Raw genomic sequence first — 57671 nt, forward strand, 5'->3', positions numbered from 1 at the left:
TGGATTACCAAACGTGATGGTTTAATTGTAGACATGGATAACCTCGTCAATTGATATTTCAATCGGCTTAATGCCGGCCAATGCATCCATGCGTTTTGAAATCCAGTTGAATCCTTTTCATTTTAGAAAAAGACTGGGTGCTCCATCGATGATGAAACTCATCCATATTACTTAGAGCTTCTTCGTGTTCGGTGAAAAGTATTGATCTGCAGGAGAGATGAAGTCAAGGTAATAGAGCAAAAATAAGATTAGTAGGGTTAATTAAAAGTTATTAATGTTCATAGGTATAAATGACCTATCAAGCAAGGTGGCCGAATTTTATTTTTAGGCTGTATTTATGAGTTTTACTACTGAGAGCTCGAGCGAGTAGCTTGTTGCCTTATTTAAATATAAAATTAAGATTGCTTAAGGACACTTAGAGCACATAATGCTAACAGAGAAACATTATTATAATTTACTAAACGAAAAACCTAAATTTAGATCTATAAATTCCGCAAAATTTGATATCGTAAAAAGAGTAGAGGTTTTTTTATACCAACTTACAAATTCATGGCCTAACACTTACGTAGAAAATAATTATTTTACAATTTATATTAGAAAAGCCAGATGCCGCGAAGAGAATTTACTTACCTTAGATATTGCAAGATTGAAATATCTAAAAAATCTTTTCAGGGAAGAGGGCATGGTACCGAATTAATTATGATGTTACACAGCATACACCCTTTCCAGAGAACAGTTATTGAATGTGTTCATAATTTAAATTTAGCACGATGGTGTAAAAAAAATGGGTGGACATCTTATATTGATAGTCCATCTATTGATAGTCCATCGTTTTATATGGATAAATAATGGTCAGGATTTTAAAGTTTGAGATCAAATAAAGATGATACGGTGTTGAGCCATGAATTTAGAGATAAAGAAATTCCATAAACTAAGAGATAATACAGAAGAATTTTTAAATGAATATTTGATTTTTTCAAAAAAACATGGTTTTGAGACAGCATTGAAACAGTTAAAAGCATCAGATATTGTTATTTCAAGAAATAAAGAAAACCGTTACGTAAAACTTTTTCAACAAAGTATTACTGCTCTTAATAAGACTTTTCCTTCCAAAAACAAACATATTCAACGATTAAAATTTGAAGCACATTTACTACAGTCTCTCTATAAAAAAATTTTTTCCCAGATCCCTCAATTCAGTGATAAAAATTTACTAGCCAGGGAAAAAGCAGGGTTTTTAATTTTTTTGGAAAACTATTTAACAGTTAATCGTCACATTGATATTGCATGTGATGAGAGTCAGTTGCGTAAATATTTATTAACGCCTGAAATCCAGGCCTCAAAGAATAAAAAAGAATATTTCAACCAATGGAATCAGTATTTCAATTATATTGAGGAAAAAACTCGAGAAATTAGAGATATATTATTATATTTTCATGTTCAGTCTGACGCTTACCTTGAAGAAATAGAGTTATCGTCTGAAGAGGTTAAAAAGAAAGAAATTTATATACCTATCATTCGAGATTTTTGGCACTTGAGCCATATAAATGAACTTTGGTGCTATGCAGATATTTCAATAATAAAAAAAACAACTGGGTTAATCACTAGTTCAATTGATAAAAAGAAATATCAAGCCTGGATGATTGCAAACTACCGTAGCCGTCAATCTTATTTGCATAGAGGTAATAAAGTGGAAAAAGCTCGGTATGATAGGAATATGTATATGTGCAGTGAATATTTTTATGCGCTTCCATCAGAAATATTTATTAAAGGGATTAGCTTTGAGAAATGGTTTAAAGCGTATGAAGTAATAAAACAATTCTCCATAGACTTTATAGGGAAACGTTCTGAAAGAAAACATACAATTTGGCTAAGTGAATGGTTTTCAATAAAATCCAAAGAAGAGTGGGTCGAGTTGCTAAAAAATAAAACGGATTTGTCTGTAGATGACTCTGAGAAAATTTTTGCATGTTTGATATTAAATAATGATGGAAAGATAAAAAACAAAGGCGATATCTTTGATCATCCATTTTATAAAATAGGGCGAAATAGATATTTATTATTTAGCTCAATTGCTTCGCAATTAGATCCGATCCAATGCTTATGTTCTTTGTCGAGGCAATATGAAGAAAAAATTTTCATGGATAATTCTATTACTTCCCTTAAATACATTAATCCTTTAGAAAGAGAAGTTGGTTTAGGTCTAGAGAAACAGAATATTTCATTTATATCGAATCTATTTATTGAAAAAGAAGATGGTATAGTTAATACCTCTAATCGAAAGGGAGAGTTCGACTTTATTTTTCAATTAGAAAACACCTTATTTTTTATAGAGTGTAAACGGTTTCTACAGCCATTTTACTTTGAAGATTATCAAGAGCTTTATGGAAAATTAAATATTGAGTCCAAACTATTTAAATCAAAAGTTAATTATGCGGTAAAACAACAACTTATGTTTGATCCTAATGATAGCATTATGAAGACGTTATTCTCAGCGAATTGGTGGGCGCAGAAGAAAATTGAAAAAATAATGGTAACATCCAGTTGTTTAGGCGAATACATGTACATGAACGGTGTCCATATTCTTGATCTGGAAGTTTTTAATGCTTGGTTATTTAATAAAGAAATTGTTATTCGCGAATTAAACACAGACAGAGTTATACAAATTATTTACCCTAAGCAAAATAACTCTCTTCTGCAGAGATTTTATTCTTTGCAAACTGAAATTCCAACAATAAAAGTAAAACGTGACCAGTGTACTTTTAAGAAAAAGAACACTTACATAGCGGGCGTAAAAATAGAATCCTTCAGCTATGAACAAGATATCGCAGATCAATTTTTCGTATAGAATTTATTCCAATTACAAAAGCTGTAGGTTGCCTGCGTGAATATTAGAATTTACAGAACTCGTGTTAGGGTGCTGGTTGTTAATCGGTGAGTGCCCCCGTAATTGGGAAAGACCCCAATTTTTTTACTTGAATTGGTGAAGTAAACTGCGACACAGATGCGACACAAAAAATGGTTACAAAGAAAAAATCATGTAACTCATTGATTTTAAAATGCCGTTGCGCGGAATCGAACCGCGGACCTATTGATTACGAATCAATTGCTCTACCGACTGAGCTACAACGGCAACCTTGGGAGTATATCCTTGTGGAGTATTTCGGTGCAAGATTAGGCTTTGGGTTGATTATATTCTTAATTCTTTTTAAGACATTTGGATAAGTTGAGTTTCTTTAGTGCGTGTTTGGCTTGGGGATTCTAGCTCGATTCCCTCTGTTACTGCGACTAGCAAAGCTTGCGAAGTTATGTGCGTTTTTAGGAAACTGGAAAACTCTCTTTCAATGAGATTAAAGTGATCCTGGATAGTAAGAAATTGCAGTCTTCCATCAATTGCTTCTTTGGTTTGAGCATAAGATGTAGCTTTAGAGCTAGCTATTTCTGTCAGGATACATTCCCTTAATTCACCGCTGATTTCCTCAATGGTCGATAATTTTTGTCTATCTTGAAAGATTACTGAAGTGTATTCTTCTTTAAGACTTGTAAAAGATATTTTCAGCTGTGTTATCTTCTCTGCAATTTTCGTTAACTCCGAATCATAACCAAAGAAACTAATCAGTGTATTCTGGGGTTTTGCTAAATGCTCTTTAAGCTTACTTTCTAATGCATCGACTTCTCTTTCGTAATCTTCTACCGATTGAAGTATTTTATTTCTATTTTCTTCTTCCTTAATTAACTCATAGGCTAGAATTTCTGCATCCTGAGACTTAGCTAAGTCTAGACCAGCTTGATCAAGATCCAATGAAGCACAATTTAAAATTAATGCTTTTACTTGTTTATCCCCGTTAGCAATTTTATCGTTGCGCGCTTCAAAAACCTTTTTGGCTTTATCTATTTGCTCTGATAACTTGGCGATATAGCTGTCTAATAACTTCTTAAAATTATCCTTAGCGGCACTATCTATTGTGGCAGGTGAACAATTGGATACTGCATTTGTGTAACCAGGCGCAATGTAACGGAAAAAACTGCTGGGTATGGAGGTTGTCACACTAGTAGCATATTGCAAAGAAGAGACTGTTTTTCGATACGTAGTTGGATTTAAAAGCTCTTTCACTATTGCGATAAATTCGAGCTTATTTTGATCGTCATCGGCATTAGCTATCATCTCATCAAAGTTCGCTTTATTTTTCGCAATGAAATCTAATAGATACAGCCTTCCTGTCGGTTTTTGATTGTTTTCAATTAACGCTCGCAATAGTCTTTCTGCATTTTCCTTTTTTTTAACTAATAATTGAATGGTACCTCTTAACTCACCTAAGTAGCCAAGTTCTTTGACCCTATTTCTTGTTCTTTGCTGTACTAACTCTACTCTAGCCACGAGAGGAATCTCTCTGTTTTTCAAAATAGTTAGATTAATTGCATGAAGATGTTGTGCAATTGTTGTCGGACCAAGAACGTCGGAAGGCTCTTCTCCTTGAGCATTTTTTTCAGTTGACAGGATAATTTTTTCTTCAGTTTTATCAAGTAACTCCTTCACTTGTCGGTGAAAATCATTAATATCAACAATTCGACTGGCAGTTATTTTCAAAAATGTAGGAAGATTACCTAGAGTGATATCGATTATTTTAAGTGCAGTGTAAATCGATTTATAAGCCTTAATGACCTGTTCTTGATTTGGGTTTTTATCCGCAAAATTTTCAATCCAAGAATTAAATGCTTGGATTAATTTTTTAATTTTATCCAACGTGTTACTAGTGGGGTTTTCATACAAACCTTCGATAGATTGAATAACTTCACCGAGTAATTCCTTTTCTTCTACTGCCGAGCTTGGAAGACTTGCTAAGTATTCATAAACTGCAAATCTGGCAAAAACCAAAGAACCATAATTGCGCTCTCTGTACCTAGCGAATTCCTCAAATTTAGGTGAAAGATGATCTTGTAAATCGTCTTTGATTTGCTCAAAACTTGCTTGTTCTAGGTATAAACTAATTAGAAGCGCAGTCTTTAAACAATTGTCTTCTTTGCTTGCTTTTTCTTTTCGCCAAGCTTTAAACCAGCCTCTATAAGTTGCTTCTTTTGACATATTGGATTCTTAGTTAGAAGAAAAATTAGGCTATTCTATGCTTTTGCAGTTTGTAATAAAACAACCCCTAACGTCCAATCTGTTGTCTGATTAGCCGTAAGATAGTTGACTGATTGCTGCGGTTGTATGCCGTAACCATCCACCATCAAAGCGTAATAATAGGCAGGAAAAAGACAATAGCCATAGAGATATTCGTTGCCTGTGTATTGTGAACTCAAAGAGGACCATTGTTGATGACAGATTAACGTATTAGCTTGTTCCAATAATGACTCATTAGTAAATTCGTTATTCGAGAACTGAAAAGGGTGGCTTTGTACTAGATCAGACATTCCACCAATGACATACCAATTGTTTATGGGATTCGCTCCCATTACAGGTTGGATAATGCTATTAACCCGATGCACATTATTCATTAATGTCGCCACTTCTGTTTTACAAGTTGTAGCATCCCCTTCTGCTGTTAGGCCAGTTGGTAATTCATATTCGTTCGCAAAACAGGAACCTACATCGAGGAATTGATGAGTGACTTCGGTTTGTCCAAGCCCTAGAAAACTATGTATAAAAAGTTGCAGATGACGACCATAAAGATCGAATTGTTGGAGGTCAGAATTTTTTATTCCCTCAGTTCTTGCTACAGGGAAAACAATTTGCACCGATGCCCCACCCATATCCATCACGCCAACAGGGGTTTTGTCATTGGATGTTAACGTACCGAGCTTATAATTGACTGCTAACCAGCCATACAGCCCTTCTTCACTTCCGGTAATAGTTTTAGAACTTTGCAATTGCCACTCGGGGTGATTGGCAAACCAATTTTGCATTAGGTCATAAAATTGCTTTTGTTTAGGTGTTGGCAACAGTCGCATACCTGCGGTGGCATAAAAATACAGAGGTAAATTGTCTTCATTTGCTCCAGAAAACAAACTTGTCAGGTAGTTATCCAAGGTTGCTTGATTAGGTTCGATGCTTGCGAAACCCGGCTTGATCTTTTTAGACCAGAGCTCTTTTACATTCACTGGGGTCTTGGTTTGGTCGACATCGTAAGCATAAATATGCAACCGAGAACCGGTACTACCGGCATCAACTATAGCGATACATTGATGTTGTTGACATTCAGAACTTGCGGCATTAACAACAAAACTCGCAAAGAGCGCCAATAATCCCAACAAACGTAGCGTCATAATTCACAACTTCACAGGCCATAAGATGGCCGGATGATACACTGTGATTATTTTATTGTCAATGAGAATCAGAATAACACAACAACAAATTATTTTGTATTTTTATAGCAACTTGTTGAAATTTCATCATTTTGTCTACCCAATTTAACAGAAGCCATACCGCATTCCGCGGTATTGTACACAGCAATTTTTTGCTTTTTAAAAGTATTTAAAGTTTGTTGATGAGGAAAATGATAGCGATTATCAAAACCTGATGAGATGACAGCATAATGGGGGGCGACTTGCTCAATAAATGCCAAGGAAGAAGATGTTTTACTGCCATGATGAGGCACTAGTAAAACCTCTGAACGAAGCTGATTCCCATAAGTGGCAACCAAATAATTCTCAGCTAATTTTTCAATATCGCCGGCTAATAATATTCTTCCGGCTTCATTTTCTATTTGCAAAACACAAGAACTATTGTTTTTGTTCCTAAATCTTTTGCCAATTGCCAAAAATCGAAAAGTCACTTTATCCCATTGCCATGCTGGATAGTGATGACAAGCCTTTCCACGGTGATAATAAGAAACTTTATCCACTAAAAGATCGGCAATGGGGTATTTTTCTTCAAGCGAAGCTAAACCACCCCGATGATCTAAATCCGGATGGCTAATAATCACTTTATCAATTTTATTGATACCTAAAGTATTAAGGTAAGGAATAATGGCAAGCTTCCCCATATCTCCGCCTTGGTAAAACTTCATTCCCGTGTCATAAATTAAACTATGATTTGCAGTATTCACTACCACAGCTAAGCCTTGTCCTACATCTAAAAAATCAATCTTTGCCTCACCCAATTTAATTTTCTGATGACCAGGAAAAAGACTAGAAAAAAATAAAACAATTATTGCAGGAAAAATAGCTTTAATAGGTAAAAAAAGAATAAGCAACATCACCAACATAAGAGCAAGCGGTGATAATAATTCAGTGTAAGAGCAATCCAAATTAAGCACTGAAAAAGAATCAACCCATTGTAAAAAATGGAGCAGCCATTCCGTCGCTATTTTAATGGGAGTCACTAGATAATGAATATTAAAACAATGCAGCAAAAACAGACTGATTAAAGAAAGCGGTACGATAATAAAACCCACCCAGGGAATAGCCAACAAATTTGCAAGCAAGCCATTCACAGCACCATAAGAAAACCAATATAAACTGAGCGGCATTAGCCCAATCAAACAAGCCAATTGAATGCAGATGGCCTTTTTAAGCTTGCTCCCCGCCACTCGTTGATTGATCAGAATTAAAATAGCAACTGCAATAAATGATAAATAAAATCCGGGCAGTAATACCGCATGCGGCTCATAGATTAGCACGGCAAGTAAACCATAGCGCCAAGCTTGCCAAACGGTGAATCGACAGTTTAAAAAATTTCGTAATAATAGAAAAATACAAGCTAACAAAGAACGCTGAGAAGGCGGAGCAAAACCTGCGAGCAATGCATACACAGCCCCCATGAACAGTGCCGCAGCCGTGGCTATTTTAGCCGCAGGACAAGACAAACATAAGCGACTGGACCGAGACCATAACCACTTCATTAACCAATAACTGAACCCCACAATTAAACCAATATGTGAACCAGAAATAACCATCAGATGGGTGGTTCCCGTACGTCGAAACAAATCCCACTGCAGCTTATCAATATGCGTGGTCAGACCCAACGTTAACGCTTGTAAAATACCCAGTACAGCAGTATCCGGGATGGCGTGCGCAAAAGTTAAAGCCAATTTCTCACGAAAAATCAGCAAAGATTGAGGCTTGCTTATATTTGGATGCAATTTAGTAAAGTGTTTAATATACCCAGTCCAATGAATATGACGCGCGTTTAATCCGCCAACGAAATCGAAATGGCCAGGGTTAGCTAGGTTTTCAGGTTTTTTTAACTTGGCTTCGAAAGACCAGGTTTGGCCTACTTTGAAATGAGGACAATGTTGATAGCAGGAAATTAAAATCACAGCACTGACTTTTTTGCCATTTAATTCGTGAGCCGCAAATTCAAATTGGGTTTTGTTAGAATTGCTGATAGGAAGTGAGACGACTCTGCCTTTTAATTCAGCTTTTGACAGAACACGAGCATCAGGCATACCGCGATCATCAACCCACCAAAGATGCAACATTCCCCAGATTATAGCCAGGGAGAATGCTACAAACGCTGAATACCCGGGGCGAAAAAAAAAGCTAATAACAAGCATTATTAAGGGATAAAGCGATTCTGTATAAACAAAAGCTATCCCTGCAAATACACAGAGAATTTCCATATTTTGTGTTGGACTTTAGCAAAGTGAGCGTAGAGTACAGCAATTTTAATTGGCACACAATTCATTTGATTCTTCAAAAAACGCTAGAAATATCAACCAGATTACAATAGGATAAACACATCTAAGGTGAAATGGATGTTTCTCAATGATTATTGCTGCGTTAAATGAGAATAGTTCGAATGAAACTCGTGTTGCAATCACACCCAATGCAATAAAACACTATCTAAAACTAGGTCTTGAAGTCGTTTGCGAAAAAAACGCCGGACATGCTTCAGGTTTTAGTGATGCAGATTATGAAGCTGCTGGTGCTAAAATTGTTGCCAATCGCAAATCGCTATTACAAAAAGCCAAAATTTTGGTTTGTGTTAATGAGCCCTCCCCTTCCGATTTACAGGATCTAGCCCCGGAAGCACTCATTATCGCACCTATCGATAATAACCAAGAGGGTGAGTTACTTACCTGGGGTTGCAAAGAAAAAATGAGCGTTTTTTCAATGAACCTTATTCCAAGAATAAGTCGAGCTCAAAGTATGGATAGCCTTTCATCTCAGGCTAACCTTGCTGGATATCGTGCAGTTCTTGAAGCTGTAGTTCATTTCAACCGCGCCATTCCCATGATGATGACAGCCGCCGGTATGATTCAACCCGCAAAGGCGCTTATCCTTGGCGCTGGAGTGGCTGGCTTACAGGCCATTGCCACAGCGAAACGTCTAGGAGCAGTTGTCTATGCTTTTGACGTGCGACGCGCAGCAAAAGAACAAGTCGAAAGCCTAGGTGCTGAGTTTATCGAAGTCGCTGAAGATCAAGATAATGAAACCAGTGGCGGGTATGCGAGTGAGACCAGTGAAGAATACAAACGCCTGCAAGCCCAATTGATTGATCAATACGCCACGCAATCTGATCTTGTTATTTCCACCGCCTTAATTCCTGGTCGACAAGCTCCCATCCTATTGACTAAAGAAACCGTAAAAAAAATGAAGCCAGGCTCCGTAATCGTTGACTTGGCAACTTCTCGCGGCGGTAACTGCGAGGTAAGCCAGGGCGATAAGATCATCAAAGAAGGGGAGGTAACCATAATAGGTTATAGCAATATAGCAGGACTCATTCCCGCAACGGCAAGTGAACTCTATGCAAATAACCTCGTGCATCTCATTACGCTGTTAGTCGACTCCTCTTCCGAGCTTGTATTTAATAAAGAAGATGAAATTATTAAACAAGCCCTGCTTTGCCATGAGGGTAATTATTTACCATTTCAAAAAGCTAAGGAAACGCTATGACTAGTATGAATACCCTAGGCAATCCTTATGTTGCTATTTTAACAATTTTCGTACTTGCTTGTTTCGTAGGTTATTACGTGGTTTGGAAAGTAACTCCTGCTTTGCATACCCCATTGATGTCGGTAACCAATGCAATCTCAAGTATTATCATTTTGGGTGCTTTGATTGCTACGGGCACTCAATTGATAGGTCCCATCACCTATTTGGGAGGACTAGCAATTTTTATTACTGCTATTAACATTTTTGGCGGTTTTGTGGTGACACAAAGAATGTTACGAATGTATAAAAGTTCACGAAAATAAATTAGGCAAGACCTTATATCTTACGTGTTATAGGACGGATATCACATGACCTCATCAGTTCCATTTTTATACCTCATTGCTGCAATATGTTTTATTTTAGCACTCAAGGGACTTGCCAGCCCTTCCTCCTCTCGAAGGGGTAATTTATTGGGTATCTGTGGTATGGCACTTGCCATTATCTCGACTTTAATGATGCCCACTGTCAATCATCATTGGCTATTAATTATTCTTATTCTTGCAGGAGGTGCGCTTGGTACCTTTATAGCACTTAAAATTAATATGACGGCAATTCCACAGCTAGTTGCAGGATTCCATTCTCTTGTTGGTCTTGCTGCTGTATTAGTTGCCTTTTGTGCCTTTTTATCACCCAATTCTTTTCATATTGGGACTCCAGGAAATATCGAAACGGCAAGTCTTATCGAAATGAGTCTTGGATTGATTATTGGGGCGATTACTTTTTCTGGTTCGATCATCGCCTTTTTGAAATTACAAGGTTGGATGACTGGTCAACCTATTCGTTTTAGTGGACAAAAAATAGTTAACTTATTGATAGGATTATCTATTTTAGGTCTGCTCGTTTTCTTTGTTTTAAAACAATCTCTTTCTGTTTTTAGTCTTCTTGCTCTCCTGTCATTTTTAATCGGATTTTTACTCATTGTACCCATCGGCGGTGCTGACATGCCGGTTGTTATCTCCATGTTAAACTCCTACTCAGGATGGGCGGCAGCGGGTATTGGATTCACTTTAAGCAACCATTTATTGGTTATCACCGGTGCTTTAGTGGGCGCGAGCGGGGCCATCTTGAGCTACATCATGTGTGTGGGAATGAATCGCTCGATCTTTAACGTGATTTTCGGGGGCATACAAGCCTCTGACGGAGCAAGTACTCGCTCCCATCATGAAAATCAACAGGTTAGACAAGCGAATGGTGAAGACGCCGCTTTTTTACTGTCTAATGCAAAAGATGTCATTATTGTCCCTGGTTATGGTATGGCGGTGGCGCATGCCCAACATGCGGTGAAAGAATTAGTCGATGCCTTAGAAAAGCGCTCGATTCGCGTACGCTTTGCTATTCACCCTGTTGCTGGTCGGATGCCTGGTCATATGAACGTGCTATTGGCGGAAGCGAATATCCCTTATGACCGTGTCTTTGAGCTCAGTGAAATTAATCGTGATTTTGCTACAGCTGATGTCGCCTTTGTCATCGGTGCAAATGACATTACTAATCCGGCAGCGAAGACAGATCCAAGTTCTCCTATTTATGGAATGCCAGTTCTTGAAGTTGAAAAAGCCAAAACTATATTGTTTGTAAAAAGAAGCCTTTCACCTGGATATGCTGGTGTAGAAAATGATTTATTCTTTCACGACAATACCTATATGCTCTTTGGCGATGCGAAGGTGATGACGGAATCTATTGCCAAAGCCCTAGCAGAAATTTAATTGCACTTTGATGAAGTAAAACAACTTCATCAAAGCACCTTCTTCAGTGCAAAATGCTTTGAAATAGGAGATCCTATCCTAATTATCTATTTAAAAAAACACTCATTGCCTTAGCTAGAAAATAACGGTATCTTAGCTCCTAATTTTTAACTAGGAGATTTTCATGTTGCGAAAAATTGGCTATAGCTTGTTGTGCGCAGGTTCACTATTCAGTGCAAGCGCGCTGGCAATGACTTACAATATTATGCCCGGACCCGGAGCTAGTTTTGAATATAAGCTTCTTGCCAATAGTCCCATCATGATTGGTAATCCTTATTATCACAAAATGACTGCTACTTGTACTATTTTTAGCGAAGATGAGAGTAATGAAATTATTGTTGAAATGATTCTCAAATCAAGCAAAGTAAACAATGAGGAAATCAAATCCGGCGAAACTCGACCATTTAACATTCCATCAGGATCTAAACTTGTTCTCGAAGCTGATGGTAGAGCTGTAGTAAAATTACTCAACAAAGGTCCAAGCGACATCACTGCGAAGTGCACGATTTAAAAGAAGAGTAGAGTGAGAAATCTTTTAATTGCAGAAGATTTCTCACTGTTAATGTCAATGCTCTCGCGTTGCTGAAAACTGAATTTTAGGATAACGTTCTTGGGCCATCGTTAAATTTACTCTGGTGGGCGCCAAATACATCAAGGTATCACTTCCATCAAGAGCTAGATAATCGTAGGCTTTTGTACGAAACTCTGTCATTGCCTTATCATCCTCCGCATAAACCCAACGTGCGCAACTAACGCTAACCGACTCATAAATACAATCCACTTTGTACTCATGCTGTAATCGATGAGCAACAACATCAAACTGCAAAACACCAACCGCGCCGAGTATTAATTGATTACTATTCAGTGGTCTAAACACTTGGGTTGCCCCTTCTTCAGACAATTCAATTAATCCTTTAAGTAAGGCCTTGCTTTTGAGTGGATCTTTTAAACGGACCAAGCGAAAAAGTTCCGGAGCGAAATTAGGAATACCAGTGAATTTTAAAGTTTCTCCTTGAGTAAAGGTATCACCAATACGAATAGTGCCATGGTTGTGGAGACCAATAATATCGCCAGCCATTGCCATTTCCGCATGCGAACGATCGCCAGCCATAAAAGTAAGCGCATTAGCGATTTGAACTTCTTTGCCTATACGTAAATGATTTAATTTCATTCCCTTTTTAAAAGTTCCAGAACAGATCCGTAAAAAAGCAATGCGATCACGGTGCTTGGGATCCATATTCGCCTGAATTTTAAACACAAAGCCACTAAAGGCTTCTTCACCAGGATTCACTTGGCGCTCAAGTGCAGTACGTGATAGAGGTCCTGGCGCAAATTCAGCAAAATCATCTAATAATTCTTTAATACCAAAATTATTAATCGCCGAGCCAAAATAAACTGGAGTCATCTTTCCAGATAAATAATCTTCAAGATTAAATTCATGAGAAGCCCCTTTGACTAACTCGATCTCTTCACGTAATTCTTTTGCAGCATCACCTAGCAAAGCGTCCAATTCAGGATTATCTATACCCTTTATCTGTGTAGCGTCCTGCTTCTGTGCATTTTTACCCGTTTGATAGAGATAAACTCTATCTTGGTAAAGATGATAAATTCCTTTAAATCGTTTTCCCATCCCTATTGGCCAAGTCACCGGCGCACATTGAATACCTAACACTGTTTCCACTTCATCCAGTAAACTAATAGGTTCCCGGCCTTCACGATCTAATTTGTTAATAAAAGTCATAATCGGCGTATCACGCAAACGACAAACTTCCATCAACTTAACTGTCCTATCCTCAACACCCTTTGCCACATCGATAACCATAAGAGCGGAATCAACTGCCGTTAGAGTACGATAAGTATCTTCAGAGAAATCTTCATGCCCCGGGGTATCAAGTAAATTCATAACGTGATGATTATGAACAAACTGCATTACGGAAGTAGTGATAGAAATTCCCCGCTCCTTCTCCATTTCCATCCAATCAGAAGTGGCATGGCGATCTGCTTTACGCCCTTTCACAGTACCAGCCAGCTGAATTGCCCCCCCAAATAGCAACAACTTTTCGGTAACGGTTGTTTTACCGGCATCGGGGTGCGAAATAATGGCGAACGTTCTTCGCTTATTGAAATCCTGGTAAAAATCAGACATAAACAGACCTATGATGAATTAGATCATGCATTTTAAGGGAAATGACAGGAACAGACAATTTTGTTTCGAAATTAGTATTAGGATTTATCGCTTGAAAAGGTCGATATGGACCCGCGGTCAAGCCGCGGGGTCCCTATCAATGAAGCAACTCAAGTTCATCCTGATTACACTCAAAATAATCTGCAACCTTAGCGCTAGTCACAGCAGCTAAACGATCCGGTTGCCAATGGGGATTCTTATCTTTATCAACGAGTAAGGCTCTAACTCCTTCATAAAAATCAACATCCCTCATAAATTGACTTACTAAGCAATAATCCATTTTCACGCAATCTCCCATTGATAAGGATTTTGCTTTTTGAATTTGTGCCAAGGTTACTTTTAAACTTAGGGGCGCTTTTTGTTCTAGGCTATGCAAAATAGACTTTGCCCACTCCTCTTCTCGGTCTTGCAGAACAGCAATAATTTTCTCTACAGTTTCTTCTGAAAAACAGGATTTAATTCTCGCTTTATCATTATCTATTGCTGCCTCAGTAACGGGCATAGCAAATGGTTGCAAACAAGCATTAACTTGCTGATGAGCATTAGATGACAAGTCTGCCTGAATAAGGCTAGCCAAGACTGCTGAGAGCTGCTCAGAATTAACCACATACTTTACTAGACCTACCGAGTAAGCGTCTTTCGCATTGAGGCGATTACCCGTTAACCCTAAATAAATGCCAATTTGCTCGGGGCAACGTGCAAGCAAATAACTCGCGCCGATATCAGGAAAAAAACCAATTCCCGTCTCTGGCATAGCAAAAATAAAGCGCTCTGTGGCCACTGGATGGGAGCCATGTAGAGAAATGCCTACTCCGCCACCCATTGTTATTCCATCCATGAGCGAAATATAAGGTTTAGGGTAATGGTGAATATAATGGTTTAATCGATACTCATGCCAAAAAAACTGCATTTGTTCAGGATTTTTAGCTAATCCGGTTTCGTAGAGCCAGCGTACATCTCCTCCCGCACAAAACGCTTTTTCTCCCTCGCCTTGGACAACAATTGCCTGAACCTGCTCATCGCTTCGCCATAGTTGTAATTGCTGCTGAAAAGCTTTAATCATAGGCAAATTAAGTGCATTGAGCGCTTGAGGTCGCTTTAAGGTGACTAATCCTATCTGCCCTTCTTGCGTAAAAGCGATATCTGCAGCCATCGCCTACTCCCCCTTGAACTCTGCTTTGCGCTTAGCTAAAAATGCATCGACGCCCTCTTTTTTATCTTCACTGGCACACACTTTAGCGAAATGAACGGCTTCTAAATGTAGCGCATCGGTTAGAGACATATCATATCCACGGTCTATCACTTCCATGACACCAGCAATTGCCAAGGGAGCCATCGAGAGAATACCTTTTAAAATCTGCTTTCCATGTTCTAACAGGTGTTCAGGAGCGACTACTTCACTGACTAATCCCCATTTCAGAGCCGTTTCAGCATCGATAAATCGACCCGTTAAACAAAGATCCATTGCGCGCCCTTTGCCTATTAAACGTGCTAAGCGTTGTGTACCACCGTAGCCAGGAATTACCCCAAGTTTCACTTCAGGTTGGCCAAATTGGGCGGTGGTCGCCGCAATACGCAGGGTTGCTGCGACTGACAGCTCACAGCCGCCGCCAAAGGCAAATCCATTAACCGCCGCTAATGAGGGTTTGCCTATCGTTTCTAATTTTCTAAAAATGGCTTGGCCTTCGCAGGCAAATTGATAGCCCGTTTCCGCATTGCATTCAGCAAGTCGGGAAATGTCGGCTCCGGCACAAAATGCTTTACCCGAACCAGTCAGTAGCAATGCTTTAACCTTGCGATTGTGTTTAGCTGAGTCAAAAATTTCATCTAGAGCCTGCAACACTTCAGTGCTTAAGGCATTTAGTTTTTCGGGACGATTTAGTGTCAGAATTAAGATGCCATTACCATCTAAATCTTGTTCGATAAAATTCATTTAAAACTCCTGTTAATCAATAAAATAGTCATCATCCAGACTTGCTTTAGCAATAATTTCTCGCATGATTTCGTTAGTGCCTTCTAAAATTTGATGGACTCTGAGATCGCGAAATAGCCGTTCAATTTGATAATCATGGAGATATCCATACCCCCCGTGTAATTGCATCGCCTTATCGCTAATACGAAAAGCCACATCGGTGGCTAAACGCTTGGCCATTGCGCAATACATGGGCGCTTGAGGGTCGCCTTTATCTAAAGCGTCAGCGGCACGATAGACCATCAATCGAGCTGCTTCAAAATCAGTTAACATATCGGCGAAATAAAAACGCAGGGCTTGTATTTTGGATAAAGGTTTACCGAATTGGATACGCTCCTGAAGGTATTTTTGCGTAAGACGCAGGCAGGCGGTGGCTCCTCCCAAAGAACAGGACGCGATATTAACTCGCCCACCATTCAATGCATTTAAGGCGATTTTAAAACCCATACCCTCTTCACCCACACGATTACTCACAGGGACACGGCAATTTTCAAAATAGACCATACAGGTGGGTTGACTTCGCCATCCCATTTTCTTTTCCAATTTGCCAAAGCTCAAACCTGGCATGTCTTTTTCAACCAATAAACAGGATATGCCATGATGTGAATCATCACCAGTTCTCACCATGCACAAATAAATATCACTGACACTGCCGCCTGAAATAAACGATTTTGCCCCATTCAAAATATAATAATCACCTTCACGGACCGCACGACTTTTCAAGGAAGCCGCATCGGAGCCCGAATCAGGTTCAGTGAGGCAATAACTGGCTAGAGCTTCTAGTGAGGCAATACGAGGACCCCATTTTTTGCGCAGAAGCTCATCGGCATAGTGATCAATTAAGGAGACAACCATATTGTGAATAGAAAGATAGGCACTGGTTGTAATGCAACCGGCTGCGAGCTGCTCAAAAATAATGGCAGCATCAAGACGTTTTAGATTAGACCCGCCGATATCCTCAGCAGAGACGATTCCCCCCATCCCAAGACTTCCTGCTTCGCGCAAAATATCAACTGGAAAATAACTGTTTTCATCCCATTTCTCAGCATTTGGTGCCAATTTATTGCGTGCAAATTCTGCCGCCATGTCTCGAAAAGCAATATGCTCTTCACTTAATTTGAAATCCATAACCCTCTTCCATTTATTCTTAAAGCACAAGCGATAGCGTCTATACCCACTCTAACATAACTTAATTGTCACTATCCCGACAATACTTATGATGTTTTTTTAAAAGATGCTATTATTGCCGCTCTTCTAGCAAAATTAGGCCGCTAATTTTCAGGAGATTTTGGCGTAACTGACTAAAAATAAAAAGAAAAAACACATGGAATCTGTAATACAACCTCAAGCTAGTCTCAGCAAAACCAATCGTATTTTAAAGGATTATTTTGGCTTTGATTCCTTCCGCAGTCCTCAGGGAGATATCATTGATCAACTCGTTGACGGCAATGACGTTTTAGTTCTTATGCCGACTGGCGGGGGCAAATCACTCTGCTACCAAATCCCAGCTTTAGTACGTCATGGTGTCGCTATTGTGGTTTCACCCCTAATCGCATTGATGGAAGACCAGGTAGCTGCACTTAAATTACAGGGTATTCGTGCTGCTTATTATAATTCATCACTGAAAAGCGAAGAGGCAAGACAGGTACTAGCTAAGCTGCATAATAATGAGCTCGATTTACTGTATATCGCGCCAGAGCGCTTGTTAAGCCAATCTTTTCTTGACCGTTTACAAGAATGCGAACTTTCTTTATTTGCTATCGATGAAGCCCATTGTATTTCCCAGTGGGGTCATGATTTCCGCCCTGAATATGCAGCCTTAGGTTTATTAAAAACTCATTTTCCTACGATTCCGGTTATTGCACTTACAGCGACCGCTGACCAGCAAACACGCCAAGACATCATAAAAAAATTAAATTATCGGCCCCAGGAATTCATTGCTTCTTTCAATCGACCTAATATTCATTACAGCGTCGTTATAAAAAATAATCCCATTAAACAATTAAATCAGTTTTTGCTGGGGCAGAATCAACAATCCGGTATTATTTATTGTGGTACTCGTAATGCGGTAGAACGTTTAGCGTTGAAATTACAAGAATTAGGCTATCGCGCCCGAGCTTATCATGCAGGCCTTGCCCATAGTGAGCGTCGTGAAGTGCAGTCCTTATTTCGTCATGATCACATTGATATGGTTGTTGCTACGATTGCTTTTGGGATGGGCATTGATAAGCCGAATGTGCGCTTTGTGGTTCACTATGATTTACCTAAAACCATTGAAAGTTATTATCAAGAAACCGGAAGAGCCGGGCGAGATGGCTTACCCGCTCTTGCTTTGCTTCTTTATGATCCGGCAGACAGCGGCAGACTGCGAGGTTGGATAGCAACGACGAGTAATGAAGCCCAGCAGCGCATTGAAACCAACAAACTTAACCATATGCTGGCTTTTGCTGAGGCTACCCATTGTCGCAGGCAAATCTTGCTTCGTTATTTTGATGAGCAGTTTGATGAAACCTGCAATAAATGCGATGTCTGCGACAATCCACCGCAAACGATAGATGCTACGGAAGATGCGCAAAAATTTCTATCTTGTATTTACCGCTTACGGCAAAGTTATGGAATGACCCATGTCATCGATGTTCTGCGCGGAAGCACCTCGGAGAAAATCCAACAAGCAAGGCATGAACAATTAAGTACTTTTGCCATTGGCAAAGATAAGACCGCTAATTACTGGAAACAGCTAGGTTGGCAATTGATCCATCGGGATTATTGTTATCAAGATACTAACCGTTTTAATGTCCTGTGCTTAACTAAAAAAGCCGTTGCTGTGCTAAAAGGGGAAGAAAAAGTTTTTCTCACTCTACCTAAACCAGACTTAAAAACAAAAAACAACAAAGTAAAAGAACGAAATTTCCTAGTTAATACTGAGAATCCTTTATTTGAAACACTGCGCGCACTACGCCGAAAATTAGCTGAAGAAGAAAACAAACCGCCCTTTATGATCTTTAGCGATACCACCCTACATCAGATGGTGAGAGACAAACCCCAGACTCTCGATGAATTACTAGATATCTCTGGAGTTGGTCAGCATAAATTGAGTCATTATGGATTACATTTTTTAAAAGTACTGCGTGAGTCAGTGGAAATAGACTAATGTGCGTGACAACCAACTTTTATATGCACTTGATAATATTTACTTTTGGAGCCTTCAATGAATCCGCGAGTTTGGAGAACCTCATACCAATCCAGTTTACCATGTAGCTTGGCGGCTGTTGCGATCGCATTATTAATAGCTTCTTCAATTCCCTCTTCCGAAGTACCCACCAGCTCCACAATTTGATAAACACGATTGTTCATTTCTTCTCCTTGAATTTGCATACTTAAGTCCCTATGTGAATTTTAGTGTAGACGAAAAATTGCCGGTTAGCACGCATTAATTAATGAAACTATGTTTCTCTATGAAGAACCATAACGCCTCCTATAAGGACGAAACAAAAGACCCCTTTAGTTTGCCGGCTAAAAATAATCAATCCAAAATCGCATCAATGTAGTCACTGCCTGGGGCGCTTCCATGGGACTCATATGCCCAGAATCTTCGATGATCGCTAACTTAGCATGGGGAATCTTCTGTGCTAATTCTAAATGTGATTCTAAGGAAAAAACACGATCATACTCAGCATGAATAATCATGGTTGGCATTGTTAATTGAGGAAGAATAGAAACAGTTTCTCTGCGAGTTAGTAATGCTTTTTCTTGGTTAAGAAAAGACTTTTCACCAACGCTTAGAAACATGGCTAGTACCTCCTTTTTTAGATTCGAACAATAAACATAGCGCTCCGCGATGTCCTCGGCTAAGGAGTGAAATTTTCCCCGCGCAACCGCCTCAATCATCGCAAAACGATCTTTCCTTTTTTCCGGCGGATCGGCTTGTGCAGAAGTATTCAGCAAGCATAGCTTTGAGATCCGTTCCGGTGCGGCTTTAGCTAATTCTAATGCGAGCCAACCACCCATAGAATGTCCAGCTAAAATAAACCGACCTTTAACCGTTTCAAGGACCATCGCTAGCAAATCCTCCATACAATCCTTAACGGTTAGGGGAATTACCTGGCAAGGAACTAGATGACTTAGATGCTTAATTTGATGCGACCAAACCTTTTCATCAGATAAAACACCGGGTAAAAGGACAAGCGTTTCTTGTAACATAATGACCATCCTTGCTCAAAAATGACTCTCTACTAATCGGCATGATTTTTGAATTAGTTTTACAATCTTCATGTGGTTAAGGATCTTTTAAAAATGAAAACAAAACATCACTTTGGAAGATTTCTTCCTTTTATTCTTTATACTTCAGTTTCAATTTACTATAGCGCGTCAGGTCTTTTTTAACTCATTTAGTAGAAATAATAACAAAATTGGCCTATGAATTTTGTTATTATTATTCACAATCAAATTATATTAAGGATTAAAAATGGTAATATCGCCATGTGAATCATTAAGTTTTTTTGGATTAGAGCTCTCCATTTTCAACGATTTTTCGAAAACGTCTCCTTCCAACTGTACCAATACTGTTTCGTAAGTTAGAGGATTAATAAAAGTAATTACTTTACGAGTATCTTCCCAGTCTCGATGATCTGAGCTATAGATAAAAACATAGCGTACATAGGTTGTTTGTCCAGGTTCTAAAAAGCAAGCTTCTCCCGCTTGAGCATTTACTGGCAGACACGCTTTGGGGTATTTGTCAGGGGCTCTATCAAATTGGATGAAGCCTCGTTTGGCAAAAACTCTTGATGAATCGACAATAATCCAGGTGTAATTTGATTGGTTTGTAATTTTTCTATCGTAGAAGCCAAAACTAAGGCTGGGTAGAATTAGAACAATAGCAAAAAGGAAAAATTTATTAAACATGGCAGCTTCTGATTATTTATTAAACAGAAATATTAATATTTTCTCATCCTAAATTCAATAGAACTTTCATAAATAGCAACCGTATTGATAATCAATCAGGGAGACATCAGTTTCTGCTGTGCTTTAGCGATAGCTTTGCGTAATAATTGAGCTTCTTCCGATTGTTCCGGAGCTAGTTTAAGCAATTGTTGCCAATAATCGATGGCTAATTGATAATTTCTATCTGCAAAAGCATCCATTGCTAGCATGGCTAAGGCATCGGGTTGATTTGGATCTTTCTGCAATAAATTTTTTAATATCTCTCTAATCTGTTTATTAAATTGTTGCTGATTTAATTGCAAAAGACTTTGAGCATAATTGATTAGTGTCATTTCATTTTCAGGTTTTAATTCGAGTGCTTTTAAAAAAGCATCCCGTGCTTCAAGCCATTGGCCTTGACTCGCATACAATCGCCCTAACAAATACCATCCCCGCTCACTATTTGGATCTTGCTTAAGCCGAGTCTTCATTCGCTCAACTAATTCTGCAGGACTTTTAATTGTCTGCAACACAGCTTGGACTTGCTGCTGAGTTGCCTCTCGATGTTGATATTCCTGCCAGGATGACCAAGCACCCCATCGCCAATACACAAGCGATGAAAAGACAACAAATACAGGAACAATAATAACCATCAGCAACTTAGTTTTGCGCAAAGGATATAAAGCTAAAGGCAAAGCCAATAAACCCAATACGATAAAACTAATTAATAACCACCATTCATTCATAAGAATTTCGCTTTACACAGGTATGCCAAAAAATTAATAAACCTAAAAATAAAAACAAGGACGGCCCAAACCACAGCAAAGCAGTCAAAGACTTAACCGGTGGATTAAACAAAATAAAATCACCGTAACGACTCGTTAAATAGCTGATAATTTCGCCATCAGATTTTCCTTGTTTGACCAAATCATAAACTTGCTCACGTAAATCTTTAGCTAACCCCGCATTAGAATCCGCTAAGTCTTGATTCTGGCAGACCAGGCAGCGTAACTCTTTGAGTAAATGCGCAAACTGCGCATCCTGTTTTGCCGTAGCCAGTGGATAAATCGTATTGGCTGACGCTAAGGGCATAAACAAAAAAAAGCTGAGAATTAATAGACAAGCTTTCATGCTTCACCTTCCAATTGTTTGATACGCGGTAGAAAATCAGATTGCCAAGCTTTTTCATCCAAAATACCAATATGTCGATAGCGAATAATACCTTTTTTATCGATCAAAAAGCTTTCTGGTGCGCCATACACGCCTAAATCAATGGCTACTTTGCCTTCTTTATCCTCGCCCACCGCTTGATAAGGATTACCCCATTCTTTTAACCACCGCTGAGCGTTTTCTGTCTTGTCCTTATAATTTAAGCCATAAATGGGAACAGCCTCTCGTGCAAGTCGCATTAAAAAAACCTGTTCATCGATACAAGCTGCACACCAGCTCGCCCAGATATTTAATACTGCGACTCGTCCTTTCATCCGTTGCGGAGTAAATAATTCGCCCTCTTCCAAAGCCGGCAGTTGAAAAGACGGTAAAGCTTTACCTAACTGTGCAGAGGGTAATTTTCTCGGTTCTAAAGACAAACCACGCCAGAGAAAAAAAACCAGCGATGCAAAAATTGCTAATGGGATTAAACGCCAATAAAGAGCTTTCATACCTTGACCTCTTGTCCATAATCAGCCGTTTGTTTTTGCCGAGCTTGATAATAGCGTCTGTCCGTAAGAGCCACTATGCCTCCCGCTAAAATCATAAAACCTCCGCCCCAAATCCAACGCACAAAAGGTTTAAAATAGACACGAACTGACCAAGATTTATCATCTAAAGGCTCACCAAGAGCGACATAAATATCACGAAAAGGATTCACGTCAATCGCTGATTCCGTCATTGCCATTTGCCCGACATTATATATGCGTTTTTCCGGATAAATCACCGTTTCCTTATCATGACGCTTAATTAAAAATTGGGTTTGAGTCCCACGATAGTTTGCACCCACTAATGGGGATTCATTAATAAACGAAATTTTATAGCCCGCCAAATTAACGGTATCACCGGGAGCCATTTTAACATCATCTTGTATACCATAACCGGTCGATACAGCAATACCAATCACCGTTACAGCAACCCCGCAGTGGGCAAGCACCATACCCCAAAAGGCCTGTCCTAGGTTGAGCAGTCCTCGCTGTTTGATGCGCATTAAAACTAATTTGAAGGTACTCAATACAACCCAAAACGCCAGCATTAAACCCAGCAAGCTGTAGCCATTAATTGGTTGTTTTAGCCAAATTAATAATAAAAAGGGAACTAAGATACTTAGAAAAAATACTTTAGATAATTTAGAAGCAATTTTACGCAGACTATCTCGCTGCCAATTTAAATGAACACCTATCCCCATTAGAATCAACAAGGGAATCATTAATGGCACAAATACGGAATTAAAATAAGGCGCACCCACCGATAATTTACCTAAACCTAAGCCATCAATAAGCAGAGGATAAACAGTACCCATCAATACAGTTAACATGATTACTGCAAGGAAGACATTATTTAGAAGTAGCGCAGACTCACGCGAAAAAACGGAAGGATTTTCAATGCGTTGTAAGGTTTGTGCGCGCAAAGCGAACAGTAGCAATGAACCGCCAATAACTATCAGAAGAAAACAAAGAATATAAAGACCACGTTGAGGATCCACTGCAAAGGCATGCACCGAAGTCAAAACCCCTGAACGAACTAAAAAAGTCCCTACCAAACTTAGGGAAAAAGCGGTAATAGCCAGCAACATCGTCCAGGCTTTAAATTGCTGCCGCTGCTCGCTTACGGCTAGTGAGTGCAATAATGCCGTACCCACTAGCCAGGGCATAAAAGACGCGTTTTCTACAGGATCCCAAAACCACCATCCACCCCAGCCTAACTCGCGATAAGCCCACCAACTTCCGAGGGTAATACCCGCTGTTAAACAACACCATGCGGCTAAAGTCCAGGGTCTAGTCCATTTTGCCCAAGCAGATTCCACTTTTCCCACCCAAAGTGCCGCAATTGCAAAAGCGAAAGCCACAGAAAAGCCTACATATCCCATGTAAAGCATAGGGGGATGAAATAAGAATCCCGGATCTTGTAACAGAGGATTTAAGTCACGACCCTGTGTTTGCAATAGTTGAAATTGCCGAATAAAGGGATTTGAAGTGCTAAGCAAGAAAAGAATAAATCCAATACTAAGCCATCCTAAAACAACTAAAACGCGAGCGCGCATTGCTTTATCTAACGATGAACTAAAAAAGCTAATGGCAAACATCCAAAAACTTAAAATGGCGACCCAAAGTAGCATGGATCCCTCATGCCCTCCCCAAACGGCGCAAAGTTTATAAAACCAAGGCAGAGTGACGCTAGAATTAGTTAATACATAAACGACTGAGAAATCATCGTTTAAAAAACAAAGGGTTAAAGAACAATAGGCTAAAGCGATAAAAATAAACTGACCGCAGGCATATAGAGGCGCTGCATTAATCCACTCTTCTTTTTTACGCCATAAACCAAGTGTTGGCATAATAGCCAATAACGAGGCAAACAATAGGGCTAATATTAATGAAAATAAACCAATTTCAGCTATCATTTACTTTCTTTGCTCCAGATTGCACCGTTTTTGCCAAAGCATCTTTGACTTCTGGCGGCATATAATTCGCATCATGTTTTGCCAGCACTTCTGTGGCAGTGAAATGCTGGTTATCACTTACTACACCAAGGGCAACAATGCCCTGCCCCTCACGAAAGAGATCAGGTAAGATGCCTCTGTAATGTACCGTTACTGTTTGCTTGAAATCGGTCAATTTAAATTCAACGGACAAATCCTCGCCACGCACAATACTATCTTTTACAACCATGCCTCCTAAACGAATCGATTGTTTATTGGAGGCTTCGCCATTCACGACCTGGGTAGGTGTAAAGAATAAATTAATGTTTTGCCCTAAAGCATAGAGGACAAGAGCTGTCACTAAGGTCAGAACGAAGAGAATAAACAACAAGACTAGCATTTTTCGCTTGCGGACGGGATTCATCTTATGGCCTCTTAAACCACTGTTGTAATTTTTTACGTGTCCTTTTTTGTTGAAATTTAATATTGAGCAAATTCATTAGAAACACCAAGCCAACTAGTCCATAAGCCGACCAAATATAAGTGGAATAGCCTCCCATCGTTAGCCATTGCTGGAACTGACTCATATTTTCCCTCTTTCTACGAGATCTTTTACCCAATTTTGCCTTCGTTCACGCTCTAGCACTTCAGTGCGCGCTTTATGCAACATAAGCCAAGCACAATACAATGAAAAACCCAAAAGAGTTAGTAATAAAGGATATAACATAGAGCCAGCAATTTTAGGTTTAGCAAAAACTGATAAAGTTGCCCCTTGATGCAGCGAATTCCACCAATACACGGAATAATGAATAATGGGTAAATCCACTAAGCCAACCAGCGTTAAAATGGCGAGAATCTTGTCGCCCTGCTCTTTATTTTGGAAGGCACCTTTAGTCGCAAGTATGGCTAAATATAAAAGTAATAAAATGAGTTCCGAAGTAAGGCGAGCATCCCACACCCACCAGGTTCCCCACATCGGTTTACCCCAAATACTTCCTGTGACCAAGGCAAGAAAAGCCATCGATGCGCCCAACTGAGCTGCGATTCCGAGCATCATGCCTGCCATTTTGATGCCCCAAACTAATAAGAGTAAGGCCAAGAACCCCATCCAACCATAAATCGCCATCGACAAGAAAGCGCTGGGAACATGCACATAAATAATACGGAAAGCATCGCCTTGCTGATAATCAGGCGGCGCAAACACTAAGCCCCAGATTATACCAATCGTTAGCAAAATTAGTGCGCTAAAACCTAACCAATTCAACCAAGGTTTCGTCAATTGGTAAAACGCCTTGGGCGAAGCCATTTGATATAAAAATTTCCACATAGGGGTAGTTCGAATTGCAAAATGCCGGATTTTATCATGTATCAGAATGGATTGACAATTTGGCATCGTCTTTCAATTGGTATTGTCCTGACAGTAGGCATTGTTGGGTGATTGAATTTCGTACAAAACCAATGTAGGGCCTTGACCTATAGCCGTCCGGCTAAGCCTTTTAGGTTAACAATTACCCGTTCGCAAGGCAGCAAGGCTTCGAGACGGCCTTAGGGCCTCCTCAGCCCGAACGGAGCCAGTTAAAATATGGAAAAATATCCTTAATCTGACGGGTATGGGCTTTGGCCCAATAATTCATCCATGCAGCAATGCTGGCCGGGGAATAGAGATGATTTTGCTTGAACAGGTCATATTTTTTGAATAAACTCCAGCTTTTTTGTATGAGATTTTACCATGCCCTTTTTATTTGCTAACAAAATTAAAGATTATGTGAGAGATCGTAATCTTTTACAAAGAATTCAAGATAAACGGATCGGGAGAGTTCCTCCAGAAGAACTACCTAACTATACTGTTTCTGGTATCACAAATAATGGTACTTATTTTCTATTTACTATGGTTTTTAAACGAAGACATCCGCAAATGAACGAACTAAGCTTTCTCAAGCTTATCGATGATTACGCCCAATGCACAGATGAAAATGCACGCAAATTAGTTAAAGCAAAGATAGAAGCTGCCTGTGGCAAGGATATAGATGGTCTAGCTTTGGTTATGTATAAAAGAAAGAATTACCAACAGACATTTTTGCCGCAGGGTTTTGTTACTGGTTCTCGGATAAAACTATCTGGTGCTGAAATAGACAAAGACGGCCTCTTTACTCAATCTAAAACTTATAATCCCGAGGTTTTCATTTTAGAAAATGAGGAACAATATACTGAAGAAAGCATACAAAAATATCTTGAATCGGAAGATGATTCCAATCCAGTTATTGATCCCAATATTAACGCAATAAAATGCCTTAATTTTAGTTTTAATTTTGAAGCAGATATGGATCTGTACCTTAAAAGCATGAGTGAGCAAATAAACAATGAGGAACTAAAAACAAAAATACAAGCTGTCTACGCAGCCTTGCAAAAGCTAAAATATGAAGAAGATTGTTCGATTAAATATCGCTGCACTTGCCTAACCATCCAATTATTAAGTTCAACCTTAGGCCCAGAGCGTGACAGTTTGCTTGTCGAATACAAAACGCTTGCCAATGAAATATATGGCTCCAAATTTCCTTGGCTGATGAGTTTGGGAGCAACAATGATTGTTCTTGGCACGGCCTGCGCCATTTTCGCCCCATTACCACTCACAATAATTATGCTTGGCGCTATTCCAATCATAGCTACAGGGATCATAGCAGGAGCTTGCGGAGGACTTACATTTTTCTCAACTAGGGCTGTTTCTCAACGAGAGCATGCTAATACTCTACTTGATCTGAAAGAAGCTCTGGCGAATTTAGATTTAGAACCATCAACCATTGAAGAGGTTAGCTGTCCCGAGCGGCGTCTTTAGATATTCTTAGTTTACTCCTCCTTTCTCCCAGGGCAAGGAGGGGGTTTTTTCGTGCCTAATCCACTAAACTAATCCGAATCAAGGCGTAATTGCAAAGGGGAAAACCTTAGAGTAAGCAAAGACAGTCAAGGAAAATAGCAACTCCTTACTGATCACTCTAACCACATTCTGGATTTTGATATACCCTAACCACTCTTGCTTCCGATTCAACACTTGATTTGAGCCTGTAGTTTTTTAGAAGTGATTTTTCTCTATCAGTTAATGGTTGTGTCCACGGATCTGAATATTCAACAATCAAACAGGGTTGATTTTTCTTATCTTGATAAAACTGCGTAATCATTTGACCCGCTAAATTTGTTTCGGAAAATTGATAATTCCAAGTAGTAAGCGCACTAGGGGCTAAAGAAGTAAGTAAATAAAACCCAGATAAGCGTCCAAAAACAGTAATTTTTTTACCCTTTGTCTCCTGAGGCAAAATAGAGCTCACTTTACTAATAAAACTTGCAAGTTGAACTGAAGTTTTTAATCCAGCAAAAACACCTTGGTCAATTTTTTGGTTTGGGATAAATAGAGGACTGCCATCAGTCTCACCGTAATTATTTTTATAGGCTATAAAACCCATACTATACGAAGACAAAATCAATATAAAAATCAATCCATGCCTTCCCCTTTCTCGAGCCTCCTCATAACCAATGAAGGCCAGGGTCAAACAGGCTGCTAATAAGCCGCCGATAGGAAAATTAAATAAACCATTACTTGCAGTTATTGACGTTATTAATCCTGCAAAAAGACTACTGCAGTAAATGATGGTTAGAACTTGATAAAGGTGGTTTTCTCTTCGTCTAATTGCAGTAAGTGGGATAAATACTCCAAACAGTGCAATGATTAGAATGATATCGTGGGACACTAAAAATAAGACAACCTTCGCAAAAAACGTTAAATAGAAAATAACTCCAGCTAAATATAATTCAGCTACTAAAATAAGCCGAGGATAAATAGTAATAATAATCCCAAACGAAAGTGAAGCCATACATAAAATGGCAAAGGTTGGGCTTTGAAAAATTTGTTCATAAATTTTATGAAATTTTGCTGCTATCCCGCCGCTAATCTGAAGTGCAGCATTTGTAAATCTGAAAATCTGAATACAGTGTTCGGGTCCTAAAATCATAAACAGTAAAACAAGCGCCACTGCAAAGAGGAAACCACAAAAAAGAAGATAGTAAAAAACAACAGCTCGCTCTTTTAATAAAGAAAACGCGATGCCAACAAATCCGCTAAAAACCATTAGCAAACTTGGATAAGCCACAATCGTACAAGTCCAAGTCAAAGCAGATAAAAAAAACAGATTTAGACTTAACTTTTTCTTTTCTTGCCTCTGCATTACTGCTATTCCAAATAAGGATATTGCAGCAAGCATTCCATGCATCCCAATCGTATTATAGGAAGGGGCTGGTAAGCTCCAAGGAATAAATAAAAAACCAAATGCCAGCACCAACGCTGCCAATAATTGGCCGCGATAAGGTTTGATAAAAAAATAAAGGCTTAACATAGCCCCCAAAGCCATCAAAACATAGATTAACCTTAAAAATAAAATTAATCCCGTTTCATGGCCTACAAGGTTTTGATAAACATAAGCCAAAGGAAATAATAACAGCGCTGCACTTTGATGAATCATAAGGTTAGGAGAGTTTTTAACTCCCTCCTTCAACCACCCATCCAAATGAGTGGCATAATAGGCTTCATCGGATAGATCGACTCCAATCGTTATCCTTTTAAGGATAATTCCTAGAAGTACGACAAGAAAAACAGTAAAAAAATAATTTTGGGGCTTAATCCAATCGAACAGTCTTATCATAATTGTTAACCTTTATTACTAATCTACTAAACTAATTCGAATCACCGCAGCGATTGCAAAGGGTAAAAACCCTAGAGCAAGCAAAGACAAGGCGAGTAAAATAGCAAGGTAACCTAAAGCAGGTAAACCTTGCATTGCGGCTGTTAAACTACCGCTGCCAAAAACCATGATGGGTATTGTTAATGGCAAGAGTACCAACGCCATTAATACGCCTTTTTGCTGCATCCCCGCGCTAAAAGCAGCTGCAAAGCCACATAAAAAAAGAATCGCAGGAGTACCAACCAACAAACTCAGCATTAATACACCCAGTTCTGACCAGGTAAACTGAAATAAAAGAGCCAGCAAAGGACAAAAAATTAACATGGGCAATAAATTAATCAACCAATGGACCGTTAGTTTGGCAGCGACAATCACAGAGAGTGGATAACTAGAAATAAGCCATTGCTCGATAACACCATCCTCATAATCTTGCTGAAAAAGCCCAACCGAGGTTAGCAACATGGCTAGTAACATAGCAATCCACACTAAACCTGGTGCTACTAAATGCAAAATTCTAATATCCGGCGGCATGGTTAGCGGAAAAAAAATAGTCACCATTAAAAAAAACAGCGAGGAATGAAGCAATAGCCTTGGCTGGCGAATATGTAATAACAACTCTCGTTGAAATTGCCTGCCAAAAAGAGTAGTCAAACTCATCACAACGCATACTCCTGATAAGGTTGACGAAAAGGCAAACTTTGATGGGAGGTTAAGATAACTTGTCCTCCGAGTTCAAGATGATTTTCTAAACAAGCCACCAAGGTTTGAATGGCAGTTGCATCTAAAGCAACGAGCGGCTCATCTAAAAGCCATAGACTGGCATCCGTCATCATCACTCTTAATAGACCCACACGTCGACGCTGTCCCGCCGAAAGCAGATAACAGGGTTCATCAGCAAGCGCTTGCAAGCCAAAACCTTCAAGCAATTGCTCCAAGGTCAAAATATGCCGCTCCCAGTGCAAATCAAAATAGCAATTTTCTTTTACCGTAAGTAAGGGATTCAAACCGGTTTTATGACCTACATAGCAAAGTTTACGTTGATAAGTGACAAGATCACGGTAGATGGACTCCCCTTCATAAAAAATTTCGCCTTCATTTGGTTGCAACAAACCAGCTAATAATTTGAATAAAGTGGTCTTTCCCGAACCATTAGCTCCACGCAAGTGTAAAAGTTTCCCGGGGGCTAGAGAAAAATTCACCTGTTCAAGTAAAGGTTTGTCTTGGTAATCAAAGAATACAGCCCGCACATCCAGCATAGGGGGATATTATTAAAGTTAAAATCGCAGACTATCTATAAATGAGTTTGCTGGCAAATGTTTTTTATTATTCTCCATCTAGCTATAGCTAATTTCAGCAACTTCAATTATTGTCGATTATAGGTGAAAAAAGTTTTATTATTCTATGATGTTAAAAAAAGCAAAGTCTGCAATTTTTGGAACTATAAATTGAGGTCAGCTGCTTGAACCGCCCATATAAAACAATTTTTGCTTCTTTGTTGATCACAGTCCTCGCTGGCTGCGTTAATTACGTTGGTATTAGTAGCAACAAAAAAATAGCGCCTCCTTCTCGATTTCAAACATCGAAAAGTTTACCTCAGCAAAATGGCTGTTGGCCCACAGAGAATTGGGCTAAGCAATTCGGTGATCCGCAGTTAGTTGCTTTAGTTAACGAAGCTTTGACCAATAACCCGAGTTTAGAAGTCGCCCTAGCACGAATTCAACAAGCCAGAGCAGTGGCAGAGCAAAAAGCATCGACACTTTATCCACAAGGCAAATTTTCCGCAGCGGTCACTCGAACCCATGTTTCTACCCATGAACTCGTTCCTCCCCCAGTCAATAAAGGGTTTTTTACCCAAAGCGGATTTATAGCTAGGGCCAGTTATACTTTGGACCTATGGGGAAAAAACCGATCTCAATTAAGACAAGCCCTAGCCGATGTAAAAGCCAGTGAGGCAGAAGGACAGCAAGCACGACTTATAGTCGCGACCTCTGTCGCCTCAACTTATAACGAATTAGCGCATTATTATGACTTGCGCGATGTATTAAGACGCACCGTGGCTCAGCGTGAAGCCTTGGAGAGAATAACCGTTGTTCGCGTACGAACCGGCTTAGATACACGAGTGCAGTATTTTCAATCGCGTAATACCTCAGCGACGGCGAGGACGGACTTAGTCAGAGTTGAAGGACAGATTGTCATAGCCAAACAACAGCTTGGAACTCTTGTTGGCGGTGGCCCGGATCGAGGTTTATTAATCACTCGTCCACGATTACCCATCGCAAAAACCCCTGCTCTCCCTGCCAATTTACCTTTAGCTCTTTTAGGGCGAAGACCTGATATTGTGAGTGCGCGCTGGCAAGTCGAATCAGCCTGTCAAGGAATTAACTACACTAAAGCCTTATTTTATCCGAATGTTAACCTGATGGCCGGCGTCGGATTTCTCTCTTTAAAATTTCATATCGAATCAAGAGGAAATGCAGAGTACTTTGGTCCAGCCCTTACCTTGCCAATTTTCGATGGTGGTGCACTTCGCGGTCAATTGCGCCAACAGTATGGGAAGTATGAGGAAGCCGTAGGTAACTATAATAATACGCTTAATGAGGCCTTATCCGAGGTTAGCTCTCAGGTCACTAATATTAGGGTGGCTAATAAGCAACTGAAGGTACAAAAGGACGCACTTATCAACGCGGAGCATGCTTATAATTTGGCAAGATATCAATATAAGATAGGCCTCGCCTCACAATTAGTGGTGCTTGATGCCGAAACCCGTTACTTGACTGAGCAACAATCACGTTTGCAGCTTGTTTTAAATCGACGTAACCTGCAAGTAGCTTTAATTCAAGCACTTGGCGGTGGTTTTGATGCACGCATGCTTGAATGTTGTCGAGTCCCCAATAAAAACATAAAGTGAGAAATAAATGAGTACAGTGGATCAACTTCCCCTTACATCAGAAGAAGAGAAACCCAAGAATAAGCGCAAATTTTTTATAATTCTCTTGACCGTCACTTTTTTAATTATTGCCATACTCTGTGGCATATATTGGTGGTTTATTGCTCGTTTTTATGAAAGCACGGATAATGCTTATGTGAATGGCAATATCATTCCTATTACCGCGCAAGTGGGCGGCACGATCATTGCGGTTAAAGTCGATGACACTCAGTATGTCAGTACCGGTCAATTGCTGGTGGAAATTGATCCCATCGATGCTTTTGTTGCTTTTCAATTGGCCAAAGCGAATTTGGCACAAACTCTACGTAACACACAACAAATATTCATTAATAACAGCGGCTTACAAGCAAACCTCAAAAATCAGGCAGTCTCCCAAGCAAGAGCACAAGAGGATTTACTGCGTCGTAATCAAGCCATTGGAGTAGGTGCTGTATCAAAAGAAGAACTCGTGCATGCCGAAGAGTCATTGAAAAGTGCCGATGCGTCTTTTACTCAAGCTAAGTCTGCCTTACTATCTAACCGCGCTTTAACAGAAAACACCGATTTACAGCGACATCCTAGTGTTTTGGCCGCAGCAGCTCGCTTGCGCCAAGCTTATATCGATTATGCGCGTACCACGATTCGCGCCCCCATTTCAGGTGAAATTTCCAAGCGTACAGCGCAAGTAGGCCAACGAATTACAGCAGGAACGCAATTGATGGTGCTGGTTCCCTTAGAACAAGTCTGGATTGACGCTAACTTTAAAGAAAAACAAGTTCGCTCCATGCGCATTGGACAGCCGGTTCACGTAACAGCCGACCTTTATGGCTCTTCAGTCGTTTACCATGGCAAAGTTGTCGGATTTTCCGCAGGTACAGGAAGCGCATTTGCCTTATTGCCTGCGCAAAATGCGACCGGCAACTGGATTAAAGTTGTGCAAAGACTCCCCGTTCGTATCGCACTCGACCCTAAAGAGCTTAAAGCACATCCGCTACGCATTGGTTTATCGATGAATGTGACTGTAAATCTGCATGATCAAACTGGAAAATATATCGATCAAACAGCACCCGTACCTGTTTACCAAACAATCATTTTTGAAAATTTAGGCAAAGAAGCGGATGCTGAAATCAATAAAGTCATCAGTGAAAATATCAGCAAAACTGCCAACCTTAACCCAGGAGATTCATCTAAGAAGAAAAACAAACCCTCTACTGGAAAAGGTTCTTCACGATGACTGATACTACCATTAATCAACCGCCTCCATTACAAGGCACACAACTTGTTATTGCGACTATTGCAGTCGCACTGGCCACTTTCATGATTGTTTTGGATTCTTCGATAGCGAATGTCGCTATTCCAACAATATCAGGAAACCTGGGTGTTTCTGTCGATGAAGGCACTTGGGTCATCACCTTATTTTCGGCTGCAAACGCCATTTCCATTCCATTGACCGGGTGGCTTACGCAGCGTCTTGGACAAATACGTTTGTTTGTTATGTCGATCATCTTATTCGTGATCGCCTCTTGGCTATGCGGGCTGGCCACTAGCTTGCCTATCTTATTAACAGCACGAGTCTTTCAAGGGATTGTTGCCGGTCCCCTAATCCCTTTATCACAGGCGATATTGCTTAGTTCTTATCCTAAAGAAAAAAGCTCTATTGCCTTGGCACTTTGGGGAATGACGGCAACGGTTGGACCTATCGCTGGTCCTGCCTTGGGGGGATGGATTACAGAAAGCTATAGCTGGTCCTGGATATTTTATATTAATGTCCCCGTCGGTATAATTGCAGCGGCAATCACTTGGCTCATTTATCGCAACCGTGAGACACCCAAAAAAATCTTACCTATTGATATTATTGGCTTAGCACTTTTAATTCTATGGGTCGGCGCCTTACAAATCATGTTGGATAAAGGCAAGGATTTGGATTGGTTTAACTCCAATACTATTATTGCCTTAACCATCGTTTCAGCGGTGAGTTTTTGTTATTTTGTTGTTTGGGAACTCACTGAAAAAAATCCAATTATCGATTTACGGCTTTTTGCAGGAAGAAATTTCACTGGCGGTACCATTGCTATTTCAGTGGGATACGCCGTATTTTTTGGTAACCTCGTTTTGCTTCCGCAATGGCTACAACAAGATTTAGCTTATCCTGTGCTCAATGCCGGTTTGGTCATGGCACCCTTAGGCGTGTTTGCGGTATTAACTTCCCCGATTGTCGGTAAAATTTTACCCAAAGTCGATGCACGTATTCTCACAACCATTGCCTTTCTTCTTTTTGGACTCGTTTTCTTTATGCGTTCGCTTTATACCTCTTACGTGGACACCTGGACATTAGTCCTACCGACACTCATTCAAGGCATTCCTGTTGCACTGTTTTTTATTCCCTTATCGATGATCATCCTTTCAGGACTTCCAGCTGAAAAAATTCCTGCGGCAGCCGGTTTATCCAACTTTGCGCGAATTTTCGGGGGTGCGATAGGAACCTCTATTTTTAGTACCATATGGAATAATCGTTCAATTCTTCACCATTCTCAATTAACTGAACAATCAACACCCTACACCACTAATTTTACTGACTTCATTGAAACAAGTCGTTCTTTATTAAACATTCAAACAGACCAAAGCTACGCGCTTTTTAATCAAATATTAAACGTAGAAGCCAATATGCTAGGTCTTAATGATGTTTTCTGGGTTTCTTCTATTATCTTTGTAGCACTCATCCCAATAGTGTGGATTACAAAACCCGAGAAAGTCGACTCAGCCGCGGCTGTTGCTGGAGCACATTAAGCAATTTAAGAATGAGAATCCATCAATTAAATGCTAATATGAACCCTTTTAATTCTGACCACTTATCTTACTGTGTGAGCTTATGACAAACACCCATCATTTCTTTAATGCGCTAGCGAATAAAGGAAAATCTTTGCCAGGCGTTTATCTACTCATTCTTAAAAAATTTGCGGAAATTCCAGAAGAAAACACCGACGCTCGGCTTAGAATAATTAGAGATATTTCCATAGACGTCGTTACAATGCTTGCAGATTATGATGCAGATTTTGCGTCCTATTGTCATCATGAAAACTTAACAAGTCATTGGCGTAATTTATGGTGCGATGCGGGGTATGGACTAGCTTTATACATGAAGTTGCCACTCTTGGGATTTTACGAACACCCAGGTTTAAATCATTTTGAGCTTGTTTGTGGAATCCATTTTTTCCATCAGTCTCAGGTATTAAGGAAAAAAATCCAAAAAGCGAGTAACCGCGACTTTAGTGCCTCCGAAGAAAAATCCCTACAAACTGCCATTTACTTTGGTTCAATCCACGCGATACAACGATACAATGAGTATATCTATGCCGACTTGCAAAAAGCCGAGACCCAAGAAGCTGAGAAACTTTACAAAAAGCTTATTGATAATAGCAAAAAATCAATTCTGACCAGTGGCAGTTACGGTTATATGATTTATGCCGAGTCTTTAAGCAATTATTGCTTATGGTTAATAGCTAATTCAAAGATTCAAAAAGCAGAAGCTACTTATCATGCGGTGCTTGTATCGTTAGAATGGGCTCAAAAAATATTGCCGGCAAGCAAATCCAGCATTAGTAATGCGAGTTTAGGTCGCGGTCTTAAACTAAGCAATTCATTGGGTTTGGACTCACCCGAAGAGGCAAAACGTTTATTTATCAAACAATATGAAAATGCCAGATCACAACGCGGTCCGGACGAAGACGAAGGATGTGAGCCAAGTGAAGATGAAACAAACGAACCAAGATCTTGTGTTATTTCATGTTAGACTATTAACCTAGGGTAGATGACTAATACAATAACTCAAGGATTTAATATGGCAAACACAATGCATATTTATTATGGTAGGAATGCTAATACTGGTGAATTTATAATCTCTTGTTATCACGAACTAACGCAAGCCCTAAGCAGTGCATTTCAACTAGTGGGAAGAGATAGAAGGGTATTAACCTACGTGAAAGTAGATCTTCCTGAAATATATGACCAGAGCACGGTAAAAACAAAACTCCTCGAACAATTAGCCCTTGCCAAAGTTGATGCACAAAGGCAAGAAGCCCAGGCCAGCGAAAAGGGAAAGATCATTTTTATTGCGGACTTAAATCTCTGTTGTATCCATAAAGAAGACCTAGCCTCTTTTCTATTTGATAGAACAATCAATAACTTTTTCCCAGAACACGAAGTTCATCTAATTTTAGAATCAATTGATCCCGTATTTGTGCTCAATGCAATTAAACAGGCTGAAACCTTAAATTTGCGAGGTGTTACACTTAAAACAAAAAACTCGGTCAGAGATGCACCGGTTTTTAAAGTCTATGAACAAGAACCTGCTAAAGAACAAAGTGACTGGGACGATGATCCTGAAATTGACATAACTGTTCCCGATCCAAATATGATGGGTCTTGCATCAAGAAAGCAATCAGCACGTAGCCCAAAAGATGTTGCTAAGTCCCTAACTACACTTGGTATATTTCCAGAGGTAGAGGAGCAAGGAGGGGCTACTGAAAACGCACAACCTATATCTAGCCCACCCACTTCCCCTAAGATAAAAGGATAACTCTTACGTTAATTATCTTGCTTCACCAAGCAGTCATGGGGATAATTGTCATTTTATTATTGCTAAGGTAAATAATGGATTTTCTTGCTCAATATGGTTTATTTCTTTTAAAAGCGTTAACTCTTGTAATTTCATTTTTATTAGTCATTGCAGGTACCTTGGCACTGAAGCGCAAACCTAAGCCAGCATTAGATATCACTTCACTTAATAAGCAATATGAGGAGATTCAACAACGCATGGCGCAAGAAATAAAAGACGAAAAACCAGCGAAGACAAGGAAAACTAAGCAATACAAAAAAGAACAAAAAGAAAAACCGTCTTTGTATGTAATTGACTTTTATGGGGATATAAAAGCTTCGCAAGTTGAGCAATTACGCCAGTCAATTAATGCCATACTTTCAGTAGTGCGAGAAAAGGATGAAGTCGTTGTTCGCCTAGAAAGTCCCGGAGGCTCAGTTAATGGCTATGGTTTAGGAGCCTCGCAATTGCAACGGTTACGGGACAAAAAAATTCCTCTCACTGTTTGTATTGATAGGGTAGCCGCTAGCGGAGGCTATTTAATGGCTTGTGTGGCAAACCATATAATTGCTGCACCTTTTGCAATTATTGGGTCAATTGGCGTGGTTGCACAGCTTCCCAATTTTCATCGTTGGCTTAAAAAGCATAATATTGATATTGAATTATTAACCGCTGGTGAATACAAACGAACGCTAACCATGCTCGGTGAGAACACTGAGAAAGGACGAGAAAAATTTCAAGAAGACTTAGAAAAAATACATAATGCCTTTCGTTCATCTGTACTTTCTAACCGCAATCAATTAGATATTAACCAAGTGTCTACGGGGGAACATTGGTTAGCTAAAGACGCTTTTGACCTAAATCTTGTCGATAGTTTAAAAACAAGTGATGATTATCTCTCTGAAAAAATGGCAGAATTCAATATGTTTAAAATTTCAGTTCAAGCGAAAAAATCAATAATGGAAAAATTATTTAAACCGGTCACAAAATTAATTCATCCTTGGGCTTAGCTATCACTGCTATTAAGTTAAACCTATCTTTCGTCCCCCTCCAGCATGGTTAGAGGAGGATGAGAAATAGCCAGAAACGGGAGTGCTTAACTTTAGGTATTATGGGTATATACTTAGTGTAACAATATTAATCGGCTAAACTATGGAGTGAGTTATGAGCGATTTTAAATCTAAGCTACCTGACTTTAAAGAAGTTACATCAATGGCCACTAAATTATTTAAAGACGTTAAAATTAGCGTTTGCGAAATAATCGAAGACTACAAGAAGAAACGTGAGAAAGAAGCGCAAACCGAAACTACAGTGGAAACAAAAAAAACTGAAGTAAAAGTTGCGAAAAAATCAACAGCGCCTAAAAATGAAAAAGTGGAAACCACTACGGTAAAAACGAAGAAAAAAGTAGCCAAACCTCCAAAAAATGACGCTTCTAAAAAGGAATAGCTAATTGCAGAGAGGAGCCTTCCCTCTCCTCTATCCAATTATCCAGATTTATTGCGCAGAAGAGGGTTGGGGAGAGGGAAGGATAGGTGGGGCCAGAACCAATTTACGATTGAGTCTGCAAACTGGCAAGCTCTACTCTTAAGCACGCTCAGGTCGAGTTAAACCATATTTACGCATTTTTTCAACTAAAGTGGTGCGGCGCATATTTAAATAGCTGGCTGCGTGAGCAACGACCCAATCAGATTCATCCAATGCTTGACTAATTAACGCCAGCTCCGTTTTTACTAGATGTTCTTTGAGATCAATACCATCCACCCCAGAAGAAGTAGCTTGCTCCTGGCTTACCATTGCCAGCAAAGTTTCTCTCTCATTGCCTACCACGCCATGGGCAGAAACTTGGCTATCTACTTTGAATCGTCTTGGTAATTCATCCGCATCAACAATACCATTCGGAAATAAAATAGATAAACGTTCCATCAAATTAGCCAGTTCTCTTACATTGCCAGGCCAGTGATAGCGACTTAAAACTTCAAGTGCTGCGGGCATGAGACGCACACTGGGTCTATTTTCCCCTTCAATTCTTGAAACTAATTCGTTGACGAGCAAAGGAAGATCATCGCGTCGTTCGCGTAAGGGCGGCATATCAATGGGGAAGACATTCAAGCGATAAAAAAGATCCTCACGAAATTTGCCCTCTCTAATAGCTACTTCAAGATTACGATGCGTGGCAGCAATGATTCTGACATTCACATCGATACTTTTATTAGAACCAACTCGCTCGAAACAACGCTCCTGCAATACGCGTAACAATTTTACTTGCATTGCTAAAGGCATATCACCTATCTCGTCAAGGAATAAAGTGCCTTCATTCGCCAACTCAAATCGACCTTGTCTTGAGGTAATTGCGCCTGTAAAAGCCCCCTTCTCATGGCCAAATAATTCGCTCTCTAACAATTCTCCAGGAATAGCTCCACAGTTGATTGGAATAAACGGTTTATTGGTTCGAGACGAGAAAGCATGGATATTACGGGCTACCACTTCCTTACCAGTCCCTGATTCTCCGAGGATTAGTACACTTGCCTCTGTATCCGCTACCTGGGCAATTAATTTACGGACCTGACGGATAGATTCGCTATTTCCAACTAAACTACGAAACAAAGGGGTTTTCTTTTTATTATCCTCAGTCACTTCTTGGGCAATTTGCCCCTTATGCAAGGCTTCAAGCATTTGCGCATAGCTAAAAGGGAAATGAAGATTCGCAAGAACATTTTTTGTTAGATTATTGCTTTCAGGTAAAGGCGAATCGACCAGTATTACCGATAGATTAGGAGCAATCTTAACCAATTCATCTAAAAATCCGAGTGAATCATTATAAGACTCAGGCGCACCAGCCACCACTAAATGGGCTTTGTCATAGGAAAGAGAGCGCCAATTACTATAATTCGCAAGATAACAGGTCTCGCCAATGAAATTCAAAATTGTGCTGAGCTTGCGGCAACGTTCTTCATTGTCATCAATGATAATAATTGTTTCATTGCTGCTCATAACCGATCCCTAATCCATGTCATCTAATGTTGAGTATTGGATACTAATGAATACTCTGTCAAATCCATGACGAATTTTTTTCTAAGTGTCATAATTATTTATCTAAATAATTACCACGCTGCTTATTTATCGATAACAACTAATGTATTTAAAGGCATTACATTGATGACCGAAGCATAATCTCTGATTACCAACTGCCTTAGTGGCTGTTATATCTTTCTCAATGGCGTATCGTTTAGTTTGCAAATAACCCATACGACGGCAAAAAGAAAATGCAGCTCTTCGACCACAACCTCGTTGTCCATCGTAGCACCAGGCTACCCGAAATTGATTAAACCGTGGATAGACAAATTGCCTAAAACGATAATGATAGGGTTTGGGCGGTCGATGACTCAGTTGCGCTACACAGCGTATTGTTTTAAAACCATTACATTGCCAACCTTGACATTTCGTCGCGCTAGAAATGAAATTAGTAAGACCCACATTATAATCAATCACGTGCTGATCAGCTTGGGCATAGCCCATCATTTGACAATAGCGTGTCGCGACAGGCAAACCGCAGTATTTACCCTCTACAGTACAGTAATTTAATCGTATTCCATGATAAGTCGGCATCCAAAAATTTCGATAGAAATTAGTGCTACGATTAGCCGCATAGGGATTAGATATCAGTAATATTGTTAACGCGCAAACTACGAAGGTTCGCCAAAAAAAAGTCATTATAACAGTTCCTTAACCGCGTATCAGACATGTTAGCTTATGGTTGGCAGCAAAGGAAGCATTGGTGCTCATCTTTATTTATTAATAACTTAAAGCCACTTTAGTTTGACCTAGCAAATCAGCAAGAAGGATAAGTAATTCATCACTCGGTGAAACACACCACTGCGAAGCAAGGTTTAAAATTGCACTTGTTGAGGCGTTGGAATAATGAACCTGGACGACACAGGTACCTTTATTGGCTTTTAAAATAGACTGAAGTGAGGGAATAATTGAATCTTGTTCGCGAGTCAATGAAACGGTGAGACATTTTGCAAAACGCGTTCGAGCCTCTGCTATGGAATACAGTTGGCTAGCCGTCATTTTCACACCACCACTGTAGTCGTCCGCTGCAATTTCTCCTTCGACAATCAACATTTTCCCTGTTTGCACTGGGTTTTGCAGTGCTTCATAAATCTCTGAAAATACAACAATATCAAGCTTTGAAGAAGCATCCTCAAGACCAATGATCGTTAATTTTTTACCTCGTTTGGTCATGATTCGTCGAACCGCAGTAACTAAACCACAAACTACTGCTTTTTTCATAGAAGCAGGATTTAAACGGCCAATGGGTTGAATAAATCCTTTAAATTCCTTGCAATAATAAGCAGCCGGATGTCCCGTTAAATACAGACCCAAAGTTTCTTTTTCACCATCTAAGCGTTGCATCTCAGGCCAAGGTTTACAATCGAGATAGTCTTCTTGTTCAGCAGCGTCCTCCAGTAAAGAAAATAAATCAGTTTGACCACTTAATTGATTTTGATGGGTTTTATCCGCCACTTTTAATGCTTTTTCCAAGGAAGCAAACAGCATTGAGCGCTCCACCTGCCAATCATCGAAGGCACCACTTTTAATCAAAGCCTCAAGAACTCGGCGATTCACTTTACGCAAATCAAGACGCTGGCAAAAACTAAACAAGCCGGCATACGACCCATTGAGTTTGCGCTCATCAACGATGCAATTAATTGCTGACTCCCCTACTCCTTTAATTGCTCCTAGTCCATACAAAATGGTTTGATTATCTTTAACGGTAAATTGATAACTGGAACTATTTGCAGAAGGAGGTAAAACATTCAGTTTCATCTGCTCGCATTCATCGATAAACGTAACCACCTTATCCGTATTATCCATATCAGAAGACATGACCGCTGCCATGAAAGCTGCGGGGAAATGGGCTTTTAGCCAAGCGGTTTGATAAGCGACTAGCGCATAAGCGGCAGAATGCGATTTGTTGAAACCATAGCCTGCAAATTTTTCCATCAAATCGAAAATAGAGTTTGCCGTTTGTTCTTCAACCCCTCGTGCCTTTGCCCCTTCAGTAAAAATAGCCCTTTGTTGAGCCATTTCCTCAGCTTTTTTCTTACCCATAGCACGACGTAACAAGTCAGCGGCACCCAGTGTAAAATTCGCGAGCACCTGAGCAATTTGCATGACTTGCTCTTGGTATAGAATGACCCCATAAGTCGGTTTTAATATAGGTTCTAAATCAGGATGGGGGTACTCTACTTTTGCACGACCATGCTTTCGGTCGATAAAATCATCCACCATTCCTGACTGCAAGGGACCCGGTCTAAATAGGGCCACTAAAGCAATAATTTCTTCAAAGCAATCCGGCTGCAGGCGATGAATTAACTCTTTCATTCCGCGGGATTCCAGCTGAAAAACCGCAGTCGTTTGGCAGGCCTTCAATAAATTAAACGTTTGTTCATCATCTGTAGGAATCATTGCTATATCAATCAATTCCTCGCCGTTTTCTTTGCGCTGTCGATTAATGATGGCAAGCGCCCAATCAATGATAGTGAGAGTTCTTAAGCCCAAAAAGTCAAACTTCACCAAGCCGACTGATTCAACGTCATCTTTATCAAACTGGCTGACGATCTGGTTGGAATCTTGTTCGCAATAAATGGCCGTAAAATCAGTCAGTCTGGAAGGTGCAATCACTACCCCTCCGGCATGCTTACCCGCGTTACGAGTAATACCTTCTAATTTTAAAGCCAGATCAAATAATTCTTTTACTTCTTCCTCATCTTGATAACGCCGTTGTAATTCTGCCTCGTCTTCGAGCGCTTTATTGAGCGTCATGCCAATTTCAAAAGGAATTAATTTAGCTAATTTATCGACAAAACCATAGGGATGACCCAAAACTCGACCGACGTCTCTCACTACAGCCTTGGCTGCCATCGTACCAAAAGTAATAATTTGCGATACACTCTGGCGACCATATTTTTCAGCGACATATTCAATCACGCGATCGCGCCCTTCCATGCAGAAATCGATATCGAAATCAGGCATGGATACCCGTTCAGGGTTAAGAAAACGCTCGAATAGTAATTCATACTGTAAAGGATCAAGATCAGTAATTTTTAGCGCATAAGCTACTAAAGAACCGGCTCCCGATCCTCGTCCAGGACCAACCGGCACACCGTTTTGTTTAGCCCATTGGATAAAATCTGCCACGATAAGAAAATAACCGGGAAAACCCATGGTATTAATAACGTCTAACTCAATTTGCAAACGCTTATCATAGGGCATACGGGACTCAGCAATCGTTTCTGGAGGTTGATTGCGAAAGATTTGCAACAGGCGCTCTTCTAAACCTTGCTTGGATAGACTGGAAAGATATTCCTCAACGGTAGAACCCTCAGGGATTGGGAAATTCGGCAGATAATTATTCCCTAAATCAAGCTTTAGAGTGCAGCGCTTGCTGATTTCCACTGTATTTTTTATGGCTTGGGGCAGATCCTTAAATAAGTCGACCATTTCTTCGGCGGAACGCAGATATTGTGCAGCGCTATATTGTTGATTGCGCCGGGGATCAGCTAGGGTATAACCATCATGAATACAAACTCTTGCCTCATGCGCTTCAAAATCATTTTTATTGATAAATCGGACGTCATTGGTTGCTACAAGAGGCAAATTTAAGGCTTCTGCCAAACGAACAACTTTTTCATTGTAGAGCGCTTCATCGACTCGCCCGGTTCGTTGAATTTCTAGATAAAAACGCTGGGGAAAGATCTGCGCATACGATTTAGCAAGGGAGTGGGCACTCGCTTCGTCATCTGCCAATAAAGCTTTACCTATCGCTCCTGTCCGACCGCCCGATAAAGCAATAAGGCCTTCTGCATATTCACGGATCCAGGGATGATGGACTCTAGGTTGACCTTGATATTGGCCTTCTTGATAAGCTTTTGAGACTAGGCAAGTTAAATTGCGATAACCTTGTTCATTTTGGCAAAGAAGGACGAGCGACGTTATCTGCTCTGAATTTTCAGGATCAAGGCAAGGTAAATCGCAACCTAAAATCGGTTTAACTCCGGCCTCTGTTGCTGTTTTAAAGACTTTAACTGCCGCAAAAAAGTTACAGAAATCGGTAACAGCAACAGCATTCATTCCTCTTTCAACAATGGCTTTCATTAATGGTTTAACGCGAACTAAACCATCGACTATCGAAAATTCAGTGTGTAGACGTAGATGAACGAAACGCGGCAGCATGACTTAAGTCTTCCTAGAGTTTGATGCCTGAACTGTACCGAAGTCGGCTGGTTAGGGCAAGTGGAAACCTGTGACGATTCTACTGATTGGCCGCGCACAATGTAAGTTAGTACTTTATCCATCATTCAATTGAATGTGATAAAAATAAATAACTTTGTTGGGCTAAGGCAATTTGTGTTTAATACTTATAAAATTAAACACTACTCTGGTGAGGGTCGAAAGCATCACGCAAAGCGTCAGCAAACAAATTCGAAGCGAGCACTAAAATAAACATCAACAAAAAAGCAGAAAACATAGGCCACCAAACGATTGGATCTCTTGCCAGTTCAAGACGAGCACCATTAATCATATTTCCCCAACTGATGGTCATCGGTGAAACACCCACACCAACATAGGACAATACCGCTTCAGCGAGCACTAAAAAACTAAAGTCTAAAACGAGCGTAATTAAAACAATATGCATTACATTGGGCAGTAGATGCTTGCGCAAAATGGTGAAGGAACTGCTACCCAAAGCGCGTGCGGCTAGGACATAATCGATTTCTCTTAATTTCAAGGCCTCTGCTCGTAACAAACGACATAAACTCGTCCAGCTTGTTACTCCTAAAATAAGACATAAGGCAAGCAACCGGGCATCAGCACTTTTAGCTAAAGTAGAAAATTTCTGGGGGTGATTTGCTATGTAGGTTTGCATCGATAAAACCGAGGCTGTAATTAACAAAACTCCGGGGATCGAACTCAAAGTAGTATAAATATATTGGATAATATCATCGATCCAACCACCAAAATAACCGGCTGATATTCCTAATACTAAAGCCAGAGGCATCATAAATAAGGTGGTAAGAATACCAATAATAAGCCCCGTGCGAATACTTTTGATGGTGTAATAAAAAATATCTTGCCCTATCTTGCCCGTTCCCAAAAGATGTAATTCTCTCGATATCCTGTAGCTAGCAATAATAATAAAGAAACAAATAAATAAAGTGATTAAAACAGCTAAACCATGTTTTGATGGTTTCAAATGGAAAGGGATAGCCAATAACCATTTATTAATAACGATTAGAAACCAAAAAAAACTAACAATAATCAGGCTTAAAAACACGGCGTGATACAATTGTTTTATAATGAATTGATGTTTAATCGCCTCGTTTTTTAGTGTAGACGGCGGATAGTTTAGCCGCGGGTAAATTTGCTTTGCATTTCCGTTCACAAAGACGGTTTCAATGCCATATAAATTCAACGCAAGCGGAGCAGAATAAGTTTTCTCATAGGCATCTCCCAATGGAGCAAGTAGACGGTCTAAAATTGAATTGTTTTGGACCGTAGAAAGTTGGGCATTTTCATCCATTTCGATTGAATTTAAATGGATTGAATCTAAAACACCTACCGTTATAAAAAATAATAAAACCACCCCTGCACTTGCTGCTAAAGGTCGATGACAAATGCGCAGAAACGCACGTCTTATATGCCTCTTTCTAAGACCTATTAAACTCAACACAAGGCTTGCTATTAAAACTGCAAAAAAACATTTATCCGTCCACAATAATTCCATAACTAGTTAAACCTCACTCTTGGATCAACTAAGGTATAAGAAATATCAGTTAAGATTAAACCCAAAATGTAAAGAACTGATCCTAAAAATACCATTGATCGCACTATCGCAAAATCCTGTTGCTGTATGGCATCAATGATATAGTTACCGAGGCCAGGAACACCAAAAAACGATTCCAATACCAAACTCCCCATAAATAGTGAAGGGATCAACACAACCACTCCGGTGAGAATAGGTAACATGGCATTTTTTAATACATGATGGAATAATATTTTAACTTCTGATAAACCTTTGGCGCGTGCTGTTTTGACATAATCCTTATTGAGCTCTTCTAAAAACAAAGTCCGATACCAACGAGATCCAGCACCTAATCCAGCCAACACGGCAACAATAACCGGCAATACAATAAACTTAATACTTTCTAAACCACCATCGTAACCAGAAATGGGGACCAAGCGTAGCAATTTACCAAAAATGTATTGCCCGCCAATAATATAAAAAAGACTAGAAATAGACATTAAAACAATACAAAAAACCACGCCGCTTAAATCGAGATAAGAGGTGCGAAAAAAAGCCATGGACATCGCAAAAACAATATCTGCTAACATACCAAAAATAAGAATGGGAATGGCGATAGCTAGACTAGGCCACATGCGATGTGAAATATCATAGGCAATATCTCTTCCTCCGTCTGAAATACCAAAATCAAAGACAAATAAACGCAAGGATTTCTGGAAAAAAAGAGTTTGACTAAACTGTTGAATACCTGATTTTTCATTATTAAAAAAAAGAGGTAAGTTATAACCGCGTTGCGCTTTCCACTGCATGATAGCCGCAGGTTTTACATATTTTTGCCCCAATTGCATTCGCGCCATATCATCAGGTGTATTAATCATAAAAAACAAAGAAAAAGTGATGATATTAATGGCGAATAAAATGGGAATGGCATATAAAATTCGTCGTAATAAATAATAAATCATAATTTAAATCTCGCCGCCTGCAACTTTTCTTTTCTACGATAAGCAATAAATAGAGGTAGTAAAGAGAGCATAATAAATAAAACTAATAAACCAATTGGCCATAATACCGGTTGATTCCATAGCTCTCGTAAACTGTTACGCTTCGCTAGGTCAATCGCAATGTATTTTAAAGTATTGGTACTAATCGTATTTGGTTTTGTTGGCGAAACCCATTGCTGACTTAAGAATAAGGATTGTGTATTCACCCCCCAAATCCAGGGGGCATCATGACGCAGCATTTCTACCATTTCATCAATAATCCGTTGACGAGTCTCATCGTTCCCACGATTCTTCATTTGCTCAAACAAACTATCATAGCGAGAATTTTTATAATTTGAGGAATTTTCACCACCATACTCTGCTCTACCATTCGTACCATAAAACATGAATAAGAAATTTTCAGGATCAGGATAATCCGCATTCCAACCCCAACTAAAAATTTGCACATTACCACTACGCATTTTGTCTTGAAAACGATTGTATTGAGTTGCACGCAAATTTAAGTCGACGCCAATTCTTGCATATTGTTTTCGCATCCAATCCAATTGTGCCTTATCATCAGGACCACCAGTCACTGCCACATCATAATTTAAAATGAGGGCCTTAGCGGTTTTCGGATCTCGTCCTCCGGGATAGCCTGCTTCCCGCATAAGCGCTTTGGCGACTTGGATTGATTTTCGTTTTGCCTTGCGGCCATCCCATTCATACACATAAGGATTTATTCCCGCAGCTCCTTCTTTATAACCAAAAATTCCTGGCGGAATCGGTCCTTGCGCTGCCTTACCGCGACCATTTAGAAAAATGGCAATATTCTCATCGTAATTCACGGCTATCGATACCGCCAAACGTAATTTTCTTGCCCGCTCGCTTTGACCGCCCACTACGGGATCAAGCATATTAAATCCAATGTAGAAAACGCTAGTATCCGTGGTTTGTGTTAGATTCATTTTTTTATCCAGCATGCCTTGACTTAGTCTGGGGAGTCCCGAACGACTAATTTGAATGGCCTGATCAAAACTGTCAGCACTAATTCCCGAAACATCATAATAGCCCTGCAGAAACTTATTCCAGCGCGGAATGGATTCCTTTTCTAAGGTATAAATGGCGCGATCAATCAAAGGCAGTGGTTCACCAGCATGCAGCAGATAGCCTTTTGTCTCGTCTTCAGAAGAACCATTTTGAGGAAAATAATCTTGACGAAAGTTGGGGTTTTTATTTAATACCATGCGTCGATTGGGGTTGTTCTCCGTTAGCATAAAAGGTCCCGTACCAATTGGATACCACTCAAAACTTAAATTCTTCTCTTCCATTCCAGGTTGTGAATAAAAACAATCAGCTTCCCAGGGAATCGGCGCAAAGAAAGGCATAGCAAGCCAAAATAGGAATTGCGGATATTGTCCTTTGATCGTAATTTCAAAACTATAATTATCCAATTTTCGCAGGCCAGCCATTGGATATTTTCTCAGATCAACAAACCCAGTTGCTGTAGAAGGCAAAGCGCTGGCATATTCATGAAAACCAACAATATGATCACTCATTAAACCATAGATTGCTGAGTTCACTGCCGGATGTGCTAGACGTTTAATTTCATAGATATAATCGTCCACTGTTAATTCGCGCGTTCCTGTGTATTTAAAATCAGCTAATTTATTAATGTCCTGCTCATATAAATAATCTTCCGCTAAATGCAGGTAGCGGTAATTACCTTTTTCATCTTTTGCTAAAGCGGGATGAGGCTGAAAAAAGACCCCGGGTTTAATATGAATAGTATAAACAGTGTAAGCAATCTCAGCCCCATCCTGAATCGTCAAGGGGCGACTGTACTTATCTAAATAACGTATATCGGGCATCGTTGTGGCAATAAGCGGGACCACTTTATAAGGTCGAGCAAAATAATCATAAGACAAAACCGGCTCATAAATTTGCATTGTGAATTGATATTCATTACTGGAATAGGAACGCGCAGGATCCAAGGTTTTAGGCTGCTCGTTAAAAGAAGAGTAATAAATTTTTTGCTTGGCTTGAGAGGCGGGATAAGGATTATTCAGAATCCAGTTACTCGCATGTATAGGCAACAATGCAAACAGCAATATAATAAAGACGATCCCTTGTCTACAAAGTGCCTTCAACGTACGAGTCCCATAATCAATTATCTTGTTTCATCACCTTAAGATACTGCAAAAATGCTAGATCTGCAGCATTTTGAGTATTATAAAAGCTTAATCAACTCTTCTTCACTCAAGACCTTAACGCCCAAGGCATTCGCTTTATCTAATTTAGAACCCGCCTCAGCTCCAGCCACAACATAATCCGTCTTTGCGGAAACACTGCCGGCAACTTTTGCACCCACTGCAAGCAAGCGGGCTTTAGCCTCTTCACGCCCCATAGTGTTTAATGTGCCCGTTAATACCATTGTTTTGGCATAAAATGGATGCTGCTCATCAAGCTGTTTTCGTTTTTCATGAGGCCATTGGATGCCGTACGCTAACAGTTTATCAATAACGTCAATATTATGTTTTTGAGCAAAGAAATGAACTATATGATAGGCAACCACCGGACCGATGTCTCGGATTTCCATTAATTGTTCTGCCGAAACTGTTTTTAAGGCCTCGATATCAGCAAATTCTAAGGCTAGGGATCTGGCACTGACTTCTCCTACCTCACGAATTCCCAAAGCATAGAGGAAGCGAGCAAAAGTGGTTTTTTTTGATTTTTCGATGGCGGTTAACAGATTCTCGGCTGATTTTTTCCCCATTCGTGGCAAACTCGCTAAAGTTGCTAAATCTAGGGCATAGAGGTCTGCGACATCGCGAACCAGACCTTGATTGACGAGTTGTTCAAGCAACATCCCACCCAGACCATCAATCGACATCGCCCTACGCGAGGCAAAATGCCAGAGCATCCGCTTAAGTTGAGCGCTACAAAATAAACCGCCAGTGCAGCGAGCAACTGCTTCTCCTTCTTCTCTTATGACATCTGCTCCACAAACCGGACAATGGGCAGGAAGATGGATTGTTTCAGTTTGATCCGGACGTTTTTCTATAACCACAGAAACCACTTCAGGAATAACATCACCCGCCCGGCGAACAATAACCGTATCGCCGATACGAATATCCTTACGATTTATTTCATCCATATTATGCAGCGTTGCATTACTCACTGTAACGCCGGCAACACTTACTGGTCGTAGACGTGCAACTGGGGTTAAAGCACCCGTCCTTCCTACCTGAAAATCAACCGCATGAATTTCGGTCATCTCTTCACTAGCAGGAAATTTATGGGCACAGGCGAATCTTGGTGCACGAGCGACATAGCCCAAACGCTGTTGCAAAGCAATGTTATTAAGTTTGTAAACAACCCCATCTATTTCATACGGCAAAGACAACCGACGCGTTAGCATGTCCTGATAATAGGCAAGGCAACCTGAAAAACCAAACACAGCTTTGGCTTCAGGAGAAACACGAAATCCAAACTCACGCAGCAGTTCTAATTGGCCCAGATGACTATCTGGTAAGGCGAAATTGTTACTAGCACCGATGCTATAGCAATAGATAGCTAGGGGCCTGGCTGCAGTAATGGCAGGGTTTAATTGACGTAAACTTCCGGCCGCCGCATTACGTGGATTAGCAAAGGTTTTCTCCCCTTTTTCGCGCGCCTTTTCATTATAAGCCTCAAAACCAGCTTTAGGCATATACACTTCACCGCGTATTTCAATAAACGCTGGCGGATTATTACAGAGCAATTTTAGTGGAACTGCCGCAATCGTTTTAATGTTAGAGCTAATATTTTCACCGACGGTACCATCTCCACGTGTCGCGGCATAAACTAATTGTCCCTTCTCATAACTTAAATTCACTGCCAAGCCATCGAGTTTAGGTTCACAAACAAATTGCAAAGATTCTTCATCAGCACCTAATCGATCTGCAACCCGCTTGATGAATGCATGCAATTCTTCCTCAGAAAAAACGTTGCCCAATGATAGCATGGGTTGTTTATGTTCAACGGGTTCAAATGTACCAGCAGGACTGCCACCTACACGTTGAGTCGGCGAATCTGGACTAATGTACTGTGGATGCTCTGTTTCAAGTAATTGTAATTCTTTAAAACAACGATCGTACTCGCTATCAGGAACTAAAGGCTCATCAAGCACATAATAATGATAGTCATAGAGCCTAATACGTTCACGTAAATTGTCGATTTTTTTAATTAAATCATCCACATTGATCTCTTTTTTATCAGTTCCAAAGCGTTATATTATTCTACCCACAACTACAGCTTGCCGTCGACTTTGTTTTCCTGCTTTGCATAGTAAACTCTCTTATGGTATAGATATCGCCCTCCCGAGCACGGAACCTACCTATGGAATCACGTTTTATCTTCTTTTTACTTCTATTTTTTTTCTCCTGCCTAAGTTATTCCGCTGAAAATCAGGCTGAAAACCTCGGCGTCGCTTTTGTGCATGGAACTCATAATTATAGTGCTGGAGCAGAAGGCGTTTATTGGAAGGAAGATTTTATTCATTCAGTCGTTGAAGGCCTTCCCAATCCGAGTAACTATTATGTTGTTCATTGCGATTTTAGTCAGTATATGTGGCATGAAAAAGCCGCAGGCTGTGTAGCTAATCAATTACTTGAATTTATCAATAATAAACAAATCACTAAACTAATCGTCTACACTCATTCAAATGGTGGAAATGTCGTTCGCTGGATTCTTTCCAATCCAACCTTCGATGCTCGTTATTTCAGTTTGGTTAAAAATATTCGACATGTGATTGCCTTAGCCCCTTCAAGTGGAGGCACTGAACTCGCTGATGAAATCATTAATGGCGACGGCTTTGAAGAGTCCGTTGGCTGGTTACTTGGTTATCTCAATGATGCAGTAAAACAACAACGAATAGGTGATATGGCCCTTTTTAACACTGAAATATTATTGGGAACTGCAGGGCGCCCCTCTTTACCTCTTCCATTTCGTGTGATGGTCGGAACAGATGTGGAGGCTTCACCATTTAGCCCATCAAGCTATTGCAATGGTTTTTTCCTCAATGTCGGTTTAAAAATTACCCAATCTTATCTACAACATTGCTCTGATGGATTTTTAGACTGCACCTCTCAACGACTTGCTGGGGATCTTTGGTTTTACGACAAACAAAAAACAAATCAAGCAATCACATTAAGCCATAATCAAAGCCGTCATAGTTGTTTCGGTTTAGAAGACATTCTGCGGAATGATCTTTTGGCTCAAGGAGCTGTGCAATGAAATTTATTTCTTTAATTCTTTTGTCCTTACTGTGCTTAGAATCTCAAGCTTTTACAATAGCCAAACAAGTCCCCCTTGTTCCTTATGACTGTAAAAGCTGCGGCAGTTTGTCTCATGAGGAATTAAGCATGAACTGGCCAACTCAAGATAGTCCACTGCATGCTTTAACAATGCATCAACAAACAAGTCGTAAATATCAAGTCAAAGCTAGTTTGAAGGAACTACGACGGGGTGTAACTATCCACACTTCAGCCCCCGGTGCTATTGTGCGTATCGCGCCTGTCGATCATAAAAACTCGGTCAAACCTCAGTTTCGCATCACTAACAAGCGGGGTCTTAATTTGAGTTTACTTGAAGCTTCTTCTTTATATTCACAAAAAGAAGCGTTAAAAAATACGCCTTTTGCAGGAAATACTTTAGCGCTTGCTGAATTAAAACCTGAAGTGGGTTTTGGTCAATTTACCATCACTAGCCCTCAGGCTGATCGGAATAAGGACAATGAGCTTTTCATTATTCATGTCTATGACCGTTATGCGGCCACTGCCTTAACTATTCAAACGAATAAAGCACGTTATTATTCAGGAGATGAGTTTGTTGCGACAGTGATCTTAAAAGATAAAGAACAAAATTATTCCATCGATGATCTGACAATGTCACTTGTTAGTCCTGACGGAGATGTTACTCCTCTAGTGGCCACACCCATTGCTGAAAACATTTTTCAAGCAAGAACTTTTTTAAACTCAGAAGAAAACAGCCGGGGAGGCAATTGGTATGTTGACGCGACGGTGACCACCATCATTGGAGACGATATAATCTGGCGACAAGCTCATTCCGCTTTTTCTTTTACGATTCCTTCCGCTGCCGTTGTAAATATCACGAAAGGGCCAGACCACTTTGATTTTATTGCCACAGTAGAGGTCGCTACCGGTAGTCGTTATGCATTGCAAGCAGTTCTTTTGGGTAGTGATGCTCAAGGTAAAACTCATCCTATTCAAACGGCTCAATCGGCCGCTTGGTTGTCCGCTGGCCAGCAGCGTTTGAATTTTTCATTTGATTCTAACTTAAAAACTGATTATAAAGCCCCTTACTATTTGAGCTACATTCACCTGACTGATTTTGGCCAAATGAAGCCGGTTTTTGAATTTGATACGCCAATTGAAGTTAATAATTTAAGTTAATAATGAACTATTTACCCTCTATCTCTCTTATTGAAGGCATCGCGTTATCGATTGCCTTGCAAACCCTGCTGATTTTTTTTGTTATTCGCCGTCAGCAGCGTCAACAAACTTTACTGGAAAACCAGTTTGAAAAATTGCAGCAATCCTTCGCTACGCAGCTTCATCAATTGCATCTCGAACTACATCAAGCTTATCAAACCAGCCAACATCATGTGTATGAAAAAATAACTCAGGGGCAGTTAAACAATCAGCGCTTAATCAGTGAAATTGTTCAAAGCCAAATGGCAGACGTGCGAGAGCAAATGAATCATAGTTTTAAACAACACGCCAGTTCGCTCACTGCTCATTTACAATCCTTGACTGAAGAAATACGCAATCATTTACATAATCTTACTCAGCAGGTCAATCACAAATTAACAGAAGGTTTTGAAAAAACATCCTCAACTTTCACAGACGTCGTGAGACGGCTCACTATTATTGACGAAGCACAGAAAAAAATTACCGAACTTTCAACTCATGTAGTCAGTTTGCAAGATATTCTGGTTGATAAAAAAGCTCGCGGGGCCTTTGGTGAAGTACAGCTATCCACGCTCATTGCTAATATGATCCCCAGTACGCATTATCGTATGCAATATACCCTTAGCAACCAAAAACGAGCTGATTGCATTCTTTTCTTACCAGAGCCCACTGGCCATTTAGTCATCGATGCGAAATTTCCACTAGAAACCTATCAAAAAATCATGACTACAGACGCTGTTTCAAGCGAACGTAAGAGCTTGCAACAACAGTTTCGACAAGACTTACAAAAACATATCAAAGATATCGCTGAAAAATACATCATCCCTAATGAAACCACCGATGGCGCAGTCATGTTTATACCGGCAGAAGCTATTTTCGCTGAAATTCACGCCAATTATCCTGATATCATCGCCCTTTCTCAGCGCCTTAAAGTCTGGATTGTTTCACCAAGTACTTTAATGGCAGTATTAACCACAGCAAGAGCTGTGTTAAAGGATGACGCAACTCGAAAGCAGGTTCATATTATTCAAAAACATTTACACTTTCTCGCCGATGACTTCCAACGCTTTGAAAAGCGCATGGATAAGCTGTCAAAACATATTGATTTAGCCCATCAAGATGTCAGTGAAGTAAGTACTTCAGCCAAAAAAATAACGCAGCGTTTTCAAAAAATTGAGTCCGTTGAATTAGATTTTCAGGAGCGGGAAGCAATGACCGAATCGCTTGAGTAAAACTGCCTTTGGACTCAGTTGAATTGAACGTTTTAATTACGAGCAACATTCAACCAGGCCATTCGTCTTACTCCGATCAATCTAAAAACCAACTTTTTTTTAATTAATAACCTATGTTATGCTAGCAACATGTTCATCGGAGAAATAAACTATGCGATCTTTGCCTTATTCGCTAATCACAGCAGTAACTTTGTTTGTTTCTTCAATCAGCCATTCAACCATTCCTGCAGAATGTGATCCCATTTTCATTCCTTATTGTGACAAGCAACGTTGTTGTCATGCCATGGGTGGCATCAGCTATTGTGATTCTGTGGCCGGACGCTATGTTTGTAATAATGGCTACTACTCCACCTGCTACTGCACACGGCATGCGGTAATGGATATACAAAAACTCTCAGGTTGCTGTTTATGGCAAGGTGGCGTGATGACGACTTCATCAGGGGGGGGTGTAGTCTGCAACAATGGTAGTATTTCTGAGATTTGTAGTTTGCAAAATCCTACACAACCCGTTTCCAGTTGGTAGTTTTATCCTTCCTAATATGCGACACAACACCATGACTAGTCCACTCATTGAAATCCGACAAGTTAATAAATCTTACGGCTCTGCTTTAATCCTCAATAATATTTCCTTGTCAGTTTACCATGGCGAGTTCTTAACTCTTCTAGGGCCTTCCGGTTGCGGAAAAACCACTTTACTGCGATTAATTTCTGGTTTTGAACAACCAACCTCCGGGGAAATATACATCAATGGTCACTGTGTCAATTCGCTACCGCCACAAAAAAGAGATGTGCATACTGTTTTTCAAAGTTACGCCCTCTTCCCACATTTATCGGTTTATGAAAATGTGGCTTTCGCCTTACGATGTAAAAAGATGGATCCAAAAACCATTTCCGCACGAGTCGAAGAAATTTTATGCTTAGTCCAGCTGGAATCATTTGCTAAGCGTGATATCCAACAGTTAAGCGGCGGACAGCAGCAGCGTGTGGCAATCGCTCGGGCAGTGATTAATCGCCCACAGGTCTTGCTTTTGGATGAACCCTTGAGCTCACTCGATTATAGACTACGCAAAAATATGCAGTACGAGCTTAAACAATTACAAAAGGCATTAAACATGACTTTTATTTTTGTAACTCATGATCAAGAAGAAGCCTTATCCATGTCGGATAGAATTGCGATTTTTAACCACGGCCACATAGAGCAAATTGGAACGCCACGTCAGGTGTATGAAACACCTAATAGCCTTTATGTCGCCAAATTCATTGGCGAAGCAAATATTTTTGATATTCAAATCAATGGAATTTCCGACCAAAACCTGATTACCGAAATCGAATCAATTCAATTCGAATGTCGAAATACTGGGAATTATCAACCAGGTGATAAAATACATCTTATTATTCGTCCGGAAGACATTCGTGTTTGGAATCAAACAGAAACAGACGATACGAGCGGCATGTTGTCAGGAAAAATTATCGATATTGTCTACAAAGGCTCTACAGTTGATTTAAAAGTCGAATTACGTTCTGGAAAAGTTATCAATGCGTCTGAGTTTTTTGATGAAGATGATGATAAATTAGAGTATGCACTTAACGAGTTAGTGTGGGTACAATGGTTGCCTGGTTGGGAAGTATTATTGCCTTATGAATCCTAAGAACCAATCCTTTATTTCAACAAGTGAGACTGAATGAAAGTTAGATCGCTTTCAGTTTATCTTACCTATATCTGGCTAATTATTTTTAGCCTCATCCCGCTATGCCTGGTATTAGTCTCTAGTTTTTTATCCAAAAATAGCGACCACCTAGTCGATTTACCCTTTAGCTTAAGTAATTATTCAGCATTATTTACCCCCATTTTTATTAAAATTTTCTTTCGTTCGCTATTCATGGCCTCATTAGCGACCGCTTGCTGTCTTTTACTCGCTTATCCCTTTAGTTTTTTATTAATTAAATCCAAACATAAATCCATGTTACTATTGTTGATTATCATACCATTTTGGACAAGTTCCTTAATACGTACTTATTCTCTGATCGCGCTGCTTAAATCAAAGGGCCTTATCAATGCGATCCTTTTAAAATTGCATTTAATTGACACACCTCTTTCATTACTTTATACCAATTTTGCAGTCCTGACCGGACTAGTTTATAACCTATTCCCGTTTATGGTTTTACCGATTTTTACCAACATGGAACGTTTTGATTTCAGGCTTATCGAAGCAGCCAAAGATTTAGGAGCAAGCAAACTTAATATTTTTTTCCGCGTCTTTTTACCTAATACGACGAATGGGATTGTTGCTGGCTGTTTAATGGTCCTTTTACCTTCAATGACCTTATTCTATATCCCCAATGTTTTAGGTGGAGCTCGCTCGATTTTGCTGGGGAACTTAATTCAAGATCAATTCTTAATTTTGGAAAATTGGCCTCAAGGCTCTGCCACATCCGTGTTGCTCACAGTTATTTTATTAATTTTATTGTTCTTTTTTCGTCGTCAAAGCAAGGAGATCTTGCAGTGAAAGCCTTGGCGCAAAAAACATTCTTAAATTTAGTGTTTCTCTTTCTTTATTTCCCAATTCTAGTACTCGTTATTTATTCGGTAAATAATGCGAAGTTTTCATTGCAATGGCACGGCTTTTCAACGCAATGGTATGTTGAACTTTTTCACGATCGAATATTATGGTCAGCTTTTTTGCATTCCACAATCTTGGGTTTCAGTGCTTCTATTGTAGCCACCACTCTGGGCTTATTAACTTCTGTGCATTTTTTCCTTTACCGCAACCAACAGCAACGTCCACTCTATGCTATCTTGCTTTTGCTGATCATTATTCCCGATCTTGTCCTTGGGGTTGCACTTTTAGTTTTCTTTAATGTAACGGATATTACTCTGGGTTTTTGCAGCCTGTTAATTGCTCATATTACTTTTTGCATTCCTTTTGTGATTTTAACGATCAACAGCCGTATCCATACTCTCGATCCCAATATTTATTTTAGTGCACTCGATTTAGGAGCCAGTCGTTTCATGGCCCTAAGGAGAGTTCTTTTGCCCTTACTATGGCCTGCAGTACTCAGCGCTTTCCTACTCTGTTTTACCCTCTCCTTTGATGATGTCATTATTAGCTATTTTGTTGCGGGTCCCGATTTTAATATTTTACCGCTTACCATTTACTCTTTAGTAAGAACAGGAGTAACCCCGGAACTGAATGCTTTATGTACCATTACCCTTGCTATATCGATGGCATTAGTCATCATTTCAAATCGCTTATCGAGTAAAACACTATGAATTGTTTACTATTATTTTTTGCCCTAATTTTAGGCTCGACAGCGCTTTTTGCTAATAAAGTAGTTAATGTTTACATTTGGGGTGGAGAAATTCCCAAAGAACTTTTGCAAGCCTTTGAAAATGAAACGGGAATCACCATTCATTTATCCACTTATGATAGTAATGAAACGATGTATGCCAAGCTTCGGGCAAGTGGCAAAAGCCTTTACGATGTCATTTTGCCCTCCGCTTATTTTGTAGAACGAATGCGAAATCAAGGCATGTTGCTACCCCTTGACCATAAATTGTTGCCCAATCTTGCGAATATTGAGAGTCATTTCTATGACAATG

Annotated in this window: 49 protein-coding genes and 1 tRNA gene (1 of these 50 running past the window's edge); 22 read left to right on the forward strand and 28 right to left on the reverse strand. The window is 39.9% G+C overall.

What is annotated here, in order from left to right; genetic code table 11:
• The first annotated feature begins 901 nt into the window (after positions 1–901).
• Positions 902–2848 (forward strand): hypothetical protein, encoded by a 1947-nt coding sequence (locus tag Ldro_RS15610; RefSeq protein WP_058497358.1) that lies wholly within the window; start codon positions 902–904, stop codon positions 2846–2848.
• Positions 2849–3060: 212 nt separating this feature from the next.
• Here the strand turns inward: Ldro_RS15610 and Ldro_RS15615 are convergent.
• The 4 genes from Ldro_RS15615 to Ldro_RS15630 form a co-directional block, all read right to left on the reverse strand.
• Positions 3061–3133 (reverse strand) — tRNA-Thr (locus Ldro_RS15615).
• Between the two features lie 75 nt (positions 3134–3208).
• On the reverse strand, positions 3209–5083 hold the full coding sequence (locus Ldro_RS15620; protein WP_058497359.1) for a hypothetical protein: 1875 nt from the start codon (positions 5081–5083) through the stop codon (positions 3209–3211).
• 35 nt (positions 5084–5118) lie between these two features.
• Complete coding sequence (locus tag Ldro_RS15625) at positions 5119–6264, reverse strand: acetate and sugar kinases/Hsc70/actin family protein (RefSeq protein ID WP_058497360.1); 1146 nt, start codon at positions 6262–6264, stop codon at positions 5119–5121.
• Between the two features lie 89 nt (positions 6265–6353).
• Positions 6354–8561, reverse strand: a complete 2208-nt coding sequence (locus Ldro_RS15630; protein WP_058497361.1) for a DNA internalization-related competence protein ComEC/Rec2 — start codon at positions 8559–8561, stop codon at positions 6354–6356.
• A 145-nt stretch (positions 8562–8706) separates the two neighbouring features.
• On the opposite strand from Ldro_RS15630, the gene Ldro_RS15635 reads away from it, so the two are divergent.
• From Ldro_RS15635 to Ldro_RS15650, 4 genes are all read left to right on the forward strand, one after another.
• On the forward strand, positions 8707–9837 hold the full coding sequence (locus Ldro_RS15635) for a Re/Si-specific NAD(P)(+) transhydrogenase subunit alpha (protein WP_058497362.1): 1131 nt from the start codon (positions 8707–8709) through the stop codon (positions 9835–9837).
• Positions 9834–10139 (forward strand): proton-translocating transhydrogenase family protein, encoded by a 306-nt coding sequence (locus tag Ldro_RS15640; protein WP_058497363.1) that lies wholly within the window; start codon positions 9834–9836, stop codon positions 10137–10139. Before Ldro_RS15635 ends, Ldro_RS15640 begins: the two co-directional genes overlap by 4 nt.
• A gap of 45 nt (positions 10140–10184) precedes the next feature.
• Positions 10185–11579 carry an NAD(P)(+) transhydrogenase (Re/Si-specific) subunit beta gene (locus Ldro_RS15645; RefSeq protein WP_058497364.1) on the forward strand — a complete coding sequence of 465 codons (1395 nt, stop codon included), beginning with the start codon at positions 10185–10187 and terminating at the stop codon, positions 11577–11579.
• Positions 11580–11742: 163 nt separating this feature from the next.
• The gene (locus tag Ldro_RS15650) at positions 11743–12129 is read left to right on the forward strand and encodes a hypothetical protein (RefSeq protein WP_058497365.1); all 387 of its coding nucleotides are present in this window, start codon (positions 11743–11745) and stop codon (positions 12127–12129) included.
• 54 nt (positions 12130–12183) lie between these two features.
• Here the strand turns inward: Ldro_RS15650 and Ldro_RS15655 are convergent, their stop codons facing one another.
• The 4 genes from Ldro_RS15655 to Ldro_RS15670 form a co-directional block, all read right to left on the reverse strand.
• Positions 12184–13764 (reverse strand): peptide chain release factor 3, encoded by a 1581-nt coding sequence (locus Ldro_RS15655; RefSeq protein ID WP_058497366.1) that lies wholly within the window; start codon positions 13762–13764, stop codon positions 12184–12186.
• A 136-nt stretch (positions 13765–13900) separates the two neighbouring features.
• On the reverse strand, positions 13901–14956 hold the full coding sequence (locus tag Ldro_RS15660) for an enoyl-CoA hydratase/isomerase family protein (RefSeq protein ID WP_058497367.1): 1056 nt from the start codon (positions 14954–14956) through the stop codon (positions 13901–13903).
• A gap of 3 nt (positions 14957–14959) precedes the next feature.
• Positions 14960–15736 (reverse strand): enoyl-CoA hydratase/isomerase family protein, encoded by a 777-nt coding sequence (locus tag Ldro_RS15665; RefSeq protein ID WP_058497368.1) that lies wholly within the window; start codon positions 15734–15736, stop codon positions 14960–14962.
• Between the two features lie 12 nt (positions 15737–15748).
• Positions 15749–16903, reverse strand: coding sequence for an acyl-CoA dehydrogenase family protein (locus Ldro_RS15670; RefSeq protein WP_058497369.1), 1155 nt, complete (start codon positions 16901–16903; stop codon positions 15749–15751).
• 196 nt (positions 16904–17099) lie between these two features.
• Here Ldro_RS15670 and recQ point away from each other — a divergent pair, with 196 nt between their 5' ends.
• On the forward strand, positions 17100–18926 hold the full coding sequence (recQ, locus tag Ldro_RS15675) for a DNA helicase RecQ (protein ID WP_058497370.1): 1827 nt from the start codon (positions 17100–17102) through the stop codon (positions 18924–18926).
• Here recQ and Ldro_RS15680 read toward each other — a convergent pair.
• The 10 genes from Ldro_RS15680 to ccmC form a co-directional block, all read right to left on the reverse strand.
• Positions 18923–19129, reverse strand: coding sequence for a dodecin (locus tag Ldro_RS15680; RefSeq protein WP_058497406.1), 207 nt, complete (start codon positions 19127–19129; stop codon positions 18923–18925). The genes recQ and Ldro_RS15680 overlap by 4 nt on opposite strands.
• A gap of 159 nt (positions 19130–19288) precedes the next feature.
• Positions 19289–19975 carry an alpha/beta fold hydrolase gene (locus tag Ldro_RS15685; RefSeq protein ID WP_058497371.1) on the reverse strand — a complete coding sequence of 229 codons (687 nt, stop codon included), beginning with the start codon at positions 19973–19975 and terminating at the stop codon, positions 19289–19291.
• A 252-nt stretch (positions 19976–20227) separates the two neighbouring features.
• Entirely contained in the window at positions 20228–20677 is a 450-nt protein-coding gene (locus tag Ldro_RS15690) for a hypothetical protein (protein WP_058497372.1), read from the reverse strand.
• A 95-nt stretch (positions 20678–20772) separates the two neighbouring features.
• Complete coding sequence (locus Ldro_RS15695; protein ID WP_058497373.1) at positions 20773–21441, reverse strand: tetratricopeptide repeat protein; 669 nt, start codon at positions 21439–21441, stop codon at positions 20773–20775.
• On the reverse strand, positions 21434–21826 hold the full coding sequence (locus tag Ldro_RS15700) for a cytochrome c-type biogenesis protein (protein WP_058497374.1): 393 nt from the start codon (positions 21824–21826) through the stop codon (positions 21434–21436). Before Ldro_RS15700 ends, Ldro_RS15695 begins: the two co-directional genes overlap by 8 nt.
• Positions 21823–22356: a DsbE family thiol:disulfide interchange protein gene (locus tag Ldro_RS15705; protein ID WP_058497375.1), complete on the reverse strand. Its 534-nt coding sequence runs from the start codon at positions 22354–22356 to the stop codon at positions 21823–21825. Before Ldro_RS15705 ends, Ldro_RS15700 begins: the two co-directional genes overlap by 4 nt.
• Positions 22353–24308: a heme lyase CcmF/NrfE family subunit gene (locus Ldro_RS15710; protein WP_058497376.1), complete on the reverse strand. Its 1956-nt coding sequence runs from the start codon at positions 24306–24308 to the stop codon at positions 22353–22355. Before Ldro_RS15710 ends, Ldro_RS15705 begins: the two co-directional genes overlap by 4 nt.
• Positions 24298–24750 (reverse strand): cytochrome c maturation protein CcmE, encoded by a 453-nt coding sequence (gene ccmE / locus Ldro_RS15715; RefSeq protein ID WP_058497377.1) that lies wholly within the window; start codon positions 24748–24750, stop codon positions 24298–24300. The genes Ldro_RS15710 and ccmE overlap by 11 nt, the downstream gene beginning before the upstream one ends.
• Before the next feature lies 1 nt (position 24751).
• Positions 24752–24913 carry a heme exporter protein CcmD gene (ccmD, locus tag Ldro_RS15720; RefSeq protein WP_058497378.1) on the reverse strand — a complete coding sequence of 54 codons (162 nt, stop codon included), beginning with the start codon at positions 24911–24913 and terminating at the stop codon, positions 24752–24754.
• The gene (gene ccmC / locus Ldro_RS15725) at positions 24910–25653 is read right to left on the reverse strand and encodes a heme ABC transporter permease CcmC (RefSeq protein WP_058497407.1); all 744 of its coding nucleotides are present in this window, start codon (positions 25651–25653) and stop codon (positions 24910–24912) included. Before ccmC ends, ccmD begins: the two co-directional genes overlap by 4 nt.
• 402 nt (positions 25654–26055) lie before the next feature.
• Here ccmC and Ldro_RS15730 point away from each other — a divergent pair, with 402 nt between their 5' ends.
• Positions 26056–27159, forward strand: coding sequence for a hypothetical protein (locus Ldro_RS15730; RefSeq protein WP_058497379.1), 1104 nt, complete (start codon positions 26056–26058; stop codon positions 27157–27159).
• A 157-nt stretch (positions 27160–27316) separates the two neighbouring features.
• Here the strand turns inward: Ldro_RS15730 and Ldro_RS15735 are convergent, their stop codons facing one another.
• Genes Ldro_RS15735 through ccmA form a run of 3 tightly spaced genes read right to left on the reverse strand, consistent with a single transcriptional unit; the run spans position 27317 to position 30309 of the window.
• Positions 27317–29014 (reverse strand): hypothetical protein, encoded by a 1698-nt coding sequence (locus Ldro_RS15735; RefSeq protein WP_058497380.1) that lies wholly within the window; start codon positions 29012–29014, stop codon positions 27317–27319.
• Positions 29015–29032: 18 nt separating this feature from the next.
• Entirely contained in the window at positions 29033–29710 is a 678-nt protein-coding gene (ccmB, locus tag Ldro_RS15740; RefSeq protein WP_058497381.1) for a heme exporter protein CcmB, read from the reverse strand.
• The gene (gene ccmA, locus Ldro_RS15745; protein ID WP_058497382.1) at positions 29710–30309 is read right to left on the reverse strand and encodes a heme ABC exporter ATP-binding protein CcmA; all 600 of its coding nucleotides are present in this window, start codon (positions 30307–30309) and stop codon (positions 29710–29712) included. The genes ccmB and ccmA overlap by 1 nt, the downstream gene beginning before the upstream one ends.
• A gap of 203 nt (positions 30310–30512) precedes the next feature.
• Between ccmA and Ldro_RS15750 the strand changes: the two genes are divergently transcribed.
• The 7 genes from Ldro_RS15750 (at position 30513) to Ldro_RS15780 (ending at position 38022) form a co-directional block, all read left to right on the forward strand.
• On the forward strand, positions 30513–31961 hold the full coding sequence (locus tag Ldro_RS15750) for an efflux transporter outer membrane subunit (RefSeq protein ID WP_058497383.1): 1449 nt from the start codon (positions 30513–30515) through the stop codon (positions 31959–31961).
• Between the two features lie 7 nt (positions 31962–31968).
• Entirely contained in the window at positions 31969–33213 is a 1245-nt protein-coding gene (locus tag Ldro_RS15755; RefSeq protein ID WP_083498012.1) for an HlyD/EmrA/EmrK family protein, read from the forward strand.
• On the forward strand, positions 33210–34766 hold the full coding sequence (locus Ldro_RS15760) for a DHA2 family efflux MFS transporter permease subunit (protein ID WP_058497384.1): 1557 nt from the start codon (positions 33210–33212) through the stop codon (positions 34764–34766). Before Ldro_RS15755 ends, Ldro_RS15760 begins: the two co-directional genes overlap by 4 nt.
• Positions 34767–34848: 82 nt before the next feature.
• Positions 34849–35769, forward strand: coding sequence for a DUF5630 domain-containing protein (locus Ldro_RS15765; RefSeq protein ID WP_058497385.1), 921 nt, complete (start codon positions 34849–34851; stop codon positions 35767–35769).
• Positions 35770–35817: 48 nt separating this feature from the next.
• Complete coding sequence (locus Ldro_RS15770) at positions 35818–36555, forward strand: hypothetical protein (RefSeq protein WP_058497386.1); 738 nt, start codon at positions 35818–35820, stop codon at positions 36553–36555.
• A 74-nt stretch (positions 36556–36629) separates the two neighbouring features.
• Complete coding sequence (gene sohB / locus Ldro_RS15775; protein ID WP_058497387.1) at positions 36630–37583, forward strand: protease SohB; 954 nt, start codon at positions 36630–36632, stop codon at positions 37581–37583.
• 154 nt (positions 37584–37737) lie between these two features.
• Positions 37738–38022 (forward strand): hypothetical protein, encoded by a 285-nt coding sequence (locus tag Ldro_RS15780; protein WP_058497388.1) that lies wholly within the window; start codon positions 37738–37740, stop codon positions 38020–38022.
• Positions 38023–38160: 138 nt separating this feature from the next.
• On the opposite strand, the gene Ldro_RS15785 is transcribed toward Ldro_RS15780, so the two are convergent.
• The 7 genes from Ldro_RS15785 to ligA form a co-directional block, all read right to left on the reverse strand.
• Positions 38161–39567 (reverse strand): sigma-54 dependent transcriptional regulator, encoded by a 1407-nt coding sequence (locus Ldro_RS15785; protein ID WP_058497389.1) that lies wholly within the window; start codon positions 39565–39567, stop codon positions 38161–38163.
• A gap of 126 nt (positions 39568–39693) precedes the next feature.
• On the reverse strand, positions 39694–40287 hold the full coding sequence (locus Ldro_RS15790; RefSeq protein WP_058497390.1) for a hypothetical protein: 594 nt from the start codon (positions 40285–40287) through the stop codon (positions 39694–39696).
• Between the two features lie 81 nt (positions 40288–40368).
• Positions 40369–43815, reverse strand: coding sequence for a DNA polymerase III subunit alpha (gene dnaE, locus Ldro_RS15795; protein WP_058497391.1), 3447 nt, complete (start codon positions 43813–43815; stop codon positions 40369–40371).
• Positions 43816–44008: 193 nt separating this feature from the next.
• Entirely contained in the window at positions 44009–45367 is a 1359-nt protein-coding gene (locus tag Ldro_RS15800) for an ABC transporter permease (protein ID WP_058497392.1), read from the reverse strand.
• A 2-nt stretch (positions 45368–45369) separates the two neighbouring features.
• The gene (locus tag Ldro_RS15805) at positions 45370–46347 is read right to left on the reverse strand and encodes an ABC transporter permease (protein ID WP_058497393.1); all 978 of its coding nucleotides are present in this window, start codon (positions 46345–46347) and stop codon (positions 45370–45372) included.
• Positions 46344–48473: an ABC transporter substrate-binding protein gene (locus Ldro_RS15810; protein WP_420795413.1), complete on the reverse strand. Its 2130-nt coding sequence runs from the start codon at positions 48471–48473 to the stop codon at positions 46344–46346. Before Ldro_RS15810 ends, Ldro_RS15805 begins: the two co-directional genes overlap by 4 nt.
• Positions 48474–48595: 122 nt before the next feature.
• Positions 48596–50611, reverse strand: a complete 2016-nt coding sequence (ligA, locus tag Ldro_RS15815; RefSeq protein ID WP_058497394.1) for an NAD-dependent DNA ligase LigA — start codon at positions 50609–50611, stop codon at positions 48596–48598.
• 134 nt (positions 50612–50745) lie between these two features.
• On the opposite strand from ligA, the gene Ldro_RS15820 reads away from it, so the two are divergent.
• The 8 genes from Ldro_RS15820 to Ldro_RS15855 form a co-directional block, all read left to right on the forward strand.
• A complete protein-coding gene (locus tag Ldro_RS15820) occupies positions 50746–51642 on the forward strand; it encodes a hypothetical protein (protein ID WP_058497395.1) in 897 nt (298 codons plus the stop codon).
• The gene (locus Ldro_RS15825; protein ID WP_058497396.1) at positions 51639–52820 is read left to right on the forward strand and encodes a DUF4785 domain-containing protein; all 1182 of its coding nucleotides are present in this window, start codon (positions 51639–51641) and stop codon (positions 52818–52820) included. The genes Ldro_RS15820 and Ldro_RS15825 overlap by 4 nt, the downstream gene beginning before the upstream one ends.
• A 2-nt stretch (positions 52821–52822) precedes the next feature.
• Positions 52823–54070 (forward strand): DNA recombination protein RmuC, encoded by a 1248-nt coding sequence (locus Ldro_RS15830; protein ID WP_058497397.1) that lies wholly within the window; start codon positions 52823–52825, stop codon positions 54068–54070.
• Between the two features lie 151 nt (positions 54071–54221).
• Positions 54222–54593 (forward strand): hypothetical protein, encoded by a 372-nt coding sequence (locus Ldro_RS15835; protein WP_058497398.1) that lies wholly within the window; start codon positions 54222–54224, stop codon positions 54591–54593.
• A gap of 31 nt (positions 54594–54624) precedes the next feature.
• Positions 54625–55719 carry a spermidine/putrescine ABC transporter ATP-binding protein PotA gene (potA, locus tag Ldro_RS15840; RefSeq protein ID WP_058497399.1) on the forward strand — a complete coding sequence of 365 codons (1095 nt, stop codon included), beginning with the start codon at positions 54625–54627 and terminating at the stop codon, positions 55717–55719.
• Positions 55720–55752: 33 nt separating this feature from the next.
• The gene (locus Ldro_RS15845) at positions 55753–56577 is read left to right on the forward strand and encodes an ABC transporter permease (RefSeq protein WP_058497400.1); all 825 of its coding nucleotides are present in this window, start codon (positions 55753–55755) and stop codon (positions 56575–56577) included.
• Positions 56574–57341: an ABC transporter permease subunit gene (locus tag Ldro_RS15850; RefSeq protein WP_058497401.1), complete on the forward strand. Its 768-nt coding sequence runs from the start codon at positions 56574–56576 to the stop codon at positions 57339–57341. Before Ldro_RS15845 ends, Ldro_RS15850 begins: the two co-directional genes overlap by 4 nt.
• A protein-coding gene (locus Ldro_RS15855; protein WP_058497402.1) for an ABC transporter substrate-binding protein crosses the window boundary here: on the forward strand, positions 57338–57671 show its beginning. It continues 695 nt past the right edge of the window; only the first 334 of its 1029 coding nucleotides appear in the window; its start codon is at positions 57338–57340; the stop codon falls past the right edge of the window. The genes Ldro_RS15850 and Ldro_RS15855 overlap by 4 nt, the downstream gene beginning before the upstream one ends.

Origin of the sequence: Legionella drozanskii LLAP-1 (genome assembly GCF_001467585.1) — a bacterium.
In the GTDB taxonomy this organism is placed as follows: domain Bacteria; phylum Pseudomonadota; class Gammaproteobacteria; order Legionellales; family Legionellaceae; genus Tatlockia; species Tatlockia drozanskii.

Bases quoted from the DNA above. Each gene is read 5' to 3' on its own strand.
- Ldro_RS15610 (WP_058497358.1), top strand. From the start codon at position 902: ATGAATTTAGAGATAAAGAAATTCCATAAACTAAGAGATAATACAGAA.
- Ldro_RS15620 (WP_058497359.1), bottom strand. From the start codon at position 5,083: ATGTCAAAAGAAGCAACTTATAGAGGCTGGTTTAAAGCTTGGCGAAAA.
- Ldro_RS15625 (WP_058497360.1), bottom strand. From the start codon at position 6,264: ATGACGCTACGTTTGTTGGGATTATTGGCGCTCTTTGCGAGTTTTGTT.
- Ldro_RS15630 (WP_058497361.1), bottom strand. From the start codon at position 8,561: ATGGAAATTCTCTGTGTATTTGCAGGGATAGCTTTTGTTTATACAGAA.
- Ldro_RS15635 (WP_058497362.1), top strand. From the start codon at position 8,707: ATGATTATTGCTGCGTTAAATGAGAATAGTTCGAATGAAACTCGTGTT.
- Ldro_RS15640 (WP_058497363.1), top strand. From the start codon at position 9,834: ATGACTAGTATGAATACCCTAGGCAATCCTTATGTTGCTATTTTAACA.
- Ldro_RS15645 (WP_058497364.1), top strand. From the start codon at position 10,185: ATGACCTCATCAGTTCCATTTTTATACCTCATTGCTGCAATATGTTTT.
- Ldro_RS15650 (WP_058497365.1), top strand. From the start codon at position 11,743: ATGTTGCGAAAAATTGGCTATAGCTTGTTGTGCGCAGGTTCACTATTC.
- Ldro_RS15655 (WP_058497366.1), bottom strand. From the start codon at position 13,764: ATGTCTGATTTTTACCAGGATTTCAATAAGCGAAGAACGTTCGCCATT.
- Ldro_RS15660 (WP_058497367.1), bottom strand. From the start codon at position 14,956: ATGGCTGCAGATATCGCTTTTACGCAAGAAGGGCAGATAGGATTAGTC.
- Ldro_RS15665 (WP_058497368.1), bottom strand. From the start codon at position 15,736: ATGAATTTTATCGAACAAGATTTAGATGGTAATGGCATCTTAATTCTG.
- Ldro_RS15670 (WP_058497369.1), bottom strand. From the start codon at position 16,903: ATGGATTTCAAATTAAGTGAAGAGCATATTGCTTTTCGAGACATGGCG.
- recQ (WP_058497370.1), top strand. From the start codon at position 17,100: ATGGAATCTGTAATACAACCTCAAGCTAGTCTCAGCAAAACCAATCGT.
- Ldro_RS15680 (WP_058497406.1), bottom strand. From the start codon at position 19,129: ATGAACAATCGTGTTTATCAAATTGTGGAGCTGGTGGGTACTTCGGAA.
- Ldro_RS15685 (WP_058497371.1), bottom strand. From the start codon at position 19,975: ATGTTACAAGAAACGCTTGTCCTTTTACCCGGTGTTTTATCTGATGAA.
- Ldro_RS15690 (WP_058497372.1), bottom strand. From the start codon at position 20,677: ATGTTTAATAAATTTTTCCTTTTTGCTATTGTTCTAATTCTACCCAGC.
- Ldro_RS15695 (WP_058497373.1), bottom strand. From the start codon at position 21,441: ATGAATGAATGGTGGTTATTAATTAGTTTTATCGTATTGGGTTTATTG.
- Ldro_RS15700 (WP_058497374.1), bottom strand. From the start codon at position 21,826: ATGAAAGCTTGTCTATTAATTCTCAGCTTTTTTTTGTTTATGCCCTTA.
- Ldro_RS15705 (WP_058497375.1), bottom strand. From the start codon at position 22,356: ATGAAAGCTCTTTATTGGCGTTTAATCCCATTAGCAATTTTTGCATCG.
- Ldro_RS15710 (WP_058497376.1), bottom strand. From the start codon at position 24,308: ATGATAGCTGAAATTGGTTTATTTTCATTAATATTAGCCCTATTGTTT.
- ccmE (WP_058497377.1), bottom strand. From the start codon at position 24,750: ATGAATCCCGTCCGCAAGCGAAAAATGCTAGTCTTGTTGTTTATTCTC.
- ccmD (WP_058497378.1), bottom strand. From the start codon at position 24,913: ATGAGTCAGTTCCAGCAATGGCTAACGATGGGAGGCTATTCCACTTAT.
- ccmC (WP_058497407.1), bottom strand. From the start codon at position 25,653: ATGTGGAAATTTTTATATCAAATGGCTTCGCCCAAGGCGTTTTACCAA.
- Ldro_RS15730 (WP_058497379.1), top strand. From the start codon at position 26,056: ATGCCCTTTTTATTTGCTAACAAAATTAAAGATTATGTGAGAGATCGT.
- Ldro_RS15735 (WP_058497380.1), bottom strand. From the start codon at position 29,014: ATGATAAGACTGTTCGATTGGATTAAGCCCCAAAATTATTTTTTTACT.
- ccmB (WP_058497381.1), bottom strand. From the start codon at position 29,710: ATGAGTTTGACTACTCTTTTTGGCAGGCAATTTCAACGAGAGTTGTTA.
- ccmA (WP_058497382.1), bottom strand. From the start codon at position 30,309: ATGCTGGATGTGCGGGCTGTATTCTTTGATTACCAAGACAAACCTTTA.
- Ldro_RS15755 (WP_083498012.1), top strand. From the start codon at position 31,969: ATGAGTACAGTGGATCAACTTCCCCTTACATCAGAAGAAGAGAAACCC.
- Ldro_RS15760 (WP_058497384.1), top strand. From the start codon at position 33,210: ATGACTGATACTACCATTAATCAACCGCCTCCATTACAAGGCACACAA.
- Ldro_RS15765 (WP_058497385.1), top strand. From the start codon at position 34,849: ATGACAAACACCCATCATTTCTTTAATGCGCTAGCGAATAAAGGAAAA.
- Ldro_RS15770 (WP_058497386.1), top strand. From the start codon at position 35,818: ATGGCAAACACAATGCATATTTATTATGGTAGGAATGCTAATACTGGT.
- sohB (WP_058497387.1), top strand. From the start codon at position 36,630: ATGGATTTTCTTGCTCAATATGGTTTATTTCTTTTAAAAGCGTTAACT.
- Ldro_RS15780 (WP_058497388.1), top strand. From the start codon at position 37,738: ATGAGCGATTTTAAATCTAAGCTACCTGACTTTAAAGAAGTTACATCA.
- Ldro_RS15785 (WP_058497389.1), bottom strand. From the start codon at position 39,567: ATGAGCAGCAATGAAACAATTATTATCATTGATGACAATGAAGAACGT.
- Ldro_RS15790 (WP_058497390.1), bottom strand. From the start codon at position 40,287: ATGACTTTTTTTTGGCGAACCTTCGTAGTTTGCGCGTTAACAATATTA.
- dnaE (WP_058497391.1), bottom strand. From the start codon at position 43,815: ATGCTGCCGCGTTTCGTTCATCTACGTCTACACACTGAATTTTCGATA.
- Ldro_RS15800 (WP_058497392.1), bottom strand. From the start codon at position 45,367: ATGGAATTATTGTGGACGGATAAATGTTTTTTTGCAGTTTTAATAGCA.
- Ldro_RS15805 (WP_058497393.1), bottom strand. From the start codon at position 46,347: ATGATTTATTATTTATTACGACGAATTTTATATGCCATTCCCATTTTA.
- Ldro_RS15820 (WP_058497395.1), top strand. From the start codon at position 50,746: ATGGAATCACGTTTTATCTTCTTTTTACTTCTATTTTTTTTCTCCTGC.
- Ldro_RS15825 (WP_058497396.1), top strand. From the start codon at position 51,639: ATGAAATTTATTTCTTTAATTCTTTTGTCCTTACTGTGCTTAGAATCT.
- Ldro_RS15830 (WP_058497397.1), top strand. From the start codon at position 52,823: ATGAACTATTTACCCTCTATCTCTCTTATTGAAGGCATCGCGTTATCG.
- Ldro_RS15835 (WP_058497398.1), top strand. From the start codon at position 54,222: ATGCGATCTTTGCCTTATTCGCTAATCACAGCAGTAACTTTGTTTGTT.
- potA (WP_058497399.1), top strand. From the start codon at position 54,625: ATGACTAGTCCACTCATTGAAATCCGACAAGTTAATAAATCTTACGGC.
- Ldro_RS15845 (WP_058497400.1), top strand. From the start codon at position 55,753: ATGAAAGTTAGATCGCTTTCAGTTTATCTTACCTATATCTGGCTAATT.